At 71.7% G+C, this 55714-nt stretch carries 54 protein-coding genes (2 of these 54 running past the window's edge); 17 read left to right on the forward strand and 37 right to left on the reverse strand.

What is annotated here, in order from left to right; translation table 11 throughout:
• Window positions 1-2666 carry the 5' portion of a helix-turn-helix transcriptional regulator gene (locus ACN263_RS21605; RefSeq protein ID WP_422736175.1) on the reverse strand. 229 nt of this gene lie to the left of the window's left edge, so the window shows 2666 of its 2895 coding nt (coding positions 1-2666); its start codon is at window positions 2664-2666; its stop codon lies off the left edge, out of view.
• Window positions 2667-2815: 149 nt separating this feature from the next.
• Window positions 2816-2986, reverse strand: coding sequence for a hypothetical protein (locus ACN263_RS21610; RefSeq protein WP_422736176.1), 171 nt, complete (start codon window positions 2984-2986; stop codon window positions 2816-2818).
• A gap of 207 nt (window positions 2987-3193) precedes the next feature.
• Here ACN263_RS21610 and ACN263_RS21615 point away from each other — a divergent pair, with 207 nt between their 5' ends.
• Window positions 3194-3877, forward strand: a complete 684-nt coding sequence (locus tag ACN263_RS21615; RefSeq protein ID WP_363942400.1) for a DUF4191 domain-containing protein — start codon at window positions 3194-3196, stop codon at window positions 3875-3877.
• A gap of 335 nt (window positions 3878-4212) precedes the next feature.
• Here the strand turns inward: ACN263_RS21615 and ACN263_RS21620 are convergent, their stop codons facing one another.
• The gene (locus ACN263_RS21620) at window positions 4213-4611 is read right to left on the reverse strand and encodes an RDD family protein (protein WP_422736177.1); all 399 of its coding nucleotides are present in this window, start codon (window positions 4609-4611) and stop codon (window positions 4213-4215) included.
• A 261-nt stretch (window positions 4612-4872) separates the two neighbouring features.
• Between ACN263_RS21620 and glnA (ACN263_RS21625) the strand changes: the two genes are divergently transcribed.
• The 3 genes from glnA (ACN263_RS21625) to ACN263_RS21635 all read left to right on the forward strand — a co-directional run bounded on the left by glnA (ACN263_RS21625) (window position 4873) and on the right by ACN263_RS21635 (window position 7727).
• Window positions 4873-6297, forward strand: a complete 1425-nt coding sequence (gene glnA, locus ACN263_RS21625) for a type I glutamate--ammonia ligase (protein WP_422736178.1) — start codon at window positions 4873-4875, stop codon at window positions 6295-6297.
• Between the two features lie 105 nt (window positions 6298-6402).
• On the forward strand, window positions 6403-6768 hold the full coding sequence (locus tag ACN263_RS21630) for a PadR family transcriptional regulator (RefSeq protein WP_422736179.1): 366 nt from the start codon (window positions 6403-6405) through the stop codon (window positions 6766-6768).
• On the forward strand, window positions 6765-7727 hold the full coding sequence (locus tag ACN263_RS21635) for a hypothetical protein (RefSeq protein ID WP_422736180.1): 963 nt from the start codon (window positions 6765-6767) through the stop codon (window positions 7725-7727). The genes ACN263_RS21630 and ACN263_RS21635 overlap by 4 nt, the downstream gene beginning before the upstream one ends.
• A gap of 172 nt (window positions 7728-7899) precedes the next feature.
• Here ACN263_RS21635 and mptB (ACN263_RS21640) read toward each other — a convergent pair whose 3' ends face one another.
• From mptB (ACN263_RS21640) to ACN263_RS21660, 5 genes are read right to left on the reverse strand one after another with little or no spacing between them, the layout of a single operon-like run.
• Window positions 7900-9369 carry a polyprenol phosphomannose-dependent alpha 1,6 mannosyltransferase MptB gene (gene mptB / locus ACN263_RS21640; protein WP_422736181.1) on the reverse strand — a complete coding sequence of 490 codons (1470 nt, stop codon included), beginning with the start codon at window positions 9367-9369 and terminating at the stop codon, window positions 7900-7902.
• 14 nt (window positions 9370-9383) lie between these two features.
• Complete coding sequence (gene mptB, locus ACN263_RS21645) at window positions 9384-10784, reverse strand: polyprenol phosphomannose-dependent alpha 1,6 mannosyltransferase MptB (protein ID WP_422736182.1); 1401 nt, start codon at window positions 10782-10784, stop codon at window positions 9384-9386.
• A 47-nt stretch (window positions 10785-10831) separates the two neighbouring features.
• Window positions 10832-12448, reverse strand: coding sequence for a hypothetical protein (locus tag ACN263_RS21650; protein WP_422736183.1), 1617 nt, complete (start codon window positions 12446-12448; stop codon window positions 10832-10834).
• Entirely contained in the window at window positions 12441-15629 is a 3189-nt protein-coding gene (locus tag ACN263_RS21655) for a bifunctional [glutamine synthetase] adenylyltransferase/[glutamine synthetase]-adenylyl-L-tyrosine phosphorylase (RefSeq protein WP_422736184.1), read from the reverse strand. The genes ACN263_RS21650 and ACN263_RS21655 overlap by 8 nt, the downstream gene beginning before the upstream one ends.
• On the reverse strand, window positions 15629-16396 hold the full coding sequence (locus ACN263_RS21660; RefSeq protein WP_422736185.1) for a type 1 glutamine amidotransferase: 768 nt from the start codon (window positions 16394-16396) through the stop codon (window positions 15629-15631). The genes ACN263_RS21655 and ACN263_RS21660 overlap by 1 nt, the downstream gene beginning before the upstream one ends.
• 103 nt (window positions 16397-16499) lie before the next feature.
• On the opposite strand from ACN263_RS21660, the gene ACN263_RS21665 reads away from it, so the two are divergent.
• Window positions 16500-17435 (forward strand): S66 peptidase family protein, encoded by a 936-nt coding sequence (locus tag ACN263_RS21665; RefSeq protein WP_422736186.1) that lies wholly within the window; start codon window positions 16500-16502, stop codon window positions 17433-17435.
• Window positions 17436-17666: 231 nt separating this feature from the next.
• Here the strand turns inward: ACN263_RS21665 and ACN263_RS21670 are convergent, their stop codons facing one another.
• Window positions 17667-18545, reverse strand: a complete 879-nt coding sequence (locus ACN263_RS21670; RefSeq protein WP_422736187.1) for a virginiamycin B lyase family protein — start codon at window positions 18543-18545, stop codon at window positions 17667-17669.
• A 178-nt stretch (window positions 18546-18723) separates the two neighbouring features.
• Here ACN263_RS21670 and ACN263_RS21675 point away from each other — a divergent pair, with 178 nt between their 5' ends.
• Complete coding sequence (locus ACN263_RS21675; RefSeq protein WP_422736188.1) at window positions 18724-19278, forward strand: hypothetical protein; 555 nt, start codon at window positions 18724-18726, stop codon at window positions 19276-19278.
• Window positions 19279-19596: 318 nt separating this feature from the next.
• Here the strand turns inward: ACN263_RS21675 and ACN263_RS21680 are convergent, their stop codons facing one another.
• The 4 genes from ACN263_RS21680 to glnA (ACN263_RS21695) form a co-directional block, all read right to left on the reverse strand.
• Window positions 19597-19965 carry a VOC family protein gene (locus ACN263_RS21680; RefSeq protein ID WP_422736189.1) on the reverse strand — a complete coding sequence of 123 codons (369 nt, stop codon included), beginning with the start codon at window positions 19963-19965 and terminating at the stop codon, window positions 19597-19599.
• Window positions 19966-20266: 301 nt separating this feature from the next.
• Entirely contained in the window at window positions 20267-20959 is a 693-nt protein-coding gene (locus ACN263_RS21685; RefSeq protein ID WP_422736190.1) for a helix-turn-helix transcriptional regulator, read from the reverse strand.
• Window positions 20960-21004: 45 nt separating this feature from the next.
• The gene (locus ACN263_RS21690; RefSeq protein ID WP_355051479.1) at window positions 21005-21430 is read right to left on the reverse strand and encodes a DUF350 domain-containing protein; all 426 of its coding nucleotides are present in this window, start codon (window positions 21428-21430) and stop codon (window positions 21005-21007) included.
• 100 nt (window positions 21431-21530) lie between these two features.
• Window positions 21531-22880, reverse strand: coding sequence for a type I glutamate--ammonia ligase (gene glnA / locus ACN263_RS21695; RefSeq protein ID WP_421472446.1), 1350 nt, complete (start codon window positions 22878-22880; stop codon window positions 21531-21533).
• 237 nt (window positions 22881-23117) lie between these two features.
• Between glnA (ACN263_RS21695) and ACN263_RS21700 the strand changes: the two genes are divergently transcribed.
• Window positions 23118-24875 carry an NAD+ synthase gene (locus ACN263_RS21700; protein ID WP_422736191.1) on the forward strand — a complete coding sequence of 586 codons (1758 nt, stop codon included), beginning with the start codon at window positions 23118-23120 and terminating at the stop codon, window positions 24873-24875.
• Between the two features lie 180 nt (window positions 24876-25055).
• A complete protein-coding gene (gene panB, locus ACN263_RS21705) occupies window positions 25056-25901 on the forward strand; it encodes a 3-methyl-2-oxobutanoate hydroxymethyltransferase (protein WP_422736192.1) in 846 nt (281 codons plus the stop codon).
• Between the two features lie 102 nt (window positions 25902-26003).
• Here panB and ACN263_RS21710 read toward each other — a convergent pair whose 3' ends face one another.
• From ACN263_RS21710 to ACN263_RS21720, 3 genes are read right to left on the reverse strand one after another with little or no spacing between them, the layout of a single operon-like run.
• Window positions 26004-26981, reverse strand: coding sequence for an NAD(P)-dependent alcohol dehydrogenase (locus tag ACN263_RS21710; protein ID WP_422736193.1), 978 nt, complete (start codon window positions 26979-26981; stop codon window positions 26004-26006).
• Window positions 26978-27175, reverse strand: a complete 198-nt coding sequence (locus tag ACN263_RS21715; protein ID WP_422740779.1) for a helix-turn-helix transcriptional regulator — start codon at window positions 27173-27175, stop codon at window positions 26978-26980. The genes ACN263_RS21710 and ACN263_RS21715 overlap by 4 nt, the downstream gene beginning before the upstream one ends.
• A gap of 23 nt (window positions 27176-27198) precedes the next feature.
• Window positions 27199-27627 (reverse strand): hypothetical protein, encoded by a 429-nt coding sequence (locus tag ACN263_RS21720; RefSeq protein ID WP_422736194.1) that lies wholly within the window; start codon window positions 27625-27627, stop codon window positions 27199-27201.
• Between the two features lie 269 nt (window positions 27628-27896).
• Between ACN263_RS21720 and ACN263_RS21725 the strand changes: the two genes are divergently transcribed.
• On the forward strand, window positions 27897-28358 hold the full coding sequence (locus ACN263_RS21725; RefSeq protein ID WP_422736195.1) for an Imm32 family immunity protein: 462 nt from the start codon (window positions 27897-27899) through the stop codon (window positions 28356-28358).
• Here ACN263_RS21725 and npdG read toward each other — a convergent pair.
• The 4 genes from npdG to ACN263_RS21745 form a co-directional block, all read right to left on the reverse strand.
• Entirely contained in the window at window positions 28319-29017 is a 699-nt protein-coding gene (gene npdG, locus ACN263_RS21730; protein WP_422736196.1) for an NADPH-dependent F420 reductase, read from the reverse strand. The two genes, ACN263_RS21725 and npdG, sit on opposite strands and share 40 nt — an antisense overlap.
• Window positions 29018-29093: 76 nt before the next feature.
• Window positions 29094-30524: an RNB domain-containing ribonuclease gene (locus ACN263_RS21735; protein ID WP_422736197.1), complete on the reverse strand. Its 1431-nt coding sequence runs from the start codon at window positions 30522-30524 to the stop codon at window positions 29094-29096.
• A gap of 115 nt (window positions 30525-30639) precedes the next feature.
• Window positions 30640-31533 (reverse strand): histone, encoded by an 894-nt coding sequence (locus ACN263_RS21740; RefSeq protein WP_422736198.1) that lies wholly within the window; start codon window positions 31531-31533, stop codon window positions 30640-30642.
• An 82-nt stretch (window positions 31534-31615) separates the two neighbouring features.
• Entirely contained in the window at window positions 31616-31819 is a 204-nt protein-coding gene (locus ACN263_RS21745; protein ID WP_355051468.1) for a hypothetical protein, read from the reverse strand.
• Between the two features lie 184 nt (window positions 31820-32003).
• Here ACN263_RS21745 and ACN263_RS21750 point away from each other — a divergent pair, with 184 nt between their 5' ends.
• Window positions 32004-32501 (forward strand): NUDIX hydrolase, encoded by a 498-nt coding sequence (locus ACN263_RS21750; protein ID WP_422736199.1) that lies wholly within the window; start codon window positions 32004-32006, stop codon window positions 32499-32501.
• A 3-nt stretch (window positions 32502-32504) separates the two neighbouring features.
• Here the strand turns inward: ACN263_RS21750 and ACN263_RS21755 are convergent, their stop codons facing one another.
• The 5 genes from ACN263_RS21755 to ACN263_RS21775 form a co-directional block, all read right to left on the reverse strand.
• Window positions 32505-33371, reverse strand: a complete 867-nt coding sequence (locus ACN263_RS21755; protein ID WP_422736200.1) for a GyrI-like domain-containing protein — start codon at window positions 33369-33371, stop codon at window positions 32505-32507.
• Window positions 33372-33458: 87 nt separating this feature from the next.
• Window positions 33459-34043, reverse strand: coding sequence for a GNAT family N-acetyltransferase (locus ACN263_RS21760; protein ID WP_422736201.1), 585 nt, complete (start codon window positions 34041-34043; stop codon window positions 33459-33461).
• A gap of 36 nt (window positions 34044-34079) precedes the next feature.
• Window positions 34080-35033, reverse strand: coding sequence for a redoxin family protein (locus tag ACN263_RS21765; protein WP_422736202.1), 954 nt, complete (start codon window positions 35031-35033; stop codon window positions 34080-34082).
• Entirely contained in the window at window positions 35034-36260 is a 1227-nt protein-coding gene (locus ACN263_RS21770; protein ID WP_422736203.1) for an epoxide hydrolase family protein, read from the reverse strand. It abuts the gene before it with no gap.
• A gap of 130 nt (window positions 36261-36390) precedes the next feature.
• The gene (locus ACN263_RS21775) at window positions 36391-37224 is read right to left on the reverse strand and encodes an SDR family NAD(P)-dependent oxidoreductase (RefSeq protein WP_422736204.1); all 834 of its coding nucleotides are present in this window, start codon (window positions 37222-37224) and stop codon (window positions 36391-36393) included.
• Window positions 37225-37345: 121 nt separating this feature from the next.
• On the opposite strand from ACN263_RS21775, the gene ACN263_RS21780 reads away from it, so the two are divergent.
• Both ACN263_RS21780 and ACN263_RS21785 read left to right on the forward strand, forming a co-directional pair.
• Complete coding sequence (locus ACN263_RS21780; RefSeq protein WP_422736205.1) at window positions 37346-37948, forward strand: TetR/AcrR family transcriptional regulator; 603 nt, start codon at window positions 37346-37348, stop codon at window positions 37946-37948.
• A gap of 218 nt (window positions 37949-38166) precedes the next feature.
• Window positions 38167-39081, forward strand: coding sequence for an expansin EXLX1 family cellulose-binding protein (locus ACN263_RS21785; protein WP_422736206.1), 915 nt, complete (start codon window positions 38167-38169; stop codon window positions 39079-39081).
• 295 nt (window positions 39082-39376) lie between these two features.
• Here ACN263_RS21785 and ACN263_RS21790 read toward each other — a convergent pair whose 3' ends face one another.
• Window positions 39377-39550, reverse strand: coding sequence for a hypothetical protein (locus tag ACN263_RS21790; RefSeq protein ID WP_422736207.1), 174 nt, complete (start codon window positions 39548-39550; stop codon window positions 39377-39379).
• A 569-nt stretch (window positions 39551-40119) separates the two neighbouring features.
• Between ACN263_RS21790 and ACN263_RS21795 the strand changes: the two genes are divergently transcribed.
• Window positions 40120-42759 (forward strand): TIM-barrel domain-containing protein, encoded by a 2640-nt coding sequence (locus ACN263_RS21795; protein ID WP_422736208.1) that lies wholly within the window; start codon window positions 40120-40122, stop codon window positions 42757-42759.
• A 95-nt stretch (window positions 42760-42854) separates the two neighbouring features.
• On the opposite strand, the gene ACN263_RS21800 is transcribed toward ACN263_RS21795, so the two are convergent.
• From ACN263_RS21800 to ACN263_RS21810, 3 genes are all read right to left on the reverse strand, one after another.
• Window positions 42855-43298: a MerR family transcriptional regulator gene (locus ACN263_RS21800; RefSeq protein WP_422736209.1), complete on the reverse strand. Its 444-nt coding sequence runs from the start codon at window positions 43296-43298 to the stop codon at window positions 42855-42857.
• Complete coding sequence (locus ACN263_RS21805) at window positions 43295-43651, reverse strand: hypothetical protein (protein ID WP_422736210.1); 357 nt, start codon at window positions 43649-43651, stop codon at window positions 43295-43297. The genes ACN263_RS21800 and ACN263_RS21805 overlap by 4 nt, the downstream gene beginning before the upstream one ends.
• 61 nt (window positions 43652-43712) lie before the next feature.
• Window positions 43713-45152 carry a hypothetical protein gene (locus ACN263_RS21810; protein ID WP_422736211.1) on the reverse strand — a complete coding sequence of 480 codons (1440 nt, stop codon included), beginning with the start codon at window positions 45150-45152 and terminating at the stop codon, window positions 43713-43715.
• 79 nt (window positions 45153-45231) lie between these two features.
• Here ACN263_RS21810 and ACN263_RS21815 point away from each other — a divergent pair, with 79 nt between their 5' ends.
• Window positions 45232-45588, forward strand: a complete 357-nt coding sequence (locus ACN263_RS21815) for a hypothetical protein (RefSeq protein WP_422736212.1) — start codon at window positions 45232-45234, stop codon at window positions 45586-45588.
• Window positions 45589-45591: 3 nt separating this feature from the next.
• Here the strand turns inward: ACN263_RS21815 and ACN263_RS21820 are convergent, their stop codons facing one another.
• Window positions 45592-45882: a hypothetical protein gene (locus ACN263_RS21820; RefSeq protein WP_422736213.1), complete on the reverse strand. Its 291-nt coding sequence runs from the start codon at window positions 45880-45882 to the stop codon at window positions 45592-45594.
• A complete protein-coding gene (locus ACN263_RS21825; RefSeq protein ID WP_422740780.1) occupies window positions 45879-46145 on the reverse strand; it encodes a hypothetical protein in 267 nt (88 codons plus the stop codon). The genes ACN263_RS21820 and ACN263_RS21825 overlap by 4 nt, the downstream gene beginning before the upstream one ends.
• A gap of 268 nt (window positions 46146-46413) precedes the next feature.
• On the opposite strand from ACN263_RS21825, the gene ACN263_RS21830 reads away from it, so the two are divergent.
• From ACN263_RS21830 to ACN263_RS21840, 3 genes are all read left to right on the forward strand, one after another.
• Window positions 46414-47220 (forward strand): helix-turn-helix domain-containing protein, encoded by an 807-nt coding sequence (locus ACN263_RS21830; protein WP_422736214.1) that lies wholly within the window; start codon window positions 46414-46416, stop codon window positions 47218-47220.
• Window positions 47207-47398: a DUF397 domain-containing protein gene (locus ACN263_RS21835; RefSeq protein ID WP_422736215.1), complete on the forward strand. Its 192-nt coding sequence runs from the start codon at window positions 47207-47209 to the stop codon at window positions 47396-47398. The genes ACN263_RS21830 and ACN263_RS21835 overlap by 14 nt, the downstream gene beginning before the upstream one ends.
• Before the next feature lie 390 nt (window positions 47399-47788).
• Window positions 47789-48334 (forward strand): hypothetical protein, encoded by a 546-nt coding sequence (locus ACN263_RS21840; RefSeq protein ID WP_422736216.1) that lies wholly within the window; start codon window positions 47789-47791, stop codon window positions 48332-48334.
• A 240-nt stretch (window positions 48335-48574) separates the two neighbouring features.
• Here ACN263_RS21840 and ACN263_RS21845 read toward each other — a convergent pair whose 3' ends face one another.
• The 6 genes from ACN263_RS21845 to ACN263_RS21870 all read right to left on the reverse strand — a co-directional run.
• A complete protein-coding gene (locus ACN263_RS21845; RefSeq protein ID WP_422736217.1) occupies window positions 48575-49240 on the reverse strand; it encodes a hypothetical protein in 666 nt (221 codons plus the stop codon).
• Between the two features lie 1509 nt (window positions 49241-50749).
• Window positions 50750-52192: a hypothetical protein gene (locus tag ACN263_RS21850; protein ID WP_422736218.1), complete on the reverse strand. Its 1443-nt coding sequence runs from the start codon at window positions 52190-52192 to the stop codon at window positions 50750-50752.
• Window positions 52193-52418: 226 nt separating this feature from the next.
• Window positions 52419-53606: a tyrosine-type recombinase/integrase gene (locus ACN263_RS21855; RefSeq protein ID WP_422736219.1), complete on the reverse strand. Its 1188-nt coding sequence runs from the start codon at window positions 53604-53606 to the stop codon at window positions 52419-52421.
• Window positions 53606-53788 carry a helix-turn-helix domain-containing protein gene (locus ACN263_RS21860; RefSeq protein WP_422736220.1) on the reverse strand — a complete coding sequence of 61 codons (183 nt, stop codon included), beginning with the start codon at window positions 53786-53788 and terminating at the stop codon, window positions 53606-53608. The genes ACN263_RS21855 and ACN263_RS21860 overlap by 1 nt, the downstream gene beginning before the upstream one ends.
• On the reverse strand, window positions 53788-55536 hold the full coding sequence (locus tag ACN263_RS21865) for a replication initiator (protein WP_422736221.1): 1749 nt from the start codon (window positions 55534-55536) through the stop codon (window positions 53788-53790). Before ACN263_RS21865 ends, ACN263_RS21860 begins: the two co-directional genes overlap by 1 nt.
• Window positions 55533-55714, reverse strand: the 3' portion of a protein-coding gene (locus ACN263_RS21870) for a DUF2637 domain-containing protein (protein WP_422736222.1). Its footprint extends 358 nt past the window's final position; 182 of the gene's 540 nt are visible here — the last part of the coding sequence; its start codon lies off the right edge, out of view; it ends in the stop codon at window positions 55533-55535. Before ACN263_RS21870 ends, ACN263_RS21865 begins: the two co-directional genes overlap by 4 nt.

A 55714-nucleotide genomic window follows, 5' to 3' on the forward strand; every position in this document is an offset into this window, starting at 1 on the left:
GGGCCGGCACCCCGTAGACCGACCCGCCGCGCCAGGGTGGTGGCGGTCTCGGCCAGCGGCGTCGCGCCGAGCCGCCGGGCGATCTCGACCACCTCGGTGATCGCCGCCGATACCTCGTCCCGCTCGCCGGCCGCCGCGGCCGCCTCGGCGAGCGCCAGCAACGCCCGACCGAGCCGGTACGGCTGCCCGTCGGCACGCCACGCCAGCACCGCCGCCCGCCACGCCGGCAACGCCTCGTCGTCGACCGCCAGCAGGGCACCGACCTGGGCACGGTGCGCCCGTGGGGCCGGATGCCGGGCCGGCAGGTCGGCCGCGAGCGCGGCCACGGCGGCGGCCAGCTCCCGATCAGCCGTGCGGGCGGCGGTCCGCGCGACGGCGCTCAGCACCGGCCAGCCCTCGCGGGGAAGCTGCGGCAGACTCTGGTCGGCCACCGCGACGCGGGCGGCGCGCACCGCCTCGGTCGTGTCGTCGGCGGCCAGCGCCGCCTCGATCCCCAGCTCGTGCAGGGGCAGTCGGTGGTTCGGCCACAGGTAGGGCCGGCCGAGGAAGGCCAAGGCGCGGGCGACCAGTTCGTCAGCCGTCGGGTGCGCCCGCGCCAGCCGCAGACCGGCGCCCAGCTGGAGCCAGTGCAGACCGGTCACTCCGGACAGGTCGATCCGGGCCGCCTCCGCGCAGACCGTCTCCGCCTCGTCCCAGCGGCCCAGCGCGATCAGCGCCTCGGCCCGGTTGGACAGCAGGTACGCCCCGGTCGAGCGGCTGATGCCGACCCGTCGCGCCTCGGCGAGCCCGGCCTCGGCCGCCTCGGCGGACTCGGCGTAGCGGCCCAGTTCGCAGAGCACATCGGACTGGAACACCTTGGCGAGCACGAGCGCCGACGTGTCGCCGGCGGCACGGGCGACGGCCTCGGCCCGGTCGAGTTCGTCCAGTCCGTGCTCCTGCCACTCCTGGTGGCACAGCAGCGCGATCCGCGTCGGCAGCAGGATCAGCTCCTCGCCGATCGCCTCGGCGTCCACGGTCGCCTCGGCGGCCACCTGGGCCGCCTTCTCCCGATCGATCTTGACAAGGTGGGTGGCGATGTCGGCGAGCAGCCGGACCCGCTCCACGCCGCGCGGGCTTGCGGACGCCAGCCGGTACGCCTCGTCCAACTCCCGCCGGCCGTCGCTCTTGCCGAGCAGGGCCATCAGTCGACCCCGCTGGTCGAACAGGCGGGCGGCGCGCAGCGGCGCCGAGTCGGCGTCCACCTCGGCCAGTCCGGCGCGGGTCAACGTGATCGCCCGGCTGAAGTCGCCGGCCGTCACCGCCGCGTCCAGGGTCTCCTCCAGCAGGGCCAGATGGTCCATGCCGAGCAGGTCGGCCGCGTCCGGCACCAACTCCCACAGCTCCAACGCCCGCTCCAGCAGCCGACGCTGCTCCGCGTAGGCGTACCGGTCGGCGGCCGCGCAGGCCGCGACCCGCGCGGCGACCAGGGCGCGGGGGTGGTCGTGCGCGGCGTACCAGTGATGGGCGATCTCGGCCGGGGCGCGACCGGCGACGACCAGGTGGGGCTGGGCCTCGATGGCGGCGGCGAACCGGGCGTGCAGCCGGGCGTGCTCACCGGGCAGCAACTCGTCGTGCACGGCCTCGCGCACCAGAGCGTGCCGGAACTCGTAGTCGCCGTCCGGGTCGGCCACCACCAGCTGGGCCGCCACGGCGGCGCGCAACGCGTCCTCCAACTCGGCCTCGGGCATCCCGGCGACCTCGGCGAGCAGGTCGTGGGCGAAGCGGGTACCGCCGGCCGCGGCGATCCGCAGCACCCGCTGGGCCGACTCGGGCAACCGGTCCACCCGGGCCAACAGCAGGTCCCGCAACGTCTCGGGCAGCGCCACGCAGCCGAGCGGATCGCCTGCGGCCGCCAACTCCTCGATGAAGAACGGATTGCCCTGCGTACGGTCGTGGATGTCGTCGACGGCACGCGGCGACGGTTCGCCGCCCAGCAGGTCGGCGAGGATCGCGCCGGTGCCGTCGCGGTCCAGCCGGCCCAGCTCCACCCGCTCGACCCCGCGGGCCCGGTCCAGCTCGGCGAGGAACGGGCGTAGCGGGTGACCGCGCTGCAACTCGTCGGTGCGGTAGGTGCAGACCAGCAGCAGCCGGCCCGGCCGTGCGGCCCGGACCAGGAAACCGATCAGATCCCGGGTGGACCGGTCCGCCCAGTGCAGGTCCTCGATCACCAGCAGCAGCGGGCGGGCGTCGGCGAGCCGCTGGAACAGCTCCGCGACCAGATCGAACAGGTAACCGCGCGGGGCGTCCGTCAACGGTCCCGCGCCCGACGTGGTCGACGCCGTCGGCGTCCGGCCCAGCTCGGGCAGCAGGCGGGCGAACTCCGCCTCGTAGCCGGCGAAGACCTCCGGACCGTCGGCCCGCAGCACCGCGCGCAGGGCTGCCGCGAACGGGGCGAACGGCAGACCCGACTCACCCAGCTCCAGGCACTGGCCGACCAGCACCCGGGCACCGGCACCGGTGGCCCCGGCCGCGAAGTCCTCCAGCAGCCGGGTCTTGCCCACCCCCGCCTCGCCACCGACCAGCACAGTGGCCGGCTCGCCCCGGCCGGCCCGGCTCAACGCGTCGTGCAGCGTGACGAGCTCGCGGTGGCGGCCGACGAGGACGGAACTGGCGGCACGTACGGTCACGGCACCGAGCATGCCATGACCGGACGACACACCGTCCCCGCCGACCGGCCCGCGCCACGGCGGCCCGGCCGGCGGTCGCGGCCCCGCCCCGCCGCCCCCGTTTGGCAACGGGACGGGCCGTTCGACCGTGTCGGGTGGCGCGGTCGCGCTCACCGACGGTCGTCCCCCGTGTGGCGGACCGGCTGGCGGCGGCCCAACCAGGTACGGCCGGCACGGCGTGGCACCGCCCGGGCCAGGCGCTCCGCCGCGGCCTCGGCCCGCAGCTCAGCGGCATGGGTACGGTGCAGGGAGAGCAGGAAGTCCACGTCGTTGCCGAACATGTCAGGCTCCTTCGTCGCGTCGTCGTTCGCTGCCGACAACTCTTCGCGCGAAGGCCCCGCCCGGGCATGGGCACGACGCCTCATCTTCCCCAGCCGTGCCCTCCTTACCCGCCCGGTCCGGGCGGGTGAGCCGACGTAAGGTACTCAGCCCCGGCGGCACCCGGACGCGGATCAACTCGAGCGGCGGGGACCACTAGACTCTCCGGCATGGCAAAGCCCCAGGAGAAGGTCTCGTTCGGCCAACGGCTGAAGCAGATCGGGATGGTGTTCCAGTTCACCGCCAAGCAGGACCGGTGGTTCGCGCCGCTGGTCGCCGCGGCGGTGCTCATCCCGCTCGCGCTCACCGTGGTCGCGGTGATCCTCTGGAGCTGGATCTGGCTGCCGCTGGGCATCCTGTTCGCCCTGCTCGCGGTGCTGATCGTGCTGAACCTGCGGTCCAACAAGGCGATGATGAACGCCGCCGAGGGGCAGCCCGGCGCGGCGGCGCAGATCATGGACAACATGCGTGGCGACTGGCGGGTCACGCCGGCCGTCAGCTCCACCACCCAGATGGACATGGTCCACCTGGTGATCGGCCGGCCGGGCGTGATCCTGCTGGCCGAGGGCAACCCCCAGCGCGTACGCGGCCTGCTCGGGCAGGAGAAGCGTCGACTGGCCAAGGTCATCGGCTCCGCCCCGCTGCACGACTACGTGATCGGCCAGCAGGAGGGCGAACTGCCGATCCGCAAGCTGCGCACGACGCTGCTGCGGCTGCCCCGCGCCCTCAGTGGCAAGGACGTCAACGCGCTGGACAAGCGTCTCAAGGCGCTCACCGCCCGTCCGCAGATGCCCAAGGGCGCGATCCCGAAGAACATGCGCCCGCCGGGCGGCGCCCGCCAGCCCCGACGCTGACGCGATACGCAGAAGAGCCGGACCCGTCAGGGTCCGGCTCTTCTGCGTGTACGCGCCCCGCGCCCCGCGCCCCGCGCCCCGCGCCCCGCGCCCCGCGCCCCGCGCCCCGCGCCCCGCGCCCCGCGCCCCGCGCCCCGCGCCCCGCGCCCCGCGCCCCGCGCCCCGCGCCCCGCGCCCAAGATCCTCACAACATCACCGATGTTGCTGCCTCAGACGCGCCGGAAGCAGCAACATCCCCGAAGTTGTGCGGATCTTGCCGAGATGGGCCGGGCGGGCCGGGCGGGCCGGGCGGGCCGGGCGGGCCGGGTGGGCCGGGTGCGGCGGGGGTTTGGGCGTCAGGCGCGGGGGGCGTCGACGATGACCGAGCCGACGAGGCGGTCGTGCACGCCCCGGCGGCGCTGGTCCATGATCAGCGCGGGGACGACGAGTGCCAGCAGCACACCCCGGGCCAACGCGCGGGGCACGCCGATCCGGCCCCCGTCGTGCCAGTTCACGCAGCGGACCTTGGTGATGTACATGCCGGGCGTCTGGGCGAACAGGCCGAGGAAGAGGCCGTACTCCAGGATCAGCACGAGCACCGGCGCCCAGCCGTCGCGTACCGGGTCGGCGAAGATGTTGGCCACCAGCAGGCAGAGCACCCAGTCGATGATCAGCGCGCCGAAGCGCCGGCCCAGGCTCGGCGGGGTGAAGGTCGGGTCGGTGGCCGGCGCGGCCGGGACGTGCGGATTGGTCACAGCGATCAAGGGTATCCGCGTCCGGATCGAGGCCGTCGGGGTCCCGTCACCGCTGCGTGCCGATTCGGGCCAATCACCTCATGTGTCATTACACTGGCACAGCCGGTACGACGTTCGCGCAGGCTGAGTGCGTGGACAGGAGCGTCCCTGACGCTCCGCGAGGGACGTAACACGGCAGAAACACTGAAGACATGGCCGGGCAACTCCCCGGCCATAGCGTCGCCAGGACGCTAGCCACCCGTGGACGTGCCAGGAGGATGTGTGTTCGCCAATCCCGAGGAACTGCTGCGATACCTCAAGAACGAGGACGTGAAGTTCGTCGACGTTCGTTTCTGTGACCTGCCCGGCGTGATGCAGCACTTCAACCTGCCGGTCGAGTCCGTCAACGACGACCTCTTCACCGACGGCCTCGCGTTCGACGGTTCGTCGATCCGCGGTTTCCAGGCGATCCACGAGTCGGACATGCTCCTGCTCCCGGATGTCGCCACCGCGTTCATCGACCCGTTCCGCGCGCAGAAGACCCTCGCGCTGAACTTCTTCATCCACGACCCGTTCACCCGCGAGGCCTACAGCCGCGACCCGCGCAACGTCGCGAAGAAGGCCGAGGCGTACCTGGCGGCGAGCGGCATCGCCGACACCGCGTACTTCGGCGCCGAGGCGGAGTTCTACATCTTCGACTCGATCCGCCACGAGACCTCGGCGAACCAGTCGTTCTACTACATCGACTCGATCGAGGGCGCCTGGAACACCGGGCGCGAGGAGGAGGGCGGCAACCGGGGTTACAAGACCGCCTACAAGGGCGGCTACTTCCCCGTGCCGCCGGTCGACCACTACGCCGACCTGCGCGACTCGATCGTGCGCCGGCTCGTCGACACCGGCTTCACCGTGGAGCGCTCGCACCACGAGGTCGGCACCGCCGGGCAGGCCGAGATCAACTACAAGTTCTCCACCCTGCTGCACGCCGGTGACCAGCTCCAGCTCTTCAAGTACATCGTGAAGAACGAGGCCTGGGCGAACGGCAAGACCGCCACGTTCATGCCCAAGCCGCTCTTCGGCGACAACGGCTCCGGCATGCACACCCACCAGAGCCTCTGGCTCAACGGTGAGCCGCTGTTCTACGACGAGACCGGCTACGCCGGCCTGTCCGACACCGCCCGCTGGTACATCGGCGGTCTGCTGCACCACGCCCCGTCGCTGCTGGCCTTCACCAACCCGACGGTCAACTCGTACCGCCGGCTGGTGCCGGGCTTCGAGGCGCCGGTCAACCTGGTCTACTCGCAGCGCAACCGCTCCGCCTGCACCCGGATCCCGGTGACCGGCAGCAACCCGAAGGCCAAGCGCGTCGAGTTCCGGGTGCCGGACCCGTCGGCCAACGTCTACCTGGCCTTCTCGGCCATGATGATGGCCGGCCTGGACGGCATCAAGAGCAAGATCGAGCCGCCGACGCCGATCGACAAGGACCTCTACGACCTCCCGCCGGAGGAATGGGGCGACGTCAAGCAGGTTCCGGGCTCGCTGCCGGCCGTGCTCGACTCGCTCGAGGCCGACCACGACTACCTGCTCGACGGCGGCGTCTTCACGCCGGACCTGATCTCGACCTGGATCGACTGGAAGCGCGCCAACGAGGTCGACCCGGTGCGTCTGCGCCCGACCCCGCACGAGTTCGCCATGTACTACGACTGCTGAGCAGTCCACCGCTCTACCGGCCGGGCCGGCTCCGCGATCGCGGAGCCGGCCCGGCCCGTTTCGGCACGCCCCCCAACATACCTTCGCGTCCGATATATTACGGCGATGGATACACCACTGCGCGAACCCACCTTCCTGATCCTGACCGCGCTCGCCGTCGAGCCGATGCACGGCTACGGGCTGATCGGCGAGGTCGCCGCCCTCTCCGACAACCGCGTGTCGTTGCGCCCCGGAACCCTCTACGGCGCGCTGGACCGGCTGGTCGACGCCGGTCTCGTCGAGGTGGACCGGGAGGAGGTGGTGGACGGCCGGCTGCGCCGCTACTACCGACTCTCCCCCGCCGGCGACGCCACCCTCAGCGCCGAGACCGAGCGGCTCCGGCGCAACGTCGAGGCCGCCACCGCCCGACTCGCCGCCCGGGCCCGCGCCGCCCGACCGACCACCCCACGTCTGGCCGGAGGGCTCGCATGACCGACCTCGAACGCCGCTACCTCCGGCTCCTCGCCGCGTACCCCGCCGACTACCGGCGGGCCCGGGGCGCCGAGATCGTCGGCACGTACCTGGACCTGGCGGAGCCGGGCCGTCGCTGGCCGGCGCCCGCGGACGCCGTGGACCTCCTGCGCGGCGGCCTCCGGCAGCGGGTACGCGCCGCCGGCGCGATCCACCTGCTCCCCGGCGTACGTCTCGCCGCCACCCTGGCCCTGCTCACCGCCACCGCGCTCGCCGGCATGTGGACGGTGCTCGAACTGCGCCCGGCACCGCCCGGGTTCGGCGAGCCGTCGGTCGGGCCGTTCGTCTCGCTCGGCATCGTGGCGTGGGCCGGCTGGCTGCTCGCCGCGGCGGCGCAGGCGCTGACACCCGAGCGGTGGCACCGACGCGCGGTCGCGCTCGCGGTGCTCCTCACGGGCGCGCTCGTCCCCGCCGCCGCGCTCACCGGCCTGCCCCGCCCGCCTCTGTTCGTGCTCCTCCCCCAGCTCGGGTTGGGTCTGGTCGCGCTCGGCGCGTCCCGTGAGCAGTCCGTGTCGCTGCGGATGCTGCCGCTGCTCACCGCCGTCGGCGGCCTGGCGGCCGCAGGACCGTCGTCGAACGGCTTCGCCTGGACCTACCGCGCCGTGACCGCAGAGCTGGTCCTGCGCGACGCGGCCGTGGTGGTGCTCGCGGTGACCGTGCTGCTCGCGGTGGGACTGGCGGTACGCGGCGACCACCGGGGCGGCTGGGCCCTGCTGATCCTGCTCACCCCGGCGGGTCTGCTGGCCCTGCACGCGCTGGCCGGCGCGGCGGACGGCGTGCCGAACGCGTTCGCCCCGAACTGGACGGCGCTGGCCGCGACGGCGGCCGTGGTCGCGCTGGTCGGCCCCGCCCTGCTACCGGTCGCCCTCGCCCTCCGCACCCGGCTGGCCCGACCCCCCGCCCCCAGCGCCCCCCGCTGACCGCCCACACCACGCCGCACCACGCCCCGCCCCTGCCGCACCCCCGCCACACCCCGCCCCCGCGCCGCGCCGCACCCCCAAGATCGTGCTCGAACATGGTTCCAGTGGTCTCGAACGCGCCAGAAGCCACTACATCCATGTTCGAGCGCGATCTTGGCGGGTCCGGCGGTGGTCAGGGACGTGGCCGGCGCGCGGGTCGGCTGCTTCGCACGCGCACGAGCAGCACCAGGAGCAGGGCGGTCATCGCCAGCGCGCCGGGGGCCTTGGTGAAGCGGGCCAGGTTTGTGCCGTCCGGCAGGACCAGCAAGGCTGCCAACCCCGCCGGCAGTACGAACCACGTCGTTCGGGTGGCGGCGAGCGCGAGCAGCGCCAGCGGCCAGGTCGCGTACCAGGGGTGGAAGACCGGGGACAGGACGACGGTGGCGACGAGTGCCAGGGCGGCACCGTGGAGCGCCATGCGGCCCCGCGCCGAGCCGGCGACCGGCGGGCCGTCGGTGCCGGCCTGGTCCCGTCGTAGCCTGCGCCAGGTGCGCCACCAGAGCGCCACCAGCACGGCCGCGAGCAGCCCCAGCGCGACCGCGCGGGCCACCGGCACCGCCTGCGGATCCCGGCCGGCCAGCATTCCGGCGTAGTCGACGACGAACCCGACGGCGGTGGGCGGGGAGGTCCACTGTTCGGAGTCGCCGCTGCGGGTCAGCCCACCCACCCAGCCGAAGCCGAGCCCGGTCAACGCCGAACTGCCCAGCACCGCGGCGGCGAGGCCCCCGCCCAGCCACACACCGTTCCGGAGCACCGTACGGTCCGACGTGCCCGCCAGCACGGCGAACGGCACCACCACGACGGCGGTGGCCTTCACCGTCACCGCGCATCCGAGCAGCGCCCCGGCCGCGAGCAACGCCGACGGCCGGTCCGGTCCCCCGAGGACCACCAGCAGGCCGCAGAGCAGCAGGCCGAGCATCACCGCGTCGTTGTGCGCCCCACCCACCAGGTGCACGCCGACCAGTGGCCCGGCCAGCGCCAGCCAGACCGCGCGTCGGGCGGGTAGACCGGCGGCCCGGGCCAGACCGGGCAGGCAGCACGCGGCCACCACCAGCCCCGCCACGGCGATCAGGCGCAGCGCGACGAGGGCACCGACCAGACCACCGCCGAGGCTCACCGCGAGCGCCGCGAGCAGCACGAACACCGGCCCGTACGGTGCCGGGGTGTCCCGCCAGATCGGCGCGACCGTGTCCTGCCACGGGCAGCCCGCCGCCGCGACCCCCACCGCGTACGGGTCGAGGCCGTGCGCGTACGTCCAGCCCTGGCAGGCGTACGAGTAGACGTCCCGGCTGCCCACCGGGGGCGCGAGCAGCAGGGGCAGCGCCCACAGCGTGGCGGTGACGTACGCCCAGCGGGTCGACGGCGCGCCGGCGCGCAATGACCACCACGCGCCGACCAGCAGTACGGTGCCGACCAGCCAGCAGGTCACTGTCGCCGGGCCGCCCGGGGCGCGCCAGATCGACACGGGTGTGACGTTCAGCGGGGCGTCGGGCAGCGCCCCGCCGAGATACCCGGCCACGGCGAGCAGAACCGCGCCGAGCAGGCCGGCGGACCGGGCCACCGAAGGGCGGGAGAGCGGCGGCAGCGCGCCGGGAGCGGTCACCGGCGCACCTTCCCTCAGTCGGCGGCGACCGCCTGGCGGGTCACCCGAGCCGACCGTACCAACCGGACAGCCACCACGATCACCAACAGCGTCATCAGCGGCGCCCCGACCGTCTTGGTGTAGCGGGGCAGGCCGGTACCGTCCGGCAGGATCAGGAACGACGCGACCAGGGCGACCACGACGAACCATCGGGTACGCCGGGCGGTGGCGGCCAGCACGAACAGCGGCCACGTCCAGTACCAGGGGTGCACGACCGGCGCGAGCGCGACGGTGACGGCGAGCGCGAGGCCGGCGTGGAACAGGGGGTCCCGGGTGCGAGCGCGCCACCAGAGCCAGACGAGCAGGACGGCCAGCAGCACCACGGCGATGCCCCGGGTCACCGGCAACGCGTCGATGTGCGCACCGAACGGCACCCCCAGGTAGCCGATGGTCTGCCCGACGGCGGTGGGTGGGGAGGTCCAGGCGATGGCGGCGCCACCCTGGGACAGCCCGCCGATCCAGCCGAAGTCCAGTCCGCCGGCGACGGTCACTCCGACCACGGTGGCGACGGCACCGCCGACCACCCAGCCGCCGTCGCGGAGCAGCGTCCGGAACCGGTACGCCCCGGCGGTGGCGGCCAGCGCGGCGAACGGGACCACCACCACGGCGGTCACCTTGATCGCCACGGCGACCCCGAGGAGCAGCCCGCCGACCAGGAGCATTCCGCGCCGACCCGGATGCGAGGCCACCACGGCCAGCCCTCCGACCAGCGCGGCGAGCATCAGCACGTCGTTGTGCGGGCCGCCGATCAGGTGCGCGGCGACCAGCGGGCAGCCGAGCGCCAGCCAGACCGCCCGGGAGGCCGGCACCCCGGCCCGGCGGGCCAGCACCGGCAGCGCCCATGCGGTCAACGCCACGCCGAGCAGGGACAGGGCCCGGAACAGCACGATGCTGGCGTTCAGCGACCCGGTGAGCTTGACCACCGCCCCCGCGACGAGCACGAACAGCGGTCCGTACGGCGCCGGGGTGTCCCGCCAGATGACGGAGACCGTGTCCAGCCACGGGCAGGGCAACGCGGAGACGCCGTACTCGTACGGGCTGAGGCCACCGGCGAAGCTGGCCCCCTGGCAGGCGTACGCGTACACGTCCCGGCTGCCGAACGGTGGCGCGACGAGCAGCGGCAGCAGCCACAACCCGACGGTGACGAGCGCCCACCGGGTCGACGGCACCGCGTCGCGCAGCCCCCACCAGGCGTACGCCAGCAGACCGGTGCCGAGAAGCCAGGCGGCCAGGACCAGTGGCCCGTGCGGGCCCTGCCAGATGCTGACCGGGGTGCTGCGCAGCGGGCCGCTGGGGAACGCGCCGCCGAGGAACGCGGACAGCGCGAGCAGCGTCGAGCCGGCCAGGCCGGTCCAGCGCGCGAGGTGGGAGGGCACCCCGACATGCTGCCAGCACCCCACCCGGCGGGCGACGGCAGGCACCGTCAGCAGTGCCGGGCCGGAGTCAGGTCGCTGGAGATCGTGTAGTCGCCGGGCGTCCGGACCCGCACCTCGGTCCACCCGTCGGCGCCGGGCCGGACGCAGCCGTCCGGGCCGCTCAGCGACAGCCAGCGTGACCAGCGCACCCCTACCGGGACGTCGCCGGGAGTGGCGGTCATCCGCACCGAGCCCCGGTCGGCGGCGACGAGCCGGCCCGGCGCGCCGACCAGCGGCGTCGGGTCGGCCACCGCGTACAGCCGCCAGGTCGCATCACGCCAGACCTCCCGCAGGTACGGCAGGCCGGCGCGGATCAAGGCGGCCTCGTCCCGGCCCCACCGGTCGGCGGGTGCGTCCGGGGCGACCGCCACGTAGGTCACCGCCGTGTCGCGCAGCCACCGCTGGTAGGTCTGCGCGCTGAGCGTGCCGTCGTAGAACAACGCGTTGCGGTCGCTGTCGACCTGGCGTTCCCAGCCGCGGGCCAACGGCACGGTCGGCGGCAGGTACGCGGACTCCCAGTGGTCGCGCAGCGGCACCACCTCGACCCGACCGACGGGCTCCCGTCGGTTCAGCTCCTCGACGAGCGGCCGGTGGAACGCCGGGGCGCTCTCCGGCGCGCCGGCCCGGGTGACGTCGCTGGTCATCACCGGCGACTGCCACCACACCGTCGCCGCGAGCAGCCCGGCGAGCCACGGGCCCGGCAGCGGGACGTACGCGGCCAGCACGGGGAGCGCGAAGAGCAGCGGCAGCCGCAGCGCGTTGGAACCGATCGGGCTGGGCACGTAGTAGGCGCCGATCAGGAGCACGACGGTGAGCGCCGCCCCGACCCGCAGCACCCGGCGGCGGCGGGGCACCAGGACCGCCACCAGCACGGCGAGCGCGACGTTGATCCGCATCGACTCCGCCGAGTACGGCTGGGTGCCGCCGTTGCCGAACAGGAGCGCGATCGGCGCGAGCGTGACCACCGGGGCCAGGGCCAGCACGAACCCCTCCGCCAGCGGCCCTTCGGTGCGCCAGCCACCGGCCAGCGTCCGGCCCGGCCCGTCACCGCGCCGGACGGCGGCCAGCAGCAACGCCGCACCGGCCAGCCCGGTGAACAGGCCGGCGACCGGGCTGGCCGCCGTGGCCAGGGCGGCGCAGCCGGCGGCGAGCGCCAACCGGACCGGACGCGGCGGGCGTTCCGTGCTGACGGCGCAGAGCGCCAACAGCCCGAACGTCAGTCCGGCGGCGAACGTGATCCGGCCGCTCGCCAGGTTGCCGACCAGGACCACGGCGCCGAGGACACCGGCCAACAGCGGCCGACGGGCCCGGTTGCGGACGAAGAGCCACGCCAACGCGAACGCGCCGAGCACCGCGGCGACGGCCCCCAGTGGACGCACCCCGACCACCGCGCCCAGGCGGGCGGTGAAAAGGCTGTAGCCGTACTGGTTGACGCCGCCGTACCAGCCGAGGTCGACAGGCGTCGCACCGTACCGGTCGGCGAACTCGGCGCGGGCCACCTGCGCCGCGAGGTCGGTGCCCATCCGGGGCGCGAGCAGGAACGCGACGGCGAGCACCAGCGCGACCCCGGTCGCCGCCAGCCAGCCGGTACGCCGTCCGAGTGGACGTGGCGGCCGGTCAGGCATTGAGGACCCGTTCGGCGGCGGCGCGGGAGCGGCGGCCGGTGCGCAGGTACTCGTCGAGGAACTCCCCCGGGTCGTCGCGGCCGAGCAGCCGGACCACCCCGGCCAGCTCCACGCCGTGCCGGGGCAGCTGGTCGCCGGCCCGACCCCGGACCAGCATCAGCGCGTTGCGGACCTGCGCGGCCAGGGACCAGCCGGCGGCCATCTCGGCGGCGTCCGCCGGGTCGACCAGGCCGGCCCGCTCGGCCGCCGCGAGGGCATCGAGGGTACGCGTGCCGCGCAGCTCCGGGACCGCGCCCGCGTGCCGGAGCTGAACGAGCTGGACCGCCCACTCCACGTCGGCCAGCCCGCCCCGACCCAGCTTGGTGTGGGTGGCCGGGTCGGCTCCGCGCGGCAGCCGCTCGGTCTCCACCCGGGCCTTGATCCGGCGGATCTCGACGACCTGCTCGCGGGTCAGCCCGTCGGCCGGGTAGCGCACCGGCTCGATCATCGCCTCGAACTCGGCGCCCAGGTCGGCGTCCCCGCAGACGAACCGGGCGCGCAGCAACGCCTGCGCCTCCCACACCCGGGACCAGCGGGCGTAGTACTGGGCGTACGCGGCGAGGCTGCGTACCAGCGGACCCTGCCGGCCCTCGGGGCGCAGGTCGGCGTCGACACCGAGCGGCGGGTCGGGCGCGGGCACGCCGAGCAGTCGACGCAGCTCCTCCGCGATCGCGTGCGCGGCGGCGCTGGCGGCGCTCTCGTTGCCGCCCTCCGGCGGGTCGTAGACGAAGAGCACGTCGGCGTCGGAGAGGTAGTTCGACTCGTACCCGCCGAGCCGGCCCATCCCGATCACCGCGAAGCGCAGCCCGTCCGGTGCCGGTTGGCTGGCCCGCGCGGCCCGCAGCGCGGCGGCGAGGGTGGCGTCGGTGACGTCGGCGAGCGCCGTACCGACCTCGGTGATGTCGGCCAGCCCGGGCGAGGGCCGGGCGGTGTCGTCCGTCCGGGTCGGGCTGGGGGCGAGCGCGCCGGCCCGGCAGAGCACGTCCGCGCAGGCCACCCGGACCAGCTCCCGGCGGCGCAGCGCCCGCACCGCGCGGGTCGCCTCAACCGGGTCGGTGTGCCGGGCCGCCGCCGCGAGGAAGCCCTCCCGCAGCACCGGGCGTGGTCGCGGCGCCAACTCGTTCTCCTCGGCCAGCAGCCGCAGCGCCTCCGGGTCGCGGGCGAGCAGGTCGGCGACGTACCGGGACAGGGCCAGGACCCGGGCCAGCCGGCGGGCGACCGGACCGCCGTCGCGCAGCAGCCGCAGGTACCAGGGAGTGCTGCCCAGCTTGTCGGAGACCTTGCGGTAGTTGAGCAGCCCCCGGTCCGGCTCCGGCGCGTCGGCGAACTCGCTCAGCAGCACCGGCAGCAGGGTCCGTTGGATGGCCGCCGTACGACTCACCCCGCCGGTGAGCGCCTGGAGGTGCCGCAACGCCCCGGCGGGGTCGGCGAAACCGAGGATCTCCAGCCGGTGCCGGGCCGCCTCCGGGGTGAGTCGGAGCCCGTCGGCCGGTACCCGGGCCACCGACTCGAGCAGCGGCCGGTAGAGCAGTTTGGCGTGCAGCCGCCGTACCTCGGTGGCATGGGTGACCCAGTCGGCCCGGAAGCTCTCGACGGCGCTGCGGCCCGGCGTGGCCACGAAACCCAGCGCGGCGGCCAGCCAGCGCAGCGCGCCCGGCTCGGTGGGCACGGTGTGCGTGCGGCGCAGGGCCTGGAGTTGAAGCCGGTGCTCGACGGCGCGCAGGAAGCGATAGCCGCGCAGCAGCGACTCGCCGTCGGCGCGGCCGACGTAGCCGCCGGCGACGAGCGCGCGCAGCGCCGGGATCGTGCCGGGCGCCCGCAGCGTCTCGTCACCGCGGCCGTGCACGAGTTGCAGGAGCTGGACGGCGAACTCGATGTCGCGCAGCCCACCCGGACCGCGCTTGATCTCGCGTTCCAGCTCCTTGGGCGGGATGTTGTCGATGATCCGCCGGCGCATCGCGCGGACGTCCTCGACCGCCTCGGGTCGTTCGGCGGCCCGCCACACCAGCGGCGCGAGCTGGTCGATCCACTCCTGGGCCAGCGGCAGGTCCCCGGCGGCCGGGCGGGCCTTGAGCAGCGCCTGGAACTCCCAGGTGCGCGCCCACCGGCGGTAGTAGGCGAGGTGGCTGGCGAGGGTACGCACCAGCGGGCCGCGGCTGCCCTCGGGCCGCAGGGCGGCGTCCACCGGCCAGGCGACCATCCCGCAGACGGAGATCAGCCGGGTCGCCACCTGGGTCGCGGCCGGCAGGTCGGCGTCCTCGGCGGCCACGAAGATCACGTCCACGTCGGAGACGTAGTTCAGCTCGCCGCCGCCGCACTTGCCCATCGCCACCACGGCCAGCCGGGGCCGCTCGGTGCCCGGGGCCAGCTCACTCACGGCGATCTCGTACGCGGCGGCCAGTGTCGCGTCCGCCAGCGCGGACAGCGCCGCCATGGTCTGCTCCAGGGCACGCCCGCCGGTGAGGTCGGCCGCCGCGATCCGCAGCAGGGACAGCCGGTACGCGGTCCGCAGCACCGCCACCGGGTTGCCGTCGCCGTCCGGTTCCAGTCGACCGTCGGCGATCGGCGCGAGCCCGTCCGGCGCGGTACGCAGCGTCCGGCAGTGCTCGGGATTCGCCACCAGATGGTCGCCGAGCGCCGACGACGCACCCAGTACGGCGATCAGCCGACGCCGCAGCCCGGGATCGGCGTGCAGCTCCGCGAGCAGCGGCGAGCCGGCGGCGCTGCTGGTGCCGGCGGCGCTGGTGGTGCCGGCGGCGCTGGTGGTGCCGGCGGCGCTGGTGCTGGTGGTGCCGGCGGCGCTGGTGGTGCCGGCGGCGCTGGTGCTGGTGGTGCCGGCGGCGCTGGTGCCGCGCGGCGTGCCGGCACCGCTGGTGCCGTTGGTGCCGTTGGTGCCGTTGGTGCGGCGCTCGGCCTCGACGATGCGGTGCAGTTGGCGCAGCGCCAGGTCCGGGTCGGCGGCCCGGGACAGCGCGGCGAGCAGTTCCCCGGCCGCGTCGTCGACCGGCTCCTGCTCCTGCGGCTGCCAGAGGCCCAGCCCGTCCGGGCCGAGCAGGTCGGCGGCGCGGGCCCCACCGTCACCCTCGGCGGTGCCGAAGCCGTAGCGGGCGAGCCGGCCCGGCGCCCTCGTCGGCCGGCTCATCAGTGTCCGAGCAGCGGCAGGGCGGGCCGGATCGTGCTGTCGTCCAGCTCGCCGAGGGCCAGCGCGGCGAACCGGGCGGCGAACGGCTGCCAGACCTCCTCGACGTCCACCATCACCGAGTCGCAGGCCGCCACCACCAGCTCCGGGTCGTAGCCCAACTCGGCGAGCAGGGTCGAGTCGGCGGCCCAGTCGGCGATCATGGCGGTGTCGCACTCGATGTGGAACTGCAACCCCCACGCCCGGTCGCCGAGCCGGAACGCCTGATGCGGATACCGGGTGGAGGCCGCCAGCAGGGTGGCGCCCCGGGGCAGTTCGGTGATCTCGTCGGAGTGCCACTGGAGCACGTCCGGGATCAGCGGCACGTACCGGAACAATGGGTCCTGCTCGGCGGCGTCGCGCCGGCCCACCACACCGGGGCCGATCTCCGGCCCGGACGGGCTCCGCTCGACCAGCCCGGCGTGCGCCGTGGCGAGCAACTGCGCGCCCAGGCAGACGGCCAGGGTGGGCACCCGGTACCGGACCGCCTTGCGCAGCAGACCCTCCACAGCCGGGAACCAGGGCGCGCCGGGCGAGCCGTCCGGCAGCGGGTACGCCTGCTGGTCGCCGCCCAGCACCACAAGCGCCGCGTACCCCTCGAGGTCGGCGGGGAGTTCGTCACCGGCGTGCGGGCGGACCACCCACAACTCCAGCCCTGCCTCGGTCAGCCACTCACCCAACCGGCGCGCGTCGTCCGTCGGGTCGTTCTCGATCACCAGCGCGGTTGCCACCCGTCGAGGCTAGCGGGTGCGCCGCGTTGCGCCACGCCCCGGCGCGGGTCCGTGCCACCGCCTGGGCGTCTTCGTGCCAGTGCGGTGGTTAGGCTCTGCTGTTGTGATCAACGAGGAGACCGCCGCCGTCCGTCCGCCCGTCCTGCGTCCGGGTGACACGGTGCTGCTCGTCTCGCCGTCCGGACCGACCTCCCCGGAGCGGGTGGCCCGGGGCGTGGAGTTGCTCACCGGCTGGGGTCTGCGCCCGATACCGGCCCCGAACGCGTACGCCCGGCACGGCTACCTCGCCGGCACCGACGACCTGCGCGCCGCCGACCTGAACGCGGCGTTCGCCGACCCCGCGATCCGGGGGGTGATCTGCACCCGGGGCGGCTACGGCGCCCAGCGGATCGTCGACGCCATCGACATGGCGGCCGTGCGCCGCGACCCGAAGGTGGTGGCCGGCTTCTCGGACATCACCGCGTTGCAGCTCGCCCTCTGGCGGGGTGCCCGACTGGCCGGGGTGCACGGCCCCGGGGCGGCCTGGCGGGACGAGCGGACCCCGCTGCGCTCCGCCGAGTCCCTGCACGCGGCGCTGATGACCACCGAACCGGTGACCGTCGAGGCCGTACCCACCGAGGAGACCTTCGACGTACGCGTCCCGGGCCGCGCCACCGGCACCCTGCTCGGCGGCAACCTGTGCCTCATCGCCGCGTCGATCGGCACACCCGACCTGCCCGACCTGACCGGCGCGGTGCTGTTGATCGAGGACGTGCAGGAGCCCCCGTACAAGGTCGACCGGATGCTCACCCACCTCCGCCGGGCCGGCGCGCTGGACGGGCTGGCCGGGGTGGCCGTCGGGCAGTTCACCGACTGCGGCGACGGCTGGGACACCACGATCGTCGACGTGCTCACCGAACGCCTCGGCGACCTGGGCGTACCGGTCCTCGGCGGCCTCCCCATCGGCCACGGCCAGGATCAACTGACCGTCCCGGTAGGCACCGAAGCACTGCTGGACACCGAAACCAACACCCTGACCGTCACCCCCGCAGTCCAATAACCCCCCTTCCCCCACCCCCACCCCCGCCCGCCCGGCCGGGCCGACCCGCCCGCCCCGGCCGGCCCCGGCCCGGCCCGGTGATCAAGAGGTTTGCGTCATTTCCGGGCCGAACTCTGACGCAGACCTCTTGATCACCGGGCCGGCGGGCCCGGGGAGCCGAGGGCCGGCGGGCCCGGGGGGGCCGGGGGCCGGCGGGTGGGGGCCGCCGGCCGGGGGCCGCAGGGGTATGGGTCAGTGGGGTAGGTGGGCTAGGGGGCCGGTTTCGAGGGCTGCCCAGACTCCGTCTTGGGTGTGGACGATGCCGTGGGGTTCGGACTGCGGGGTGGGCAGGGCGTAGCTCTCGAATCGTCCGGTGGGGTCGAGGTGGCCGATCCGGTTGGCGCCCCACTCGGTGAACCAGGCCCCACCCGCCGGATCGGCCACGATCGCGTGCGGGCGCGCGGCCCGGTCCGGCAGCGGATACTCGACGATCGCGCCACCGGGGTCGATCCGACCGACCTGGCCGGCGGTGATCTCCACGAACCAGACGGCGCCGTCCGCGCCCAGGGCGAGGCCGACCGGCCCGGCATCCGGGGTGGGCAACGGGTACAGCGTCACCGTGCCGTCGAGGGCGATCCGGCCGATCGCGTTCGCGCGGTTGAGGGTGAACCAGAGGGCGTCGTCCGCGCCGGCGGTGATCATCGAGGGGAACGCACCGCTGACCGGCAGCGGGAAGGTGGTCACCTCGCCGTCGGTGGTTACCCGGCCGATGGTGTCGGAGGTCATCCCCGCGTACCAGAGCGCCCCGTCGGGTCCGGCCGCGATGCCGCCCGGCCCGGTTTCCGGCGGTAGCGCGATCGTGCGCTGCTGGCCGTCGACGGTGATCCGACCGATCCGGTCATCACCGGAGCGGGTGAACCAGAGCGCCCCGTCCGGGCCGGTGGTGATGATCAACGGACGGCCGCCGGCGGGTTCCAGCGGGTAGGTCCGGACCGAGCCGTCCGCGTCCCGGCGGGCGATGCCGCCGCCATGGACCAGCGTCAGCCAGAGCGCGCCGTCGGGCCCGAGCGTGATGCCGTACGGGCCGGCGCCCGGCTCGGCGAACGCGATCTCCCGGATCTCGACTGTCATCTCGGCGTACGTCCCTTCGTCGGCGGCGTACCGACCCTGACCGCCCGACAAGCGACCGCACAACCGATTTCCGCCGTCGATTGTCAGCCCGCTGACAGGTTCGCCATGGGTCCCGCCCAGGCTTGCCGGTCACTGTCGGTGACGGCATTGCGCATCACCTAGCCTTCTGGAGGAGAGCATGTCCCGCACCATCCGTAGGAAGCACCTGCTGGCCGGGCTGGCCGCCGCCGGCGTCCTCGGCGTCGGGATCGCCGCCCCGACGATCGCCTTCGCCGCCGACACGCCGACGCCGAGCGCCAGCACCGCCCCGGGGCCCGGGGCGAAGGCCGACCGGCAGGGCCAGTTCGCCGAGGATCTCGCCAAGGAGCTCGGCGTGCCCACCGACAAGGTGACCGCCGCGCTGGAGAAGATCCGCGAGCAGCACCGGCCGGCCGACCGGCCGCAGCGACCGTCCGCCGAGGACCGCAAGGCGGCGCTGAAGCAGCGGCTGGACCAGGCCGTCAAGGACGGCAAGCTCACCCAGGAGCAGGCCGACGCCATCACCAAGGCCGTCGAGGCCGGCGTCTTCCCGGGCGGCCCGGGCGGCTTCCCGGGCGGCCACCGCGGCCCACTCGGCCACGGCGGCCCCGCCGGCCCCGCCGGACAGGACGGCCCGGCCGGACAGGACGGCCCGGCCGGACAGGGCGGCCCGGCCGGACAGGGCGGCCCGGCCGGACAGGGCGGCCCGGCCTGATCCACTCGACTTCCGTGAAGTCGGGGTGTCCGGCGGCCCCGGATACCCCGACTTCCAGGACGTCGAGTTGATCAGCGCCGCCGGCCCGGCCTGCGGCCCAGGCGGCCCAGGCGGCCCGGTTTGATCCACTCCGCTGCGCCGATGTGGCGGTGTCCGTCGCACTCGGACACCGCCACATCGGCGACCTGGAGTCGATCTTGCCGCTGGCCGGCCCCAGGGCACCGGCCGCAGGGCACCGGCCCCAGGGCACCGGCCCCAGGGCACCGGCCGCAGGGCAGCCGCTCGCCGGCCTCAGCCCTGCGGACGGGAGCGTCAGCCCTACGCGGACGGGGGCGTGAACACGCCCACGTGATTGCCGGTCGGGTCGATCAGACGGGCCAGCGTGAGCCCGGTCGGCGTGGTCCGTGGCGGTACGAGCACCTGACCACCGGCCGCCTCAGCCCGTCGGCAGGTCTCCGCCACGTCGGTGACCTCGGCGTAGAAGATCGTGTAGTTCGGCGCCGAGCCGTCCGTTGCCCGGATCGCCCCACCGATCCCGGTGTCGCCACCGGCCCCGGTCGTCCGATAGGAACCGGTGGGCCCGCCCTCCTCCGTGAAGGTCCAGCCGAACAGGTCGCCGTAGAAACGCTCCGCCTCCTCCGGCCGGTCGGTGCCGATCTCGAACCACGTGATGGGCGTCGCGGACATGCTGCCTCCAGGTCTCCCGAGCCGGCCGTTCGGCCGGCTTCCGGTGCAGTCTCGACGCCGCCCGCGACACCGTCCTGTCGGTGTTTCCGGATCACCCGGCCGGGTGGACCGCGCAGGCCACGCGCTCACCACCAGCGCCGGGCCGCGCTCCCACACCGCCCAGACCACGCCCGCACACCAGCGCCGGACCACGCCCGCACACCGGCCAGACCACGCCCCCCTCATCCCCCGGACCACGCCATCGCCCCACCCAGGCCGCGCCCGCACACCGCCGCGCCCGCACACCGCCCGGGCCGCGCCCTCAGACCAGACTCAACGCGCGGAGCCGTTCGTGCGGGATGTCCAGGTCCGCCAGGCGGAGTTCCCGGACCACCACCTGTGGCAGGGCCTCGACTTCGCGGATCCGGTCGGTACGGAAGCAGCGCGCCTCGTCCCGCAGCCGGCACCAGGCCACCAGGTACCAGTGGTGGGAGTTGCCCAGGTAGCCCAGCGGCTCGACGTCCCGGAGCGAGTCGACGCCGGTGCGGTCGGCGTACCGGAGGCGCAGCACCCGCCGCGCGGCGACCGCGTGGGCGACGGTGGCCGGGACGGGCGTGGCCGGCCCGTCGCCGATCAGGTGCACCCGGCCGGCGAGCCGGTGCGCCTCGGCGGCGTCGGCGGCCGGCAGCACCGCCAGCAGCTTGCGCAGCGCGGTGGCGCCCGGACCGGCGAACGGCGAGCCGGCGAGCCGGTGCAGCGCCACGGCCATCGCGACCGCCTCGGCGGCGGTCAGGTTGACCGGCGGCAGGGTGTGGGCGCGGTCCAGCACGTAGCCGCCGGTACGCCCCGACTCGGCCCAGATCGGCACCCCGGCCTGCTGGAGTGCGCCGATGTCCCGTTCGATGGTCCGGCTGCTCACCTCGAAGCGGACGGCCAGCCAGCGGGCGCTGCGCGGCCGGGGCGACACCGCCCGCAGCTCCTCGACCAGCGCGTAGAGACGGTCCGTACGGTTCACACCCGGCACGCTACGACCGGGGTACGACGCCCCGGCAGGACGCGCTCAGGCGATGCAGGCGCAGACGATCAGCGCCGCGCCGAAATGCGTGGCGGCGCTGACCCGGGCCGCCGGGTGCGGCTCGGACGAGCAGATGACCTCGCCGAGCTTGCCCGGGGTGAGCAGGTCCAGCACGAAGAACGCCAACGCCATGATGGCCAGCCCGACCAGCCCGAACACCACGGTCGAGGCGAGCCCCTTGGCGAAGTCGCTGTAGCTGGTCAGGATCGCCGTGAAGACGATGCCGGCGATGCCGAGCTGGTTGGCGGCGAGCAGCAGCCCCGCGTTGGTGTTGCGCTCGACCCAGATCAGCTCCCGCAGCCGCCCCGGGGTCAGCAGGTCGACGAGCCCGAACCCGGCCGCCATGAGCCCGACGCCCACGATCCCGAACACGACGCTCTGCCAGGCACCGCTGAGCAGGTCCTCCAGCACCGACTGCCTCCCGACTCTCCGCCCGGAAGGGGTACCGGCGCGGTGATCGAGACGATAGCGGCAGCGGGCAAGCGCGTCAGCCCCGCGCCGACGCCGTGCCCTACAGCGCCAGGTAACGCTGCCGCTCGTACGGGGTGACCTCGCGGCGGTACTGCTCCCACTCGGCCCGCTTGTTGCGCAGGAAGAAGTCGAAGACGTGCTCGCCCAGCACCTCGGCGACCAGTTCGGACTCGGCCATCACGTCGATCGCCTCGGCGAGGTTCTCCGGCAGCGCCTCGTACCCCATGGCGCGGCGCTCGGCGCTGCTCAGCGACCAGACGTCGTCCTCGGCCCCCGGCGGCAGCTCGTAGCCCTCCTCGATGCCCTTGAGGCCGGCGCCGAGCAGCACCGCGAAGGCGAGGTACGGGTTGGTCGCCGAGTCCAGCGAACGGACCTCGACCCGGGCCGAGTTCGGCTTGCCGTACGCCGGCACCCGGACCAGCGCGGACCGGTTCAGGTGACCCCAGCAGACGTACGCCGGGCTCTCGGTGATCCGGTCGGGCAGGTGCTGCGGGAAGAGCCGCTTGTACGAGTTGACCCACTGGTTGGTGACCGCCGTGTACTCCCGGGCGTGCATCAGCAGGCCGGCGATGAAGGACTTCGCCACCTTGGAGAGCTTCATCGGGTCGCCACCGTCGTGGAAGGCGTTGCGCTCGCCCTCGAACAGCGACAGGTGGGTGTGCATGCCGCTGCCGGGCTGGTCGGTGAACGGCTTGGGCATGAAGCTGGCCTGCACGCCGGTGGAGAGAGCGACCTCCTTGACCACGTGCCGGAAGGTCATGATGTTGTCGGCGGTGGTCAGCGCGTCGGCGTACCGCAGGTCGATCTCCTGCTGGCCGGGCGCGACCTCGTGGTGGCTGAACTCTACCGAAATGCCGATCCGCTCCAGCGCCAGCACGCCCTGGCGGCGGAAGTCGCGGGCCACCGCGTGGGTGGTGTGCTCGAAGTAGCCGCCGGTGTCCACCGGGGTGGGCACCGAACCGTCCTGCGGACCGTTCTCCAGCAGGAAGAACTCGATCTCGGGGTGGGTGTAGAAGGTGAAGCCCTTCTCGGCCGCCTTGGACAGCGCGCGGCGCAGCACGTGCCGGGGATCGGCCCAGGAGGGGCCGCCGTCGGGCAGCAGGATGTCGCAGAACATCCGGGCGCTCTCGCCGCTGACCCCACCCTCGAACGGGAAGACCTGGAAGGTGGTCGGGTCGGGCATCGCCACCATGTCCGATTCGAAGACCCGCGCGAAGCCCTCGATCGCCGAGCCGTCGAAGCCGATGCCCTCCTCGAAGGCCGCTTCCAACTCCGCGGGCGCCACCGAGACGCTCTTGAGCGTGCCCAGCACGTCCGTGAACCACAGCCGGACGAACCGGATGTCCCGCTCTTCCAGCGTACGGAGGACGAACTCCTGCTGACGGTCCACTTCCCCAACCCCTCGCGACACTCTTTGTCCGCCTTGGCCGGGCTGCGCCCGACCTGACCGCCCAGTGTTCCCGGGCCTGGTTACGCAGACGTTACGCGAACCGCCGCCGCCCGTCCCCTCGTGTCCCGCCCGGCGAGCGGTACCGATGCGGCGTGACGCCCGCGCGGCGTCCGCGCGTGGCCGTCGTCTCGTCCGAGGGTACGGATTGCTCCGCCGAAGCTGGGGCAAGATGAGGGCATGCCCACCCTGCGTCTCGCCCTGTCCCAGGTCAACCCGACCGTCGGCGACCTCGCCGGCAACGCCGACCTGGTCCGCAGCTGGACCCGTCAGGCCGCCAACGCCGGCGCCCAGTTGGTGCTCTTCCCGGAGATGATGTTGACCGGTTACCCGGTCGAGGACCTGGTCTTCCGGCGGTCCTTCGTCGCCGCGTCCCAGGCCGCCCTGCGGCAGCTCGCCGCCGACCTCGCCGGTGATGGTCTCGGTGACCTGCCGGTCGTGGTCGGCTACCTGGACGCCGACGGGCCGCCGCAGGTCAGCGGGGACGCCGAGCCGGGGCGCGGGGCCCGCAACGCCGCCGCGCTGCTGCACCGGGGCGAGGTGGTCGCCCGCTACTTCAAGCACCACCTGCCCAACTACGGCGTCTTCGACGAGGACCGCTACTTCGTCTCCGGCGACGAGCTGACCGTCGTGCGGATCGGCGGGGTGGACGTCGCGCTGACCATCTGCGAGGACCTGTGGCAGGCCGGCGGGCCGTTCGCCGCCGCCCGGCAGGCGGGCGTCGGCCTCGTGGTCAACATCAACGGCTCGCCGTACGAGTTGAACAAGGACGACATCCGGCTGCCGCTGGTCCGCCGCCGGGCCGCCGAGGCGAACGCCACCATCGCGTACGTGAACATGATCGGCGGCCAGGACGAGCTGGTCTTCGAGGGCGACTCGATGATCGTCACTCCGGACGGCGAGCTGCTCACCCGCGCCCCGCAGTTCGTCGAGCACCTGCTCGTGCACGACGTCGAGCTGCCGGCCGCGACCACGACCCCGGGCGGCGAGAGCATCGCCGACGGCATGCGGGTGGCGTACCACACGGTGGACGCCATCCCGCCCGCGCCGGCCGGTCCCGCCGTCACCGGCGGGCGGATCGAGCCGGTCGCCGACGAGGCCGAGGTCTGGCACGCGCTGGTGCTCGGCCTGCGCGACTACGTCAACAAGAACCGGTTCTCGTCGGTGGTGCTGGGTCTCTCCGGCGGCATCGACTCGGCGGTGGTGGCCGCCCTCGCCGTCGACGCGCTCGGCCCGGACCGGGTGGTCGGCGTGTCGCTGCCCAGCCAGCACTCCTCCGAGCACTCCCGGGAGGACGCCGCCGACCTGGCCAAGCGCACCGGGCTCGACTACCGCGTCGAGCCGATCCAGCCGATGGTGGACGCCTTCCTGGCGAACCTCTCGCTGTCCGGGATCGCCGTGGAGAACCTCCAGGCCCGGGTACGCGGTGTCATCCTGATGGCGCTGTCGAACCAGGAGGGCCACCTGGTGCTGACCACCGGCAACAAGAGCGAGCTGGCGGTCGGCTACTCCACGCTGTACGGCGACTCGGTGGGCGGCTTCAACCCGATCAAGGACGTCTGGAAGACGCTGGTGTGGCGGCTCGCGAAGTGGCGCAACGCGGACGCGGCCCGTCGTGGCGAGACCGCCCCGATCCCGGAGAACTCGATCGGCAAGCCGCCGAGCGCCGAACTGAGCCCGGGCCAGCTCGACAGCGACTCGCTGCCCGACTACGACGTGCTGGACCCGATCCTCATCGGCTACGTGGACGGCGACCTGGGCCGGGACGGGCTGGTCGAGTCGGGCCACGACCCGGCCGTGGTCGACAAGGTGCTGCGACTGGTGGATACCGCCGAGTACAAGCGACGCCAGTCCGCGCCGGGTACGAAGATCTCTATGAAGGCGTTCGGCCGAGACCGTCGACTGCCGATCACGAACCGGTGGCGCGAGCACGGCTGAGCGTCGTACCCCCGCGGGGTTGCCGGGCCGTGCTGCGGCCCGGCGGCCCACCGGCGGGCCCGCCGCCCGGCGAGCGCGGAGTGACATCTTGCACTGCGCCCTGCCGCCGCCCCGCCTCGCGGTGCGACGATCGGCGGAGCCCGGGGACCGCGCAGGCGGCCTCGAGGAAGGGAGACAGTCATGATCGAGTCCACTCCGCACGAGGTGACCGCGCTGTACGGCGGACCGGCCACCCGTCGGGTCCGCACCCGCGACCTGATCGCCGCCAAGGAGCGCGGCGAACGGTGGCCGATGCTCACCTCGTACGACCAGTACACGGCGGGGATCTTCGACCGGGCCGGCGTACCGGTGCTGCTGGTCGGCGATTCGGCGGCGAACAACGTGTTCGGCTACGAGACCACCCTGCCGGTCACCGCCGACGAGCTGTTGCCGCTGGTACGGGCCGTGGTGCGCGCGACGAGGCAGTCGCTCGTCGTCGGTGACCTGCCGTTCGGCTCCTACGAGGAGGGGCCGACCCAGGCGCTGCGCACCGCCGTCCGGTTCATGAAGGAGGGCGGCTGCCACGCGGTGAAGCTGGAGGGCGGCCGACGCTGCGCCGCGCAGATCGCCGCGATCGTCGGCGCCGGCATCCCGGTGATGGCGCACATCGGCTTCACCCCGCAGAGCGAACACACCCTGGGTGGCTACCGGGTGCAGGGCCGGGGCGACACGGCCGACGAGGTGCTGGCCGACGCGCGCGCGGTGGCCGAGGCGGGCGCGTTCGCGGTCGTGCTGGAGATGGTGCCGGGTGCGGTGGCCAAGCAGATCACCCACGAGCTGTCCATTCCCACCGTCGGTATCGGCGCCGGCCCGGACACCGACGCCCAGGTGCTGGTCTGGCAGGACATGGCCGGCCTGCGCACCGGCAAGGCGCCGCGCTTCGTGAAGCGCTACGCCGACCTCGCGGACGTCCTCACCGACGCCACCCGACGCTTCGCCGAAGAGGTCCGTGGCGGCGAGTTCCCCGCCGCCGAGCACACCTTCTAGTAGTCCAGCGGCCCGGGCCGGCGGGGGTCGCGTCCACCCCCGTCGCCCGGTCCCGTCCTGGTCCCGGTCGCCGTGGCCGCACGGGTCGCGGCGACCGCCGGGTCAGATGGTGACGACGACCTTCCCCGCCGGGTGACCGTACCGGAGGTGATCGATCGCGTCCGCCGCCTGGGCCAGCGGATAGGTGCGGTCGACCGCCGGGGTGAGCGCCCCCGACTCGATGAGCTTCCCCAGCTCCTCCAGGTCCCTGGTGCGCTCGACCGCGTTCACGCTCCGCAGCCGTTGACCGACGAACAGGGACAGCAGCGGCGCCCGGAACATCTGCCGGCCGTAGCCGCTGAGCACCGGACCCTTGGTGTAACTGCCGCCGACCAGCGCCAGTGTCCCGTGCGGGGTGAGGGCGCGGCGCAGGAGCGAGATCGGCCGATCGCCGCCGGTGTCGATGACCACGTCGTAGATCGGGCCACCGCGGTCGATCTCCTCGCTGGTGTGGTCGAGGACGTCGTCGGCGCCGAGGGCGCGGACGAACGCGGCCCTGGTCGGCGCGCAGACGGCGGTGACCGTCGCCCCGTACGCCTTGGCGAGCTGTACGGCGTGCGACCCGACGCCGCCGGATGCGCCGATGACCAGCACGCGGTGTCCCCGGCGCACCGCGCCGCTGTCGCGGACCGCACGCAGCGCCGTCATCCCGGAGACCGGCGCGGCGGCCGCCTGCGCGAACGACAGGTTGGCCGGTTTGCGGGCCAGCCGCCGCTCCGGCGTGCTGGCGAACTCGGCGTACGAGCCGCGTGGACAGGTGCCGAACACCTCGTCGCCGGGCCGGAACCGGGTGACCCGAGGGCCGACCGCAATCACCACCCCGGCGAGGTCCCGGCCGCGCACCGGCACCCGGGGCCGGCGCAGCCCGCTGGCCAGCCGCGCCAGGTACGGGCGACCGGTCATGAAGATCCACACTCCGGGATCGACCCCGGCGGCGCGGACCTGGACGAGGACCTCGTCGTCCCGCACGGTCGGTTGGTCGATGTCGCGGAGGCGCAGCACGTCGGCCGGGCCGTAGTTGTCCTGGACGATGGCCTTCATGGTGTCGTCTCCTCGGGGTACTGGAAGACGTCGTCGAGGCGTGCGTTGAACAGACGCGCGATCTTGAACGCCATCTCCAGCGACGGCGAGTAGCGACTCTGCTCGATGGCGATGACGGTCTGCCGGGTCACGCCGATCCGCTCGGCGAGCTCGGCCTGGGTCATCTCGCCGTGCGCGAAGCGCAGCGCGCGGATGTTGTTCGTGACGCGGGTCGGCTTCACCACTGCGGGACACCCTTGCGGTAGACGATCACCTTGGCCAGCGAGCCGACCGCCGCCGACAGGACGAAGCACAGGTAGATGACGTTGGCGATCCAGAACCAGTCCCACTCGGCCAGCGCCATCAGCATCGCCGACAACGCGCCGATGGCCACGAACGCCTGGCCGACGTGGTCACCGAGCCGTCCGATCTCGCGGTCACGGACGTCCTTGGCCCGGGAGGCGCCCGGGTTGACCACACCCATCGCGATCTCGGCCACGATGCTCGCGACGACGGCCCCGCCGATCGTCCACAGCAGAGCCGCGGCGTACGGGGTGGCGGTGAGCGGGCCACCGTCGGCCCGGTTCAGGACGACGGCGGCGTAGACGGCGTAGCCCACCACGCTGACCACCAGCATGATCCAGGCGCGCTTCTCCTCGTGTGTCACGACCGCCTCCTACGTGTAAAGAATTCTTGACACGCTCATGGTATGGCGTCTTTGACATCATGTCTAGAAAGTTTTACACGACGACATTGATCACGACGACTGGTTTGGGCACGGCCCGAGCACAGGGCGCGTCGTCGACGGCGGTCTGGTTGCGCGACCGCCTGCGGTTGACAGTTCCCGGGCGTGCGACGCTCCCCCGGCCAGAAACGTCGCGCATGCCACGACTCCGTGGGATCACCCGCTCCGGTCGCGGCGCCTACGGTTGCCCGATGGAACTCGACTACTACTCCCCCGCCGAAGGCGTCGCCATCACGAGTGACCGGACGAGCCTCGATCGCCTCGCCGACCTTATGGCGAGCGGGGGTGAGCTGAACCTCGGACAGCCGGCTCAACCGCGACACCTGCGGGGTGTCCTCGTAGTCCCGGCGGACGGCACCGTCGCCATCGGCGTCGACGAGCGCGGCTATCTCACCGTCCGCGGTGGTGCGGAGTGTCGATCGGTCCTCGCCGACCTGCTACGCGATGTGGCCGCCATGGATGACGGCGGCCACGTCCACCTGGAGTACGTCGAGGGCCACGAGTTCCTGGCACCGCACAGCGTGCCGCTCATCCTCACCAGTCCGCACGGCGGAATGCCCCGACGCCGACCAAGCAACCGCCACGAGGGCGACGAGCCCACCGAGACCGATCGTCAGAGGTCGGTGACGCGGATGCCGGCGTGGGCCTTGTAGCGCTTGTTGATGGCGATCAGGTTCGCGGTGAACGCCTCGATCTGGTGGGCGTTGCGCAGCCGGCCGGCGTAGATGCCGCGCATCCCGGGGATCCGGGCGGCGAGCGCCCCGACGATGTCGACGAGTTCCCGGTCCTCGGTGCAGATCAGCACGTCGAGGTCGATCCGGTCGACCTCGGGGTCGGCCAGCAGTGGCGCGCTCACGTGGTTGAACGCGGCGCAGACGCGGGAGTCGGGCAGCAGCGCGGCGGCCTGCTGGACGGCGCTGCCCTCGGCGACGGTGAGCGCGTACGGGCCCTGCTTGTCGAAGCCCAGCGGGTTGACACAGTCGACGACGATCGTGCCGGCCAGCGGCTCGGCGAGGGCGGCCACGGTGGCGGCGTGCCCGTCCCACGGCACCGCGATGATCACCACGTCGCTGCGGCGGGCCACCTCGTCGTTGGCCGCGCCGCTGATGCGCACGTCGGCGGGCATCCGGGGCAGCGCGGCGATCTCGGCGGCGGATTCGGCGGCCCGCTCGGCGGAGCGCGAGCCGATCAGCACCGTCTGCCCGGCCCGCGCGAGTCGATAGGCGAGGCCGCGCCCCTGGTCGCCGGTGCCGCCGATGATGCCGACCGTCAGCCCGGAAACGTCGGGCAGCGTGCTCGCGTCGTATGCCATGGACCCATCCTCGCAAACCGCCGGGCGCGCCAGAGTCGCCAGCCTCTGTGACCCGCGCGACCCGACGCCTGACGACTCAGGCCAGCTCGAACAGCACCGTGCGGGTCGCCGGGTCGGCGGTGACCAGGCGGACCCGGACCCGTTCGCCCAGGGGCAGGTCGCCGAGGCAGCGGCTGCGGACCGGCGGGGCGTCCAGGGCCACCGTTCCGCCGGGCGGGCGCGGCCGGGACTTGCCGTTGGGAGGGGTGTCGACGTCGAGCACCGCCGCGTCGAAGGTCTCCCCCACCCGGTGTTCCAGGAGCACCGCCTCGGCCAGTTCGACCGCGCCCCGGCTGGCCGCCGAGGCGGTGCGGTCGGTGCTGGCCATCACCTCGGGCAGCCGGGGCAGCGCGGCGCGCGCCCAGTCGGGCACCTCCCGGCCCGCGTGCAGAGCCAGGCAGACCTCTGTCGCGTACCGGTCGGCCAGGCGCCGCAGCGGCGCCGTGACGTGGGCGTACGCGGCCGCGACCCCACCGTGCTCCGGCTGCTCCGGACGACTGCCGTCGAAGGCGGTGTACGCGGCGCCACGCATCAGTTCGGCGGCCTGGTCGATGAACGCGGCGGCCCGGGGCTGCGCGGCGTCCAACCCGGCGATCACCTCGCCGGGGCTCGCGCCGTCCGGCCAGCGCACGCCCAGCGGGGCTGCGGCCGCCCGCAGGCGTTGCACCGCCTCCGGCTTCGGCGGGGGCATCGTCCGCAGCAGACCGATACGGCCGGCCAGCATGATGTCGGCGGCGGCCATTCCGGTCAGCAGCGAGATCTGGGCGTTGTGCTCCTCCATCGGCGCCGGCCCGCGCAGCACCAGCTGCCACCCGTCGCCGTCGGGCTCCACGTCCTGCTCGGGCAGCGGCAGGTTGATGGCCCCCCGGCGTAGTCCCCGGGCGGTCAGCCGGTCGCCGATCTCGGGCAGCAGCGCGATCGGCTCGGGCAGCCGACCGGCGTCGGACGCCGCCTGCACGCCGGTGTAGTCGAGCTTCGCCCGGCTGCGTACCAGGGCGCGCTCCAGCTCGACGGCGACGGTGCCGCCGTCGGCGTCCAGGTCGATGGTCCACACCACGGCGGCGCGGTCGTCGTCGGGCAGCAGACTCGCCGCGCCCTCGCTGAGCGTCACCGGGTGCAGCGGCACGTTGCCGTCGGGCAGGTAGACCGTCTGCCCGCGTCGCCAGGTCTCCTCCTCCAGGGCGCCGCCCGGGCGGACGTGCGCGGCCACGTCCGCGATCGCGTACCGCACCCGGTAGCCGCCGCCCGGCCGACTGGCCAGGTGCATCGCCTGGTCCAGGTCACGGGAGGTGGCCGGGTCGACCGTGACGAACGGTATGTCGGTGCGGTCGACGGTCGGCCGGGGCGGCGTGGCGGCCGCCGCGTCGGCCTCCCGCTGCGCCGCGGCCGGATAGTCCTCGGGCAGGCCGAGCTCGCGGCGCAGCGCGCCGAAGTCGATGCGGGGGGCGAGTACGCGTCGGATGACCACGGGTCAATCCTGACATTGCCGCCGGTGATCCGCTTCCGGTGACCGGCCGAGTCCACGCCGCGCCGCCCGGCCAGCCCGGCGCGGCGACCAGCGCCAACCCGGGGACAACCAGTGGTCAGCCGGTCGCCTTACGGGCCGTGGCCCGCGTACCCCTCGGGGCGGTTGCCCGTGCGGCGACCGGACGCGGCGGTGACTTGCGGGCGGTCACCTTGCGGGCCGACGTCGTGGCGGCGGTGGTCTTCTTCGCCGGGGCCCTCTTCGCCGCCGCCTTGCGGGCGGTCGTCGACGACGTGCTGGTCACCTTCGCGGCCGGGGCCTTCTTCGCCGCCGCCTTGCGGGCGCCGCCGGCCGGCCGGGTCGCCGTCTTCTTCGCCGCCGTGGTCTTCTTCGCCGGGGCCTTCTTCGCGGGCGCCTTCTTGGCGGCCGTCTTCTTCACCGCCGACGCCTTGGTCGCGACCTTGCGGGCGGGCGCCTTCGCCGCGGCCGTGGTCCGCTTGGCCGCCGACGCGGTGGTCTTCTTCGCCGCGCTGGTGGTCTTCTTCGCCGCGCTCGTCGTCTTCTTCGCCGCGCTGGTGGTCTTCGTCGCGGTGGCGCTCTTGCGCGCCGTGGATGCCGGGCTCCGCTTCGCGGCGGTGGTCGTCCCCCGGGCGGAGGTGGTCTTCGCGGGCGCCTTCTTGGCCGCCGTGGTCCGGGCCGTGGTCGCGGTCTTCTTCGCGGGGGCCTTCTTGGCCGCCGTGGTCCGCGCCGTGGTCGTGGTCTTCGTCGCGGTGGTCTTCTTGGCGGTGGCCTTCTTCGCGGGGGCCTTCTTCGCCGCCGTGGTCGTCTTCTTCGCCGGGGCACGCCCCGCGCCGCCGGCCGCCTTGCGGGCCGGCGCCTTCGCCACGCCCGTGGTGGACTTGCGCACGGGAGTGGTCCGGCTCGCCGACGTGCCACGCTCCGCCGCGGCGGTCTTCTTCGCGGTGGTCTTGCGGGCAGCCGGGCGGGTGGTGGCCTGCTGGGTAACGGCCATCGTGGTTCCCTCCTTGGGGACGTGCTCTCGCGTGCGTCCTCGCGGAGCACGAACTACCGCGACGCGGGCCGTCCCGCGCCGTCTACCTGTCCTCCCCGGCCCAACGCGCGTCCTCGGCCTCCCACGCCTCGTTCCGCTCCTGCACGCGTTGCAGGGCGTTCTCCGCGTCGGCCGCCGAGTTGTACGGGCCGAGGACGTGCTTCGCCGGACACACGTCGGCGTCCGTCTCGACCCGGTGGTGTCGGGTGCACCAGTAGAACTGCCCACTACGTCCGCTGTCGCTCATGGGAAATACTGTGCACCGCGAACCGGTCGCCCGCCACCGGATCACACAAGTCGCCTAACCCTCTCCACAGTAGAGACGCTCCTCGCACCGCGGGCGAAAACGGCGAAAGAAGTGCAGGTGGGGGGCATTGGACGTGCGGGAACCCGGGCCGGGAGCGCCGGTGCGCGCGGCCTATGATCGCCCGATGGCGGTACCGGACTACATCGTGCGGATGCGCAAGCACGTCGGCCACGACCTGCTGTGGCTGCCCAGCGTCAGCGCGGTGATCCGCAACGACGCCGGTGAGCTGCTGCTCGGCCAACGCTCGGACGACAGGCGATGGTCGGTGATCAGCGGCTTCGTCGAGCCGGGCGAACAACCGGCCACCGCCCTGGTCCGGGAGGTACGGGAGGAGACCGGCCTGGACGTGACTCCGTTGCGCCTGACCAGCGCGGTCTCCCACCCGCACACCTACCCCAACGGCGACCGCTGCGAGTACCTCAACCTGGGCTTCGTCTGCCAGGTGGTCGCCGGCACCGCGCGGGTCAACGACGACGAGTCGCTGGACGTGCGGTGGTTTGGACTGGACCGGCTGCCCGAGTTGGACAAGCACGCGCTGCTGGTCATCGCCTACGCGCTGCGCGACAACCCGTCGGCCGGCCACCTGCCGTCCGGCACCACCTGGGACGACGTGCCCGACTGAGGCTCAGGCCGCGACCCGTTCGACGGGAATCCACAACTCGGCGTCCGCCGTGCTCCCGTCCGCGGACACCCGTACCCGGGAGATCTCCGGTCCGGGTCGGCTGCGGTACGGGTTGGACGGGAACCACTGGGTGAACACATCCCGCCACAGGAACTGCACCGCCTGCGGAAACGCGCCGGAGGTGCTGAACACCGCCCACGTACCGGCCCGCACCGGCAGCGCGTCCAGGTCCTCCGGTGGCGTGGCCGAGGTGACCACGCCGTGCCAGTAGTCCAGCTCGCTGCCCTCGGCGCGGCTGTCGGCCAGGTTGTCGCTGACGTTGACGATCCCGGCCGGCTCCTGGTCGGAGAGCGCCTCGATCCGGGCGGTCGTGTCCCTGTCGATGCTCTTGATGAACGCGACGATCGCCGGGTTCATCCCCTCGTGCACCAGCGGGACCCGGGCCTTGAGTCCCACCAGCGCGAACGCGTCCTTGGTGACGATTCGGTACTCCATGCTGCCACTCCCTTCCACGGTGAGTCGGAAGGACATCCGGGGCTGGGCACGCAGCGCCGCCCCCGTACGCCGGGCTTCTCCGGGCCCCACGCCGTGCACGGCGTGGAACGCCCGGGCGAACGCCTCGGCCGATCCGTAGCCGTAGCGCACCGCGACGTCGAGCAGCGTCCGCTCCCCCGCCAGCACGTCCGCCCCGGCGACGGTGAGCCGACGGCGGCGGATGTACTCGGACAGCGGCATGCCGGCCAGCGCGGAGAACAGCCGCCGGAAGTGGTACTCCGACGTGAGCGCGATCCGGGCCAGGTCGGCCACCTCGATCTGCTGGTCGAGGTGCCGCTCGATGTGCGCCATGGCCTCGTTGAGCCGTTCCAGCATCCGGGCCTCCTTCCCTTACGAGCAGCAACGCTAGGTGTCCGGGCAGGGGCCCCACCCGACATCCGATGCCCGCGATGGTCGGGTGCCTCAGCGCGGCGGCTGCCGCATGAGCCAGGTGGGTACCGGCTCCGACAGGGTGCCGATCACCTCCCAGCCGGCGCGGCGGTACAGCTCGACGTTGGCCGGGTTGCTGGTCTCCAGGATCGCCGGCACGCCGTCGGCGGCGGCGCGGGCCAGTCCGGCCCGCATGACCGCGCGGCCCCAGCCGCGTCCGGCGCTGTCCGGGTGGGTGCCCAGGACACCCAGATACCAGAAGGGGTACGCCGGCAGGGCCGCGTGTACGGCGTCGTCGTAGCCCTGGACCCGGGCCAGCACGTCGGCGGGGTAACGAGCGGCGGCACCGCCGTCCGGCGACGGATGCCCGGCGGCCTGCGGTGCGGCCGGTGGGTCCCAGAGGGCGACCGAGGCGCCCGCGCCGATCGTCCAGATCGACGACCGGTGCACCCGCTTGTCGAAGAGGTCCCCGAAGAAGGTCGCGGCGTGCCGCGGGTAGCTCTCATCGTCCGGAAACAGGTGCCGCAGGATGGGATCCCTGACGAACGCGGCGACAAGCGTGCCGACCACGGCGTCCCGGTCGGCAGGGGTGGCGATGGTGATCTCGGGCGCGGTCACAGCGGTCGACACTACCGCCGGTAGGGCGGCCGTGACCTACCCGAACGTGAAGGCGTACGCCTCGGCACCGGGCGCGTCGAAACTGATCTGGACGGTCCGCTCGCGGATCGCGCCGTCCTGCCGGACGAGCTGGTACAGGCGCCCCTCCTGGAGCACGCCGTTGCCGTCGGCGTCGACGTCCACGCCGTGCGACGGGCCGGGCGGCTCGCCGTCGAGGTACACCCGGTACGGGATCGGCCCCTGCCCGTTCGGCGACAGCACGAGGTGCGCGTCGCGGGCGTGGAAGCGGAAGGCGACGCCTCCGCCGGCCTGTGCGAGCACCGCCTTCTCCGGGCCGATCGTCCACTCCCCGTCCAGGGCCCACTGGTTGAGGCCCAGGCGCTCGGGCAGGTGGTAGCCGCGGCGTTCGTCGAGGGCGGCGCCCTCCGGCGACGCGAAGTGCCCGCCGCGACCGAAGCCGAGGTACGTCTCGGGCGTGCGCAACTGGTCCCAGTCCGCCGCCGCCTCGACGCCGGCCCCCTCGACGGGTACGAGGTTCCGCTCGATGCCGAGCAGCCGCTGGATGACCCGTTCGGACTGCTCGTAGCGGCCCTCACCGAAGTGCTCGTCGCTGATCACGCCGTCGGCGTCGACGAAGTAGAGCGCCGGCCAGTACTGGTTGGCGAACGCACCCCAGATCGCGTAGTCGCTGTCGACCGCGACCGGGTAGTCGATGTCGCGCGCGGCGACGGCGGCGCGTACCCAGTCGAGCTGGTGCTCGAATCCGAACTCCGGCGTGTGCACCCCGACGACGACCAGGCCGTCGTCCCGGTACGCCCGCGACCAGGCCCGCACGTACGGCTCCTGGCGCAACCAGTTGATGCAGGTCAGCGTCCAGAAGTTGACGAGTACGACGCGCCCGCGCAGCTCGGCGGGGCCGAGCGGCTCGGAGTTGAGCCACTCGACCGCCCCGCCGAGCGGCGGCAGGTGCACCCGACCGAACGCGGCCATCTAGCGCAGCGACCGGAAGGCGGTGCGCAGCTCCTCGGAGAACAGCTTCGGCTGCTCCCAGGCCGCGAAGTGCCCGCCCACGTCGAGCTTGTTGTAGTAGATGAGGTTCGGGTACGCCTGCTCGGCCCAGCTCTGCGGCGCCTCGTACAGCTCGTCGGGGAAGACGCTCACCGCGACCGGGATGTTCACGCCCTTGGTGGCGAAGAACGAGAGCTTGTTCTCCGCGTACAGGCGGGACGCGGAGACCGCGGTGTTCGTCAGCCAGTAGAGCGAGATGTTGTCCAGGATGTCGTCGCGGGTCAGGCCCGCCTGGGCGCCCTCGAAGACCTTCGCGATCAGGGCGAGGCTCTTCGCGTCGTGGTCGAGCAGGAACGACGCCAGGCCCACCGGGGAGTCCGCCAGGGCGGTCAGCGTCTGCGGACGGGTCGCCATCATCAGGGCGTACGCGACGTGCTTCCACACGTAGTCCAGTTCGGTGGCCGCGCGCATCTCGTCGTCGGACAGGCCCGAGGGCAGCGAGCCCATGGCGTTGTTCGCGCCCGTGGTGTCGCCCTGGAACAGCAGGTCGATCTCGGGCGGGACCGCGCCGGGCATGTTGGTGTGAATGCCGAGCAGCTGCGGTGGGGCCTGCACGCCCATCTGGTCCACGATCACCGCTCCCCAGTCGCCGCCCTGGGCGACGAACCGGTCGTAGCCGAGGCGCGTCATCAGCTCGGTCCAGGCGGTCGCGATCTTCTGCGGGTTCCAGCCCGTGGCGGTGGGTTTGCCGGAGAAGCCGTGCCCGGGCAGCGACGGGATCACCAGGTGGAACGCGTCCGACGCGCTCGCGCCGTGCGCCGTCGGGTCGGTCAACGGCTCGATGATCTTCATCTGCTCGATCACCGAGCCCGGCCACCCGTGGGTGACGATGAGCGGGAGCGCGTCCTCGTGCTTGGAGCGGACGTGGATGAAGTGGATGTCCACCCCGTCGATGGTGGTCATGAACTGCGGTACGGCGTTCAGCCGTGCCTCGACCTTGCGCCAGTCGTACTCGTTCTCCCAGTAACGGGCGACGGCTTGGATGGTCGCCAGTGGCACGCCCTGCGACTGGTCGTCGACGATCTCCTTTTCCGGCCACCGGGTGGCCGCGATGCGCCGTTTCAGGTCGTCGAGGTCGGCCTGGGGGATTTCCACCGTGAACGGCCGGATCTCTGTGGTGCCCGGACGTGCCTTCGTCTTGACCGCCATGCGTGCTTCCTCTCCGTCTGAGTTCGCGCGACCTGCGGAAACGACGGGTGCGCCAGGCTGAGAAGGCCGCACCGCCGCCATCTCCCGGAGCGTAGAACGCAACGGAATGACCGCGTGGCGATACGGGAAGTCAGCGGTCGCCGGGGGCGGCGACGGCGTGCTCGGCGGCTCGACTGACCTGTTCCCACGCCGCCCAGGTGTCCATCCGCTGACGGGAGAGGTCGAACGCCAGGTCGTAGACCATGCTGCCGAGCAGGAGCCGCAGCGGTGGATCGTCGCTGTCGACCAGCCGCAGCAACGCCTCGGCGGCGAGTCGGGGTTCGCTGTCGATCGAGCCGTCCGCCCACTGCCGCTCCAACTCGGCGCGGAGCGGCGCGTAGACCTCCAGCGGAGTCGTGGCGCTGATGCTGGTGTAGAGGTCGGTCCAGTAGCCGCCCGGCTGCACGATGCTGAGCCGGACGCCGAAGGCCGCCGCCTCCCGTGCCAGCGCTTCGCTCATGCCTTCCAGGGCGAACTTGCTCGCGCTGTACAGGCCGCTGCTGGGGAAGCCACCGAGTGCGGCGATGCTGGAAACCTGCACGATGTGGCCGGACCGCTGGGCGCGCAGGTGTGGCAGCACGGCCTGACTGACCCACAGCGCGCCGAAGAGGTTGACCTCGAACTGGGCGCGCGCCTCGGCCTCGGTGAACTCCTCGACCATGCCCATGGACAGGGTGCCGGCGTTGTTGACGACGATGTCGAGGCGTCCGACCTGCGCGACGGCGGCGTCCACGGCGGCGAGGACCGCCGTGCGGTCGGTGACGTCGAGTTTCAGCGTCAGCAGCCGGTCGGCGTGCCGTTCGGCGAAGTCGTCCGCCGAGACGGTCCGGGATGCGGCGACCACCCGATCGCCACGCTCCAGCGCGGCGTCGGCGAAGGCGCGGCCCAGACCGCGACTCGCGCCGGTGATGAACCAGGTACGCATGACGGTCTCCCTCGATCAGATGAGACGAGACGGTCCGTCTCGGCATGTCCCGAACAGTAGGCCGCATCGCCATCTCCGTCAAGACGAGACGGTCCGTCTCGCGCTGGTAGAGTGATCGCCCATGACGCCCAACACGGCCCGCCGCAACGAGACGTCGCGCCGCGCCATCCTCACCGCGGCGTTCGAACTGCTCCAGGAGACGGGGTACGCGAAGCTCAGCATCGAGGGCATCGCCACGCGGGCCGGCGTCGGCAAACAGACCATCTACCGCTGGTGGCCGTCCAAGGGCGCGGTCATCTTCGACGCGTTCCTCATGCTCAGTGAGGGTGCTGAGGGCGAGCCGCCGACGCTGCCGGACACCGGCGACCTGGCGGCGGACCTGAGGGTCGTGCTCCGCGCCACCGTCGTGGAGCTGACCGATCCCCGCTACGAGCAGCCGATGCGCGCCCTGGCCACCGAGATCGCGCACGACCCCGAGCTGGCGGCGGTCTATGCCGAGCGGCTGGACGGGCCGTTGAAGGAGGCCAAACGGCAGCGGCTGCGTAGCGCCCAGCGGGCGGGACAACTCGCCGAGGACGTCGACCTCGACGTGGCGGTGGACCTGATCTGGGGGCCGTTGTTCAGCCGTTGGCTCCAGCGCAGCGGGCCGCTCACCGCCGCGTACGCCGACCGCGTCGTCAGCACCGCCCTCGACGGTCTGCGTCCCCGCCGATCCGGCGCGTAGCCCGTCGGGGATATCCCCAGGGCCTGTTTCATAAGGGCGGCCAGTTCTTAATGATCCACTCGCCTTCCGTGAAACCGGCCTGTCCTGAACACCCGGACACCCCGATCTCAAGGAAGTCGAGTGGATCTGGAGCGAGCCCTCGACGGTCTGCGTCCCCGCCGATCCGGCGGGTAACCGCCTTTGCGCTGCCTGCGGATCATGCGGCAACATCAGGCGCCGTGACGGCACCAGGCACGGAACCCGTAAGCGACAGCCCAGCCAGCACGCCCCGGTCGCTGCGATGGCTTCGGCGCTGGTGGGCCGGGGCCGGGGTCGCCGCCCTGGCCGCCGTCCTCGGCATCACCCTCGCCGTACGCGGTGGCGCCACCCCGGCCTGCGCCGCGCCGCCCAGCGGCAACACCGTCCACAAGGGAACGGCAAGCTTCTACGACGCCGGTCGCTCGGGCGGCACCTGCTCCCTGCCGGGCCCGCCCGCGGACCGCCTCTACGTGGCCCTCGGCTCCGCGCAGTACGCCAAGGCCGCCGCCTGCGGCAGCTACCTCGACGTCACCGGCCCCAAGGGCACGGTCCGGGTGCTGGTCATGGACCAGTGCGCCGGGTGCGGCTCCAACAAGATCGACCTCTCCACCGAGGCGTTCGCCCGGATCGCCGACCGCTCGCAGGGCATCGCTCCCGTGACGTACCGGGCAGTGGTGAACCCCCCGCTCGACGGCGGCCTCACCTTCCGGATCAAGGGCGGGGCGTCGCAGTGGTGGTTCGCGGTGCAGGTCGGCAACCACGGCAACCCGCTGCGCTCGGTCGAGGCGAAGGGCCCGACCGGCGGGTTCCGCAAGGCCGCCCGCCAGGTCGACAACTACTGGACCATCGAGGACGGGATCGGTCCCGGCCCGTACACCATCCGGGTCACCGACGGGTACGGCCACCAGGCGACCGTCACGGGCATCCGCATGACGCCGAGGAAGGTCCAGCGCACCACGACGCCCCTCGTCGCCGCCCCGCCGAGCGCCTCCTCGACGCCCGCCCCGACCCCGTCGCCGTCGCTCTCGCCGACGCCAACGGCGGAGTCAGCCGCGCCGACGACGACGGTCGAGGCCCTGGCGGGCGCAGCTCCACTGGCCGCCGCCCGCTGCTGACCCCGCGCCAGCCGCAGCGCTTGTCGTGGGGCCCGCGCGCGGCTGCGACGTGTGCGCGGCCTGCCGCCCACGGCATGAGGCGTCCGGCATGCCGGCGCTCGGCGTGCCGGCGCTCGGCGTGCCGGCGCCCGGCGTGCCGGCGCCCGGCGGGCGGCCCGCGCCTGCGCGTGCGGCCTGCGCCTGCGGCCTGCGGCCTGCGGCGTGATGCACTCCAGATCGCCGAAATGGCGGCATCCGAGCGGCGTGAAACCCCCACATCGCCGACCTGGAGTCGATCACGCCCACCGGTGGCGCGTCAGGTGCTGATGGCACCCATAACGGCGGCGGTGTTGCCACGGGCGGCACGCTCACCGGCGGCCACCACCTCTTCCGGGGTGGCGCCACGGGCCATCGCCTTGGCCATGGCCTCCTGACGCCGCTGCTCGATCTGCTCGCTCCGCCTCTGCTTCAACCGATTCCAGAAAGACATGCGTCAGACCATCCCCGCGCACCGGCGGCCGCAAACCGATCAGGAGGCGTGCCCCCCTCCGGCAGGCGGACGACCGCGTCCAGGCCGCCCGCACGCACGCCACGCGCAGGCCGCACGCACGCCACGCGCAGGCCGAGCGCCACGCGCAGGCCGAGCACACGTCGCCCGCACACCACGCGCAGGCCAAGCGCACACCACGTGCCGGCCGAGCGCACGCCGCCCGCACACCACGCGCAGGCCAAGCGCACACCACACGCAGCCCAAGCGCACGCCGCGCGCAGGTCGCTCGCGCCGAGCGCAGGCCGCGCCGGAAAGAGAGAAGAGACACCCGCTGTCGCCCGTTGACAGGCGTTTCGGGCGAGTGACAGCGTTGTCATCGACTCATTTCCTCCATATGAGACGAGGAGCGCATCTTGCTCTATCGGCACTCACCCCGCCGCCGGGCGACAGCGGCCGCCGCGGCCGGCATTCTCGTCACGGGCCTGGCGCTCGCCCCCTCCGCGCCGGCCCAGGCCAAACCTCACGGCGCGCAGGACGAAGCCGTACGGTCGGGCAACGCACGATTCGAAGTGCTGTCCCCGACCCTGATCCGCACCGAGTACCAGAAGGACGGCCGGTTCACCGACGCCGCCACGTTCAACGCCATCGGGCGCGACGACTTCGCCCGTACCCGTTTCACGAAGCGCGTCGAGAACGGCTGGCTCACCATCGACACCGGCGCGATGACGCTGCGCTACCGGGTCGGTTCGGGCGCGTTCACCGCCGACAACCTCACCGTGCGGCTCACGACCGGCAAACAGACCGTGCAGGGCCAGCCCTGGGCCGGTCACACCGCGCCGGCCTGCACGTTCGGCGCGCTCTGCGAGGCCGAGTCGCTGCAATTTAACGGTCCCGGCGTGGCCACCGACCACCAGGGATACACCGGGCGCGGTTTCGCGGCCGGCTTCGCCGCGTCCGGCGACTCGCTCACGTTCGCGCTGGACGCGCCACAGGGCGGCACGAGGCAGCTCGCGGTCCGCTACGCCAACAGCACCGGCGGCGACGGCCAGAACGTGGCCCGCACCCTGACCGTCCGGATCGACGGCGACGCCGGCCGTACGCTGACGCTGCCGCCCACCGCGAACTGGGACACCTGGGGCCTGGCCACCGTGCCGGTCGACCTCAGCGCCGGCCGGCACGAGATCAGCGTCGTTCGGGGTCCCAACGACTCCGGCAACGTGAACGTCGACAGCCTCGCCGTGGTCAACCCGGGTGACCCGTTCCCCGCGCCGGCCGCCCCACAGCCGCAGCCTCTGCGGTTCGGCACCCTGGGCGAGGCCGAGACCGGCGCGCTGACCGGCGGCGCACGGCCCGCGAACGACCACAACGGCGCATCGGGTACGGGTTTCCTGGCCGGCCTGGAGAACACCAGCGCCGCCGTGGCGCTCACCGTGACCGAGGTACCCGCCGAGGGCGACTACCAGGTGCAGATCCGGTACGCCAACGGCCAGGCCGGCGCCCAGCCGAGCCAGGCGCGGACCATGTCGGTGACGGCGGGAGCGACGGCACCGGTCACCGCGACCCTGCCGCCGACCAGCGGTTGGGACTACTGGAACACCGTCTCCGTCCCGGTCCACCTCGACGGTGGCACCAACACCGTGACGCTGGGCTGCCCCACGCAGGCGAGCTGCAACGTCAACATCGACACGGTCGCCGTCACGGGCAAGGAGTCACCGCTACTCGCCCCGCACGCGCCACTTGGCGGCTACCGCCGGGGCCTGGACGGCGTGAGCGGTGCCGCGCTCACCGCGCCGGGCCTGCTCTACCAGGACGGCTGGTACCTGCTCGACGACTCGGCCTCGGCCCTGCGCACCACCAAGCCCCGGCCCGCTCCCGAGCAGGACGGGTACGTCTTCGCGTACGGGCAGGACTTCACCCGTGGCCTCAAGGACCTGTCGACCCTGACCGGCCCCACGAAGTTGCTGCCCAAGTGGGCGTACGGGGTGTGGTACTCCGAGTACTACGACCGCACCGCCACCGAGTTCCAGGCCCTGGTGAACCGGGCGAGGGCTGAGGGCGTACCCATGGATGTTCTTGTCCTTGACACCGACATCAAGGCGCCGGACAAGTGGAACGGCTGGAGCATCGACCCCACCCGCATCCCCGACCCGAAGGCGTTCTTCGACTGGGCGAAGAAGCAGGGCCTGCACACCGGCATCAACATCCACCCGAGCATCCTCGGGTCGGACCCGAAGTTCGCCCAGGCGCAGGCCACCGCGAAGGGCAAGCTGCAACGCGTGGGCTGCAACGGCGGCCCCGACTGCTACGCGTTCGACTTCGGCGACCCGGACCAGCTCAAGGCGTACCTCGAGCTGCACGACGGGATGCTGCCGAAGAACAGCAAGGGCCCCGACTTCTGGTGGCTGGACTGGTGCTGCGACAACACCAGGTCCTCGCTCGCCGGGGTGACCGGAGACGCGTGGATCAACCAGCAGTACGCCGACAAGACCGGCTTCGCGTTCTCCCGCGCGTACGGGTCGTTGCAGGCCGGCGGCTACAGCAGCCCCACCCCCGTGGCCACCGGCCCGTGGGCGGACAAGCGCACGACGCTGCACTTCACCGGCGACACCACCAGCGACTGGCAGACTCTCCAGATGGAGGTCGGCTACACGCCGGGCGAGTCGGCCGCGACCGGGCTGGCCGCCGTCAGCCACGACATCGGCGGGCACACCGGCGGCCTGCGGGAGCCGGGGAGCGAGCCGGGCAGCACCAAGCTGCCCGACGACCTGTACGCCCGGTGGGTGCAGTTCGGCACGTTCCAGCCCATCGACCGGCTGCACTCCAACCACAGCGACCGGCTGCCCTGGCAGTACGGCCCGGCCGCGAACGCGTCGGCCAAGAAGTTCCTCAACCTGCGCAAGGAACTCCAGCCGTACACCTACGCCGCCGCCAAGGAGGCAACCCGCACGGGTACGCCGATCGTCCGCTCGATGTACCTGGCGTACCCGAACGAGCAGGCCGCGTACGCCACCGCCGGCTCGCAGTACCTCTACGGCCCGGACTACCTGGTGGCACCGGTGACGACACCGGGCACCACCGCCACGACGTCGGTGTGGTTCCCGCCGGGCAACAGTTGGACGGACATCTTCACCGGGAAGACGTACCGGGGCGGCACCACGCAGAACATCACCACGACGCTGGACACCATGCCGGTGTTCAAGAAGCACTGACGATCTGGCGTGACACCGGCCGGGTGGGGTGACCCACCCGGCCGGTTCGTTTCTTTGCCGGGCTCAGCGTCGGCGTGACGTACGCAGCTAGTCCCTCAACGGCCCCGCTGACGGTGCTCTGCCAGTTCGGCGAAGGGCAGGGGGCAGCAGGTGCTTCCCGCGCAGGCGACCAGGTCGTCGCAGCCGGCCGAGATGGCGTTCCGCAACGTGTCGCGGATGACCGTCAGGTCCGCCAACCTCTGCTCGATCTCGACGAGCTTCTCCCTGGCACGCGCCTGGAGGCCGGCGTCGGACCGACCGCGGTGTTGGTGTTTGGTGGCGTCGAGCAGGTCGCCCACCTCGTCGAGGGTGAAGCCCAGGCGTTGCGCGGTCTTGATGACTCGCAGCAGGGTGACCGCCTCGGCAGGGTAGAGCCGGTGCCCGCCCGGCGAACGCGGCGGCGAGTCGAGCAGCCCTCGGCGCTCGTAGTAGCGCAGGGTCTGCTGGTTGACCCCCGCCGCGTCGGCCAGTTGACCGCTGCGCAGGCGCGACCCGGTCACCTCCCGGTCCGGGAAGACAGGGCCCGCTCGACGAGGGCGTCGAGCACGTCGACGTGGGCCGCCGGCACCCGGACGTCCAGCGAGAGCGAGTCGGGGTCCGGCCGGGAGAAGCCGAAGGTGAAGAACGAGCAGCAGGATGATTCTCGGGCTGTCAGGTCCCGTGCCATCTCCTCGGTCTGCGCCGCACCGTCGAGCCGCAACCGCAGATGCTGCGCCGACAGTCGGTCGATGCCCCGTACCGCGGCGGTGAAGAACCGATCGAACTCGGCGAGCCGCAACGGCCGTTCGGCCGTCGGGAGGGTGCAGGCATCCGGCACCCCGGCCTCGTCCGTCGTGACGTGGCGGTCACTCATACCGATCGACGGTAAGCCCGTACCCGGGTACCAGATGCAAGCCCGACGGCGCGGCCAGGCCTCATCCGCGGATCGCTCGGGCTGCGATCGTCAGTAGCGCGTCGAGGAGTTTCAGCGTGCGGTAGAGCGCGTAGAAGATCCACACACCGAACAGGCAGACGGCGACGATGAACAGGACAGGCCCGACAAATGCCGAGTTCTCGCCCGCCCAGCCGCCCCCGCTCGCGATGGTCGCCACGACGCCGAGCAGCACGGCAGCGCGCCCCAGCCCCTTCAACGCCTGCCAGAGTGCCACCGCGGAGGCGGGCCGAGCCGGTGACGAGGGCGCGATGGGCAACGCCTCGGGTGCCTGCATCGCCAACTCGTGGAGCTGCCGCCCAGCGGCCCGGTCCCGTTCGTGCGGAGAGACCCGCAGGACCGCCTCCAACGCGCAGAGGTCGTCCCGGCTGCGTAGCCGTCCGGTGCGCGGATCGCTGAGCAGCAGGATGGTCACCGGACGTCCCTTGTGTCCCGGCCGAGTGAGCAGCCAGGCCTCGCCGTAGCCCTTCAGCGAGCCCGGTCGCAGGATGTCGACGCTTCCGGAATGCAAACTCATCGGGTAGGTCGGGGTGTCAGTGCCGATCACGAGATTCGTCTCGTTGATCATCGCCGAACCGTTCGCGAGGTCCCGGCAGTCGCCCAAAATTCGCCAGACCGCGCGGGTGGCCACGACGATTGCCGCCAGGCACGCGACCAGCACGATGACGCCGAGCAGCTCGTTGCGCTTCGCCACCGCGCCGATGACCAGCAGCGAGGGGAGCAGGACAAGCAGGTACCAGCCAGCGAACAGCAGGGCCTTCCGCCGATCCAGCCACCGCATCAACCGGAAATGATCGGGCCCGTCGGGAAAACGCCGCAGCGGGATCGCGCCGGCTGGCCGCGTCAGCTGTCGGCAGAGGTTGTGAAACCGGTCGCCCGCCAGCGCGGCCACGTCGCGCAAGAGCAGATCGTCCTCGTAGTCCACCTCGCTGAGCTGGAACAGTTCCACGGCAGCCTGGCCGCCCAGCCCAGTCTCCTCGGTGAGCGGGACTCCCAGGCTCACCCCGGCCGCCGGCACCAGTAGCAACCGCGGAGCCGCCGCGCTGCCCGGGCGAGCCGTCGCGGGAGCGTCAGCGAGCACAACCGCCGTGACCTCGTCCCAACGCAGGTCCCGTTTGAACTTCGGCGTCCGCACCGACAAGCCTCGCGCGTCGACATCGACGCGGAACGGCAGCACCGCGTGCCGCAGCACCGCACCGGCGATCGCCAGACCGAACAGCACAACCGCCCCGCAGAAGAGCAGACCGATCCAGCCGACTTCTATCGTCAACGCCGCATAGGTGACCGAGATTGCCCCCCAGAGCATCAACAACCCGAACAGAAAGGGGATCAGGCGGTCGATGTACGGGCGCCGCAGCTTCACCAGCTCATCATCGAACGTCGAGTCAACGCGCCCGTCGCGCCGACAGGCCTCCGCCTGCACCGAAACGCCCTGACCGTCTTCGGTACGGGACGATGAGCCGACCCCACCCACCCGGTGCTCGCCCCCGTACCATCCCTCAGTGATCTCGAATGCCTTCGATACGCGCGGTGGGCTCACCTACGTTGACCGCCTCGACTTCACCCGAGGCAGCCCGCTCAGGGCTGTCCGCCGGATGGCCTGGCCGACGGTGAAGCTGCACGTGGACGACAGCACATTGACCCTGTCATCCCGTACCAGCTCGGACACCTTGCGCCACTTCCAGGTGGAGGCACTGCCGCACCGACCTCTGCACGGACGGTTCCCGCTGCCGGCGACCGCCGTCTCCTTTCAGGTCGAGGGACGCGACCAGGTCCTGCTCTTCTGGACTCCGCGCGTTGGCGCGGTCCTGCGTAAACTCGCCGATCTCGGCTGGGACGCCGAAGACCCTGGGGCCTGAGCCTCACTCCGTGGTGCGGTCGGGACTGATCAGCCGGTGAGGCCGCCGGGCCAGCGACAACCACCCGAGGAACCTGGCGTGCATCACCGGCAGGTCCGGGCGCAACCCCAGGCCGTACGCGTCGTCGATCGCGTCGTGCATCGACGCCGCCAGGTAGAACGCCAAGGCGATGGAGTGCCCGTAGAACTCGGCCGCCAGAGTGAGCTGGGCCGGACCGCACGGCCAGGGCGCGGCGCAGTTGCGGCACAGCCACGCCGGACGCATCGGCAGGTGCGGGCGAGGGCGGGTTGTCATCCGACCCGCACCCGGGCTCGCCTGCTCTTGGCCGGCCTGGTCGGTTGGACCGGCAGGGCTTGCAGCCGCACGCCCACACGCCTCACGTACAGCTCTCGTCGCGCCACGGCGTCGCTCGCCGCGTTGAGCTGGTACCCCTCGATCCAGACCCATCCGTCGTACGTGTGCCGCTCGGGCAACTCACGGATGACGCGTACGACGATCGGGCGCAGAAACTGCACGCTCGCGGCGACGGTCAGGTGGACGAGGTCGCCGGCCTTCATCGGCCTCTCGTGCTTGTCGTCGGGCACGGTCCCCCCTTGCTGGCGTTGAGAAGGGGCCGCTCCCGTGAGTGCTCGCCCGCCGGAAGCGGCCCCGCTGCGAACGCGACCGCCGGTCTCGTGGTCCCTACCAGCCGCGCCGCCTGGTGACACTCTGCTGTGGAGGCCACTACGCTCGGAAGGTGTTCCAGGTCGCCGGGCCGGAGCTGGCGGAACAGACTCCGGACGTGTAGCGCCTCGGGTAGTCGATCTCCGAGCTGAGGAGCCTTGAATGGCTGACGTGCCGAGCCCGCTGGCGGACTTCATCGTGGGCGAGATCCGGCGCGCTCGGGGTGCGTCGGGAATGACACAGGAGGCGTTCGGGCGAGCGGCGGGCTTCAGCGCGTCCCACGTCAGCGCCGTGGAGAGCGGCACCCGAGCGCTGACGATGGACTTCATCAAGGGCGGTGATCGGGCGCTGAAGAACGGCGGGCTCTTCGAACGCCTGGCGACGACGTTCGGCACCCCGTCGTGGTTCCTGCCCTGGCTGGACGCCGAGCAAGAGGCGACCCAGCTTCGCTACTTCGAGCCCAACCTGATCCCCGGCCTGCTCCAGGTGGAGCACTACGCACGCACCGTCCTACGAACGGACGAGAGCCTCACCGACGACGAGGTAGAGCAACGGGTACAGGCGCGCATGAGCCGGCAGGCAATCCTGACCGGCGAGCGCCGGCCGCAGTTCGTCGCCGTGCTGGACGAAGGCGCGATACGGCGTACCGGCGATGACCTGGGCGGAATCATGGCTCAGCAGATCGCCCACCTCATCGCGATGGCCGAGCTTCCACATGTTCACGTCCACATCGTTCCGGCCGCCAGCGGCCTACACATCGGGCTGTCCGGACCGTTTGCGCTGGCCCGGTCGAAGGAGGGCGCGTGGGTAGGCCACCTCGAAAACCAGCTTGGCGGGGACGTCATCGACAAGGACGATGAGGTGGCTACGCTTCAGGCAAGGTGGGAGAGCGTCCGGAACGAAGCACTCCCGCGCCGGCAGTCCATCGACCTGCTGAAGGAAGTGGAGAGCCATCATGGACCTCAGTAACGCCCGGTGGCGCAAGTCCACCCGCAGCGGCGCGAGCGGCGGCAACTGCGTCGAGGTCGCCGACAACCTGCCCGGCGTCGTCGGTGTACGGGACAGCAAGGACCCCACCGGTCCAGCCCTCGCGTTCGACCCATCGGCCTGGCGTGCGTTCGTCACCCTGGTCCCTGAGCGGCGGTAATCGGCGCGAGTCGGAAACGCCCGTGGAGGCCGGCGCGAACGAGATGCGTTTACTTGCCAGGGCCGCCCGGCTGTTTGCCTGACCGCGAGCAGAACTGACATGCCCATCCGAAGCTGAACCCGAAGAGATCGCCCGCCTGCGCCGCTTAACCAACCAGTACGTCGCCGCCACAAATTGGGCGGGTACGTGGAGCGGGCGTGGCAGCTCCACGATGGGCACCTCAACGCTTTCAACATGTTCTTGGAAGGGAAGTACGACCCGGCGACGGAGAAGGGCCAACCTCGCGTCCCCTGACCGGCCACACCCGCAGTCACCAACCCGACAGACCGTCCCCTCACCGTGCCCGCGCCGGCCAGCATCAACGGTCGATCGCAACGTGGGGAGCACACCTTGACCGACCAACATCCGCAGCAGCCGGCCCAGCCGTACACGCAGGCCCCGCCCATTTACCCGGCGCCGCAGCAGTGGCCCAGCCCGCCCGCCGACACGCACGGCCGCCCCGGGCAGGAGGCGCCCCAGCCGGCCAGGTCGAGCCGCACACCGCTGATCATCGCCGGGGCCGCGTTCATCGCCGTGCTCATCCTCGGCGTTGGCGGGTGGGCCGTGTACGACCGGTTCATCAAAGAGGACTCGGGGATCGCCGCCTGCAAGGCGATGGCCGCCGACAAGAAGATCGACGGCAGCCCCAAAACGTCCGGCGAAGACGACAAGATGACCGAGGCCGAGTACCGGGAAGCCCGCAAGATTTTCGAGGACTCCCGGTACGAGAAGATTCGCGAACATGGGACGGCGTTGATGGACATCGCCTGGCAGGTGGATCAGATGCCGGACGGTGAGAACGGCGGGGCTTTGGCGTTGCTGGGACCGATGGGCACGCACGTATCCGGGTTGCAGACGGCGTGTGCGGACGAGGGTTACATCGTGAAAATGGACTAGTGGCAGGCGCAGGGGAAGCATGGGAGAGCCTCTTCCTCGGCTGGTCGGCCTTCGCAGCGTTAGCGCGGTGTGGCCGGTCGCCTTCGGGTGGCCGGCTTACAACCGGCTGCGAGCTGGTGGGCGACGGACGGGTCGACCTGCACGCCGGATCATGAACGTGAAACTGCCCTGAGCGGGCGCTTCGTTTGCCAGGTGCCCGCTCAGGGCGTCGCCAGGGCGTCAGAGAGGATCACACCGCCCTCACGCCGTCTCAGGTCGAGCCATGGCGGGGTCAACATCCCACCGCAGAACGGCCCCGGACGAGCGTTCACTGGTGATCCTCACCGGGTAGGCGTGACTCGCTGCCCGCTCTCCCCGGTGACGCATCGAATGGTCACCTTCGCCCCAACCGATGCCGAGGACCGGGCAGCCACCGACTTCGACGCGTCCGACGTGTAGCGGATGGTCGGCAGCCAGCCGGCGAAAATCGTCGTAGTTAGTACCTGACTCCACGGAAGGGCCGGCCCACGAATCGAGCGCGACGGCGTCGCCCAGGACCATGCCGCACCGGTCGGCCGGTAGGTCACCCAGCAACCGGCCGGCGCTTTCTCCACCCAGATGAACTTCAAGCATCGTGATGGCCGGCTCGCCGAAGAACGGGGACGGCTGGGTGGCCGCCAGCACGGGGAGTCGACGGTCGGCGTTGACAGGTATGGCGATCGCTTCGAACAGCCATTCCTGAATATGGCCACCACCAGTTGCAGCAACCGCCGCCGCGCGATCCGACAGCCGCTGGCCAATGCTCGGCCAGATGTAGTCGAGGTGCCCCACCGTCGCGAGAACCAGGACACCGGACGGGGCAGCGACTACACCCAGCCCAACGAGTTCCACACGGACGAGTCTGGCTTTCAGGAACAGCGCTGTCACGGGAGCCCTCTGTTCTGGATCAAGGCACCGCGCTTCGCGCGACGAGGGCGGCAAGCCCGGCCGGCGGCAAGCCGCCCCGGCCGCCTACGGCGCGGCGCCGGGGCGGTGAGCCACCGACAGCCGCCGGGACACCGCCCTGCACTACACCAAGCCACGTGCGCCGCAACAGAGCAACAGTCAGGGGAGAGCCGGCTCCGGCTGCACGTGAGGCACCATCACCGCCTGAGCAAACGTCTTCCGGATACTCGCATAGTCGGCCGCCCGCACCGACCAGACCTTCCAATGCCCACTATCAACCATGACGATCTGCAGCTGCGGCAGACCTGCCTTGTCGTAGCGACGAAATCGCCATCGAGGACTTGCACACCCGAGGCGGCCAGCGCGACCATGTCCGACCAGGGAAGCCGCACACCGCCCGGTTCCCTCGACTGCTCCTCGACGGCAAGAGTGCCCTGCGGCCACACAGGCCGAACATCACCGTTGAACTCGACCCAGTACAACCGCCACCGTAGGGTGCCACCCCCCTCGGCAACCGACCCCATGACCTCGTCCAAGCCAACAAGAGTCCCGTCCACCCAGCAAGGCATACGAACGGCTTCCACAGCCTCACGATGCCTCACGGACCGTCCCGCGGCTATCCCGACCAAGGTCAGGACTTGTACGGAAGCCGACGTGGCGGGCCTACATCGAGCTTGGGGCTTCCGTCTGCCGCGCCAGTCCAACCCCGGGACTGGCTTGCCACCGGATCACCGGGTCGCGGCGCCAACTTCACCGCCAGGACGTGAACAGCCCTCCCCCGCTGCCGCTGGCCCCGACCCCAGAACCACTGAGCCGCAGCCCGGAGAGACCCCACGACGGCACAGCCTGACCAACCCGAGGCGAGTCCAACTGGGCGGGCGCTCAGGGCGTCTCCAGGGCGTCAGGGCGTCGTCAGGGCGTCAAACGCCGCCCAATGTTGACCACGAACGACCATCGACACCCGAACATAGAACCAGCTCAGAGCCTTGATCAGGTCTCTGAGCTGATGGGCGACGGACGAGTCGACCTGTACGCCGGATTGAGATCATCGCACCCCCGCTGACCAGGGGCGGAGCCTAGCGAAGGCCGCCGTAGGCCGTCGTCAGGCCGTCCGGTGTCATACGCGCGACGGCGCAGCCGACAGGGCCAGAGGCTTGCTACTGGTAGCGCCTGACATTCATGTCCCGCCGGAAGTCCCGGTACCTTCGCGCCGCTGCCCATGGGGGTCCGAACCCCACAGCGGCGCACCCACGAGGATTCGGCCACAGGCCCACGCAAGCTTCACCGATCCTTGTCAAGAACGACGTCGCTGTAGATCTCCCCGAACCACCCGCTATCAGGCACATCGCCAAACGCGTATCCCTCGCTTCAACGGCTGGCCCGGCGCTTCCGCGCGACTCCTGAATAAAGCCTTGATCAACGGCGATCTTCATCGCCTTCACCGAATTCGACGGCGGGCATCGCGCGTAGGTCGCTCACCGCCGACCACCTCTAAGCACGCTTTCCAGGGGCATCTTCTTCATCTTTACCCAATTGGGCGATTAAATTCGAATCTTGCGGGGGCGGCACCGCCGCCGAGGCAGCCTGTTGCGACTTAGACCTAAGCCTCGAAGCTATCTGATTCAATCTTTGCAGGGCTGCTTCCCGTAGAATTTCTTTTATTTTTCTTCTAATTTCTGGCGTTCGCTCAATCCGAGGTCGCTCCAGGGGAATAAAAAGCTCGTCACCGTAAAGCTTCTCTCGCGTCACGCCTACCAGATTTTGCAATACGCAGGCGTATAACAACTGACTCGCACGTCGCGTGCGTTCCGCTCCAGCGGCATGAATCATCCCGCCCGCCCCGACTGCGGCGACGACTAGAATTAGTCCCGCAGCGGGTGTCACACGAAAGCCGAGGAAGTCATACGTGGTTAAAACCGCTGCAATCGAGAAGGCCATCAGGGGCCAGGCTACACCCTTACGGAACTCACCCTCCGACCTAACACGATCAATTTCATTATGAAGATCCTTGTAGTTTACTCGCAACACTACCTCTGCCTGCTCCATGCGCGCGCGGAGCCGGTCCCGCAGGGCCTTCAAATTGAATACGGCAGCCGCAAATTCAACCCGCGCCACCGAATCTTCTTTCAACTTCTGAGCGATGGCCGCACGCGCCACCTTCGCAATGCTGTCATCACGGCGAATATAGAAACTCAGTAAAGATATGTCGTCGGCTTTCGCAATTCTCGGTTTCTGATCTTCAGTCGCGAATGGATACACCTCCCGACTACTAAGGTATACCGCCTCGGCAGCCTTACTCAATGTTTCCGAAGTCATCACCTTGAGGGCATTGTCAAGAATTCCTGGATTCTCTCCGAACGCCGACTCAAGATCAATCTTGAGCAGTTCTCGAAAATTTCCATAGTCGGGCTCGGCAATTTCTCGCACTTGTCGAAAGAAAGCGGCTATGCGGCCACCAACGGACTCGATAGACTGCAAAGCCGTGTCTTCGAGCACCTTCCGATACGGCTCATCTAAAAGCTTGCGTCGCATTCTGGACGCAGCTAAGGCGACGTATATTGCGAACGCTGCAAGGATGAAAAAAATCAGCGTAAACGCCGCCGCGGTGCTACGAAGAGCGGCGAATACTAGTGCTACATTTAGGAGCACTAGGGCGACCATGACTAGTCCCCAGAAAATCCTGCTAAACATCTCCAGCAAGACGCCCAACAAGTAGATCAAAAAGATGCCAAAAACAAGCAGGAGTTGATCAGGAAGGGCTTGGAGCGGCTCCATAACAGGCTTGATATGCGAGTTGCGCCAGTCCTGTTCCGGGATCAGGAAGAAGATCAACCAAAAAGTGCCTGACCAGAGCAGCCCAACCGAGAACGGCGTACGCGTGTCGCGCAGGCCCGGGACCACTTGCGACAGAATGTTCATATCTTTCCGATTCATCGATACAAAGTGCGGCCGATGCAATTTGGCGGTCTAGAACCCTAGCCCTAAGTCAGGGATTGCCAACTTCCTAGTCAGATTACCGACAAGATAGTGGGCTCAACGACGCAGCACAGCTCTTGGACCTCCGGCCGTTCAATCAAACGAGTCGCATAGCCGACACTCCAACCAGGGCAGTCACTGGTATGGGCGATTCATGTTCGACGGCGCAGCCAAGCTCGATAGTTTATTCGAAGAGCGCATCTATCGCATTCCGGGTGCGCTCTTCGCTAGCCGGCATTAGGTGCGTATACACACGCAGCGTGAAGCCGGGGTCGGCGTGACCGAGGTACGACGCGAGGGCCTTGATACTCTCCCCCGCGTCGAGCAACGCCGAGGCGTAGAAGTGGCGTAGCGCGTGCATCCCGGTGGCACGGGTCGGCGTGATGCCAGCCGCCACGACAGCGGGTCGCCAGCTCTTGTTGTCGAAGGTGCGCCGGTTGATCGCACCCCGCCGGGTGGTGGTGAACAGCAACGGCACCGTGACCCGATCGTCGGTGGCCGGGTCCTCCCAAGGCAGGGTTAGCAACAGCGGCGCGAAGTCGTCAACGTGCTGCCGCAGCACACGGGCGACGGAGTCGGGCAGCGGAATCCGGCGGTCCCGGTCGTTCTTGGGCAGCCCGAAGACGAGCCGAGAGCGGACGAGCTTCACCTGACGGCAGACGTGCACCCAGCCCGCGTCGAAGTCGATGTCATCGGCCCCAAGACCGAGGATTTCCCCTTGCCGCAGCCCGCAGCCGGCCCCCAGATCGACCATAGGGCGATACCGCTGAGCGAGGCCACCGCGGATTGCCGAAACCTGGTCGTACCGCCAGGGCACCACCCGACGCTGGACCGGTCGCGGTGGCTTGACCGACTTTGCCGAACACGGGTTTTTGGCGATCCGCTCGTCGTCGACGGCCGCGCCGAGGATGGTCCGCAGGTGGGCGAAGACGACGGCCCGGGTCGCCGGAGCCAGCTTGCCGACCATGCCGGCGTCCCACTCCCGGATATGGCCCGGCTTGATGGAGGCCAGTTGCCGAGAGCCGAAGAACGGCAGCAGGTGCTTCCGTACCCGGAACTCTGTGCTCTCGCGGGTCGATTCGTCGAAGGAGCGCGTACGCAACCAGTTCTCGGCGTACTCGGCGAAGGTCATCCGACCGGCGGACGGGTCGACGTAGGAGCCCCGGAGCTTGTCCGTCTCGGTGGAGACGAGGAACGCGTCAGCCTCGCGCTTCGCCCGGTCGGGGAAGGACTGGCTACGCTCGCGGCCGTCCGGGCCGATGTACCGCACCCGGTAGCGCATTCCCTTGCCGAACAGATCCGACTTGATCCGCTCCTTCCGGCCACCTTCGTGCCGGATCACCTTGTACCAGCGGTCCTCTACGTGCCCCATCAGGCCGCCGCCTGCTCACGTACCCATGACCGGACCGTCTCCGGTTCGTACCGCAGGTGTCGGCCGACCCGCGCCGCCGGCGGACCGTACTTGACCTTTCGCCAGCGGTACAGCGTCTCGGTCGGCACCCGCAGGTACGCCGCCACGTCCGCGACCGTCCAGAGTCCATCGTTCGTCGCCATCAAAGCCTCTCCCCCGTTGTGCCGTCCGTTCCTGTTCTCGGTTCGGCGGCGGGAAGCTGCGCGGCCCGGTCCTTCGCGGCGAGGAGTTCGGAGCGCCAGCGGGCGCGTTCGCTGATCGACCGCAGCAGCCGGTGGGCCATGGCCGGCACGTCAGGGTCGTCGGGTCGGGCGAGTTCCCAGGCGTGCCGGACCGGTTCGACGGTCGCGCCCTGGTCGTCGACGCCATCCAGGCCGACGCTCACGCCGAGCAGAGCCCGCACCCAGGCCCGCACGTCGTGCTTGTGGTCCGAGAGCGTCTTGCCGGACCAGTCGCGGGAGATGAGGATGCGCCGGCCGCCGATGCCGAGGGTGTCCCGCTGGTGGACCTTGCCCTTGCACCGGCCCGGCTTGAGCTTCGCGTTCGACCCCTTTGGCTGGACGCCGTAGAGCAGCCAGTTCGCGCATCGGTCGGTGCATGGGGTCAGTTGGAGTTCCTGCCACAGCCGGTCCAGGTGCGCCCGCTGCCGACCACTGGTGATCTCGTGGACGTCGCCGGTGTGCTTGGTGATGTACTTCGTGACGTACCGGATGGTCCGCTCGGCGTCCTCGGTGCCGGGCATGACCCCACGCGCGTCTACCTGGCAGCCGAAGCGCACGACGTGCACCGGTTCGGCGTCCGGATCCTCGTCGATCGCGTCGAGGGCTTCCGTCCAGGTGGTCAGCGGCGCTCGGGTGTCCGGGTCGACCCACGCCGACGCCTGCTCGTCCCACACCGGGAGCCGGCCGAGGGTGTACCGCTGCACATCCACGCTCGGCCACCACACCTGGTGATAGGTCGCCGCCGCCACGGTCCGCAGCACGTCGCGCGGGATGGTGCCTCGGATGGCGAAGTGGGCGTGTGGGGCGAGGCGGCGTTGCGGCTCGACGCAGCCGGCGTACTGGACGTTCCAGCCCTCGCAGCGGCGCAGGTTCTGCCAAAACCGGTCGAGCAGCCGGGGGAAGTGCACCGCGTCCCAGGCGGCGCGGCGGTAGTCGTACCGGTCGGGGTTGAGCGGGGTGCCGTCCGGGCGGACCGGGCCGTACGAGTCGAGGGTGAGCGTCAGCCACATCGACGGCCGGTAGGTCGAGCCGTCCGGCGCGGTGTAGGTCTTGCCGACCGTGCGGCGCTCGACCTTGCGGCGAGGCAGGTCCGGGGCATCCTGCCGCCGCCGGGTGGAACGCTTGCGGCGCCGGCCGGTGTCCTCGTCGTCCTGGTCCTCGTCGCCGGTCGAGTGCGGCGGCGCGACCCGCCCCCGGAGCCCTTCGGCGGTGATCGCCTCTTCCACCTCGCGGATCGCCTCGTCGAGGTCGGCGACCTGGTCCCACTGGCTCGCCCGGGACGCCTCGTCGCGGGAGAACTCCAGATGCCCGCGCAGAAGGACGAGCGCCTTCTGTTCCTCGGTCGCCGGCTCTGGCGGCGGTAGCGGCTCGTCGTCGCGGTGCCAGCCTTCCCGGATCTGGGCCTGCCGCAGTCGGCGGTTCTTCTTGGCGCACGGCGCGCACTTATCCTCACGGGTCGCTCCACAGGGCAGGTCGATGACCTCGGTCAGCCCGGTCGTGAGATCCGTGCGGCGCATGGCGAGCGGTCGGACACAGACGCCGTACTCGGCGGCGATCTCCTTGAGCACGTCGACCGAGCGAGGCAGCGCCATGCGGGCCGCCCGCGACCCCGGCCGAGGTGCAACCGGGGTCGAGGCGGGTTCAAGGCCGGGCAGGGTCGGAGCGGTCATCGAATGATCCCGACGACGTGCGGCCGATTGGACGGGACGACCGCGCGCGGAGGCACCACCGCCGGAGCGATGGACGGCGTCGGCTCTGCCGAGCGGACCGGTTCGACATCGACGGGTTCCTCGTACTGGTACGCGGAGGGCTGGTCCGGCTCGTCGGCCGGCGGGGTGGCCGGGGCGT

Origin of the sequence: Micromonospora sp. WMMD729, from assembly GCF_049315225.1 — a bacterium.
Lineage (GTDB): Bacteria > Actinomycetota > Actinomycetes > Mycobacteriales > Micromonosporaceae > Micromonospora.

What these genes read in the sequence shown, in the direction of transcription:
- ACN263_RS21830 (WP_422736214.1), top strand. Translation starts at nt 46,414, where the DNA reads ATGGCTGACGTGCCGAGCCCGCTGGCGGACTTCATCGTGGGCGAGATC.
- ACN263_RS21790 (WP_422736207.1), bottom strand. Translation starts at nt 39,550, where the DNA reads ATGTCTTTCTGGAATCGGTTGAAGCAGAGGCGGAGCGAGCAGATCGAG.
- ACN263_RS21710 (WP_422736193.1), bottom strand. Translation starts at nt 26,981, where the DNA reads ATGAAGGCCATCGTCCAGGACAACTACGGCCCGGCCGACGTGCTGCGC.
- ACN263_RS21750 (WP_422736199.1), top strand. Translation starts at nt 32,004, where the DNA reads ATGGCGGTACCGGACTACATCGTGCGGATGCGCAAGCACGTCGGCCAC.
- ACN263_RS21775 (WP_422736204.1), bottom strand. Translation starts at nt 37,224, where the DNA reads ATGCGTACCTGGTTCATCACCGGCGCGAGTCGCGGTCTGGGCCGCGCC.
- ACN263_RS21725 (WP_422736195.1), top strand. Translation starts at nt 27,897, where the DNA reads ATGGAACTCGACTACTACTCCCCCGCCGAAGGCGTCGCCATCACGAGT.
- npdG (WP_422736196.1), bottom strand. Translation starts at nt 29,017, where the DNA reads ATGGCATACGACGCGAGCACGCTGCCCGACGTTTCCGGGCTGACGGTC.
- ACN263_RS21630 (WP_422736179.1), top strand. Translation starts at nt 6,403, where the DNA reads ATGGATACACCACTGCGCGAACCCACCTTCCTGATCCTGACCGCGCTC.
- ACN263_RS21820 (WP_422736213.1), bottom strand. Translation starts at nt 45,882, where the DNA reads ATGACAACCCGCCCTCGCCCGCACCTGCCGATGCGTCCGGCGTGGCTG.
- ACN263_RS21855 (WP_422736219.1), bottom strand. Translation starts at nt 53,606, where the DNA reads ATGGGGCACGTAGAGGACCGCTGGTACAAGGTGATCCGGCACGAAGGT.
- ACN263_RS21740 (WP_422736198.1), bottom strand. Translation starts at nt 31,533, where the DNA reads ATGGCCGTTACCCAGCAGGCCACCACCCGCCCGGCTGCCCGCAAGACC.
- ACN263_RS21865 (WP_422736221.1), bottom strand. Translation starts at nt 55,536, where the DNA reads ATGACCGCTCCGACCCTGCCCGGCCTTGAACCCGCCTCGACCCCGGTT.
- ACN263_RS21635 (WP_422736180.1), top strand. Translation starts at nt 6,765, where the DNA reads ATGACCGACCTCGAACGCCGCTACCTCCGGCTCCTCGCCGCGTACCCC.
- ACN263_RS21825 (WP_422740780.1), bottom strand. Translation starts at nt 46,145, where the DNA reads ATGAAGGCCGGCGACCTCGTCCACCTGACCGTCGCCGCGAGCGTGCAG.
- ACN263_RS21745 (WP_355051468.1), bottom strand. Translation starts at nt 31,819, where the DNA reads ATGAGCGACAGCGGACGTAGTGGGCAGTTCTACTGGTGCACCCGACAC.
- ACN263_RS21655 (WP_422736184.1), bottom strand. Translation starts at nt 15,629, where the DNA reads ATGAGCCGGCCGACGAGGGCGCCGGGCCGGCTCGCCCGCTACGGCTTC.
- ACN263_RS21700 (WP_422736191.1), top strand. Translation starts at nt 23,118, where the DNA reads ATGCCCACCCTGCGTCTCGCCCTGTCCCAGGTCAACCCGACCGTCGGC.
- ACN263_RS21670 (WP_422736187.1), bottom strand. Translation starts at nt 18,545, where the DNA reads ATGACAGTCGAGATCCGGGAGATCGCGTTCGCCGAGCCGGGCGCCGGC.
- ACN263_RS21675 (WP_422736188.1), top strand. Translation starts at nt 18,724, where the DNA reads ATGTCCCGCACCATCCGTAGGAAGCACCTGCTGGCCGGGCTGGCCGCC.
- ACN263_RS21680 (WP_422736189.1), bottom strand. Translation starts at nt 19,965, where the DNA reads ATGTCCGCGACGCCCATCACGTGGTTCGAGATCGGCACCGACCGGCCG.
- ACN263_RS21615 (WP_363942400.1), top strand. Translation starts at nt 3,194, where the DNA reads ATGGCAAAGCCCCAGGAGAAGGTCTCGTTCGGCCAACGGCTGAAGCAG.
- ACN263_RS21610 (WP_422736176.1), bottom strand. Translation starts at nt 2,986, where the DNA reads ATGTTCGGCAACGACGTGGACTTCCTGCTCTCCCTGCACCGTACCCAT.
- ACN263_RS21765 (WP_422736202.1), bottom strand. Translation starts at nt 35,033, where the DNA reads ATGGCCGCGTTCGGTCGGGTGCACCTGCCGCCGCTCGGCGGGGCGGTC.
- ACN263_RS21805 (WP_422736210.1), bottom strand. Translation starts at nt 43,651, where the DNA reads ATGAGTGACCGCCACGTCACGACGGACGAGGCCGGGGTGCCGGATGCC.
- ACN263_RS21850 (WP_422736218.1), bottom strand. Translation starts at nt 52,192, where the DNA reads ATGAATCGGAAAGATATGAACATTCTGTCGCAAGTGGTCCCGGGCCTG.
- ACN263_RS21650 (WP_422736183.1), bottom strand. Translation starts at nt 12,448, where the DNA reads ATGCCTGACCGGCCGCCACGTCCACTCGGACGGCGTACCGGCTGGCTG.
- panB (WP_422736192.1), top strand. Translation starts at nt 25,056, where the DNA reads ATGATCGAGTCCACTCCGCACGAGGTGACCGCGCTGTACGGCGGACCG.
- ACN263_RS21755 (WP_422736200.1), bottom strand. Translation starts at nt 33,371, where the DNA reads ATGCTGGAACGGCTCAACGAGGCCATGGCGCACATCGAGCGGCACCTC.
- ACN263_RS21770 (WP_422736203.1), bottom strand. Translation starts at nt 36,260, where the DNA reads ATGGCGGTCAAGACGAAGGCACGTCCGGGCACCACAGAGATCCGGCCG.
- ACN263_RS21780 (WP_422736205.1), top strand. Translation starts at nt 37,346, where the DNA reads ATGACGCCCAACACGGCCCGCCGCAACGAGACGTCGCGCCGCGCCATC.
- ACN263_RS21835 (WP_422736215.1), top strand. Translation starts at nt 47,207, where the DNA reads ATGGACCTCAGTAACGCCCGGTGGCGCAAGTCCACCCGCAGCGGCGCG.
- ACN263_RS21860 (WP_422736220.1), bottom strand. Translation starts at nt 53,788, where the DNA reads ATGGCGACGAACGATGGACTCTGGACGGTCGCGGACGTGGCGGCGTAC.